This window comes from Paenibacillus sedimenti (assembly GCF_014534655.1).
Taxonomy (GTDB): Bacteria; Bacillota; Bacilli; order Paenibacillales; family NBRC-103111; genus Paenibacillus_E; species Paenibacillus_E sedimenti.
This window is the reverse complement of record NZ_JACVVD010000001.1, coordinates 1-57,671: the sequence shown is the minus strand read 5'-3', so window position 1 is coordinate 57,671 and position 57,671 is coordinate 1. Positions and strand designations below refer to the sequence as shown.

Annotated in this window: 34 protein-coding genes, 3 pseudogenes and 1 riboswitch; of the genes and pseudogenes, 1 reads left to right on the top strand and 36 read right to left on the bottom strand. The window is 47.2% G+C overall.

Annotated elements, in window-relative coordinates; translation table 11 throughout:
• Positions 1–59: 59 nt before the first annotated feature.
• The 9 genes from ICC18_RS00175 to ICC18_RS00135 all read right to left on the bottom strand — a co-directional run bounded on the left by ICC18_RS00175 (position 60) and on the right by ICC18_RS00135 (position 15,931).
• A complete protein-coding gene (locus tag ICC18_RS00175) occupies positions 60–3,203 on the bottom strand; it encodes a discoidin domain-containing protein (RefSeq protein ID WP_188172373.1) in 3,144 nt (1,047 codons plus the stop codon).
• A 278-nt stretch (positions 3,204–3,481) separates the two neighbouring features.
• Positions 3,482–5,347, bottom strand: a complete 1,866-nt coding sequence (locus ICC18_RS00170) for a polysaccharide deacetylase family protein (protein WP_188172372.1) — start codon at positions 5,345–5,347, stop codon at positions 3,482–3,484.
• Between the two features lie 810 nt (positions 5,348–6,157).
• Complete coding sequence (locus ICC18_RS00165; protein ID WP_188172371.1) at positions 6,158–7,771, bottom strand: extracellular solute-binding protein; 1,614 nt, start codon at positions 7,769–7,771, stop codon at positions 6,158–6,160.
• Positions 7,768–9,267 carry a helix-turn-helix domain-containing protein gene (locus ICC18_RS00160; RefSeq protein WP_188172370.1) on the bottom strand — a complete coding sequence of 500 codons (1,500 nt, stop codon included), beginning with the start codon at positions 9,265–9,267 and terminating at the stop codon, positions 7,768–7,770. The genes ICC18_RS00165 and ICC18_RS00160 overlap by 4 nt, the downstream gene beginning before the upstream one ends.
• An 829-nt stretch (positions 9,268–10,096) precedes the next feature.
• On the bottom strand, positions 10,097–10,801 hold the full coding sequence (locus ICC18_RS00155; protein ID WP_188172369.1) for an MBL fold metallo-hydrolase: 705 nt from the start codon (positions 10,799–10,801) through the stop codon (positions 10,097–10,099).
• 314 nt (positions 10,802–11,115) lie between these two features.
• On the bottom strand, positions 11,116–12,819 hold the full coding sequence (locus tag ICC18_RS00150) for an ABC transporter substrate-binding protein (RefSeq protein ID WP_188172368.1): 1,704 nt from the start codon (positions 12,817–12,819) through the stop codon (positions 11,116–11,118).
• Between the two features lie 63 nt (positions 12,820–12,882).
• Positions 12,883–13,782, bottom strand: a complete 900-nt coding sequence (locus ICC18_RS00145) for a carbohydrate ABC transporter permease (protein WP_188172367.1) — start codon at positions 13,780–13,782, stop codon at positions 12,883–12,885.
• An 11-nt stretch (positions 13,783–13,793) separates the two neighbouring features.
• Entirely contained in the window at positions 13,794–14,756 is a 963-nt protein-coding gene (locus ICC18_RS00140) for an ABC transporter permease (RefSeq protein ID WP_188172366.1), read from the bottom strand.
• 329 nt (positions 14,757–15,085) lie between these two features.
• The gene (locus ICC18_RS00135; protein WP_188172365.1) at positions 15,086–15,931 is read right to left on the bottom strand and encodes an AraC family transcriptional regulator; all 846 of its coding nucleotides are present in this window, start codon (positions 15,929–15,931) and stop codon (positions 15,086–15,088) included.
• 126 nt (positions 15,932–16,057) lie between these two features.
• On the opposite strand from ICC18_RS00135, the gene ICC18_RS00130 reads away from it, so the two are divergent.
• A complete protein-coding gene (locus ICC18_RS00130; RefSeq protein WP_188172364.1) occupies positions 16,058–17,557 on the top strand; it encodes an alpha-L-fucosidase in 1,500 nt (499 codons plus the stop codon).
• Between the two features lie 264 nt (positions 17,558–17,821).
• Here the strand turns inward: ICC18_RS00130 and ICC18_RS00125 are convergent, their stop codons facing one another.
• The 27 genes and pseudogenes from ICC18_RS00125 to ICC18_RS33470 all read right to left on the bottom strand — a co-directional run.
• Positions 17,822–20,137: a glycoside hydrolase gene (locus ICC18_RS00125; protein ID WP_223192221.1), complete on the bottom strand. Its 2,316-nt coding sequence runs from the start codon at positions 20,135–20,137 to the stop codon at positions 17,822–17,824.
• A gap of 92 nt (positions 20,138–20,229) precedes the next feature.
• Positions 20,230–20,383, bottom strand: a pseudogene (locus tag ICC18_RS00120) (family 43 glycosylhydrolase); the annotation flags it as partial.
• Positions 20,383–22,128 (bottom strand): type 2 periplasmic-binding domain-containing protein, encoded by a 1,746-nt coding sequence (locus ICC18_RS00115; RefSeq protein WP_188172363.1) that lies wholly within the window; start codon positions 22,126–22,128, stop codon positions 20,383–20,385. The gene ICC18_RS00115 and the pseudogene ICC18_RS00120, both read right to left, overlap by 1 nt.
• A 139-nt stretch (positions 22,129–22,267) precedes the next feature.
• Entirely contained in the window at positions 22,268–23,158 is an 891-nt protein-coding gene (locus tag ICC18_RS00110; protein WP_188172362.1) for a carbohydrate ABC transporter permease, read from the bottom strand.
• 28 nt (positions 23,159–23,186) lie between these two features.
• Complete coding sequence (locus tag ICC18_RS00105; RefSeq protein ID WP_188172361.1) at positions 23,187–24,143, bottom strand: ABC transporter permease; 957 nt, start codon at positions 24,141–24,143, stop codon at positions 23,187–23,189.
• 468 nt (positions 24,144–24,611) lie between these two features.
• Positions 24,612–24,743: pseudogene (locus ICC18_RS33485) on the bottom strand (sensor histidine kinase); the annotation flags it as partial.
• A 279-nt stretch (positions 24,744–25,022) separates the two neighbouring features.
• Positions 25,023–25,277: a hypothetical protein gene (locus tag ICC18_RS00095; RefSeq protein WP_188172359.1), complete on the bottom strand. Its 255-nt coding sequence runs from the start codon at positions 25,275–25,277 to the stop codon at positions 25,023–25,025.
• A gap of 271 nt (positions 25,278–25,548) precedes the next feature.
• The gene (locus tag ICC18_RS00090) at positions 25,549–25,734 is read right to left on the bottom strand and encodes a hypothetical protein (RefSeq protein ID WP_188173163.1); all 186 of its coding nucleotides are present in this window, start codon (positions 25,732–25,734) and stop codon (positions 25,549–25,551) included.
• A gap of 115 nt (positions 25,735–25,849) precedes the next feature.
• Positions 25,850–28,663: a glycoside hydrolase family 3 protein gene (locus ICC18_RS00085; protein WP_188172358.1), complete on the bottom strand. Its 2,814-nt coding sequence runs from the start codon at positions 28,661–28,663 to the stop codon at positions 25,850–25,852.
• Between the two features lie 178 nt (positions 28,664–28,841).
• Positions 28,842–29,795, bottom strand: a complete 954-nt coding sequence (locus ICC18_RS00080) for an aminoglycoside phosphotransferase family protein (RefSeq protein WP_188172357.1) — start codon at positions 29,793–29,795, stop codon at positions 28,842–28,844.
• 613 nt (positions 29,796–30,408) lie between these two features.
• On the bottom strand, positions 30,409–31,929 hold the full coding sequence (locus ICC18_RS00075) for a glycoside hydrolase family 43 protein (protein ID WP_188172356.1): 1,521 nt from the start codon (positions 31,927–31,929) through the stop codon (positions 30,409–30,411).
• Positions 31,930–32,089: 160 nt separating this feature from the next.
• Positions 32,090–33,223 carry an SGNH/GDSL hydrolase family protein gene (locus ICC18_RS00070; RefSeq protein ID WP_188172355.1) on the bottom strand — a complete coding sequence of 378 codons (1,134 nt, stop codon included), beginning with the start codon at positions 33,221–33,223 and terminating at the stop codon, positions 32,090–32,092.
• A gap of 162 nt (positions 33,224–33,385) precedes the next feature.
• Complete coding sequence (locus ICC18_RS00065; protein ID WP_188172354.1) at positions 33,386–33,571, bottom strand: RICIN domain-containing protein; 186 nt, start codon at positions 33,569–33,571, stop codon at positions 33,386–33,388.
• A gap of 222 nt (positions 33,572–33,793) precedes the next feature.
• On the bottom strand, positions 33,794–35,491 hold the full coding sequence (locus ICC18_RS00060; protein WP_188172353.1) for a glycoside hydrolase family 2 protein: 1,698 nt from the start codon (positions 35,489–35,491) through the stop codon (positions 33,794–33,796).
• A 105-nt stretch (positions 35,492–35,596) separates the two neighbouring features.
• Entirely contained in the window at positions 35,597–37,288 is a 1,692-nt protein-coding gene (locus tag ICC18_RS00055) for an ABC transporter substrate-binding protein (protein ID WP_188172352.1), read from the bottom strand.
• Positions 37,289–37,365: 77 nt separating this feature from the next.
• Positions 37,366–38,001, bottom strand: a pseudogene (locus ICC18_RS00050) (carbohydrate ABC transporter permease); the annotation flags it as partial.
• A 341-nt stretch (positions 38,002–38,342) separates the two neighbouring features.
• The gene (locus tag ICC18_RS00045; RefSeq protein ID WP_188172350.1) at positions 38,343–39,917 is read right to left on the bottom strand and encodes a response regulator transcription factor; all 1,575 of its coding nucleotides are present in this window, start codon (positions 39,915–39,917) and stop codon (positions 38,343–38,345) included.
• Positions 39,910–41,697, bottom strand: a complete 1,788-nt coding sequence (locus tag ICC18_RS00040) for a sensor histidine kinase (RefSeq protein ID WP_188172349.1) — start codon at positions 41,695–41,697, stop codon at positions 39,910–39,912. Before ICC18_RS00040 ends, ICC18_RS00045 begins: the two co-directional genes overlap by 8 nt.
• Before the next feature lie 313 nt (positions 41,698–42,010).
• Positions 42,011–45,100: an S-layer homology domain-containing protein gene (locus ICC18_RS00035; RefSeq protein ID WP_188172348.1), complete on the bottom strand. Its 3,090-nt coding sequence runs from the start codon at positions 45,098–45,100 to the stop codon at positions 42,011–42,013.
• A 419-nt stretch (positions 45,101–45,519) separates the two neighbouring features.
• Entirely contained in the window at positions 45,520–46,338 is an 819-nt protein-coding gene (locus ICC18_RS00030) for an AraC family transcriptional regulator (RefSeq protein ID WP_188172347.1), read from the bottom strand.
• A gap of 663 nt (positions 46,339–47,001) precedes the next feature.
• Positions 47,002–51,441, bottom strand: a complete 4,440-nt coding sequence (locus ICC18_RS00025; RefSeq protein ID WP_188172346.1) for a LamG-like jellyroll fold domain-containing protein — start codon at positions 51,439–51,441, stop codon at positions 47,002–47,004.
• 248 nt (positions 51,442–51,689) lie between these two features.
• Positions 51,690–51,777: riboswitch (cyclic di-GMP riboswitch) on the bottom strand.
• A gap of 144 nt (positions 51,778–51,921) precedes the next feature.
• Entirely contained in the window at positions 51,922–52,353 is a 432-nt protein-coding gene (locus ICC18_RS00020; protein WP_188172345.1) for a Fur family transcriptional regulator, read from the bottom strand.
• A gap of 217 nt (positions 52,354–52,570) precedes the next feature.
• Positions 52,571–54,754, bottom strand: a complete 2,184-nt coding sequence (katG, locus tag ICC18_RS00015) for a catalase/peroxidase HPI (protein ID WP_188172344.1) — start codon at positions 54,752–54,754, stop codon at positions 52,571–52,573.
• A gap of 272 nt (positions 54,755–55,026) precedes the next feature.
• Positions 55,027–56,646 (bottom strand): response regulator transcription factor, encoded by a 1,620-nt coding sequence (locus ICC18_RS00010; RefSeq protein ID WP_223192277.1) that lies wholly within the window; start codon positions 56,644–56,646, stop codon positions 55,027–55,029.
• A 1-nt stretch (position 56,647) separates the two neighbouring features.
• A complete protein-coding gene (locus ICC18_RS33480) occupies positions 56,648–56,968 on the bottom strand; it encodes a sensor histidine kinase (protein WP_312029477.1) in 321 nt (106 codons plus the stop codon).
• Positions 56,969–56,995: 27 nt separating this feature from the next.
• Positions 56,996–57,292: a sensor histidine kinase gene (locus ICC18_RS33475; protein WP_223192220.1), complete on the bottom strand. Its 297-nt coding sequence runs from the start codon at positions 57,290–57,292 to the stop codon at positions 56,996–56,998.
• A gap of 6 nt (positions 57,293–57,298) precedes the next feature.
• Positions 57,299–57,671: sensor histidine kinase (locus ICC18_RS33470; RefSeq protein WP_223192219.1), on the bottom strand; the 373-nt coding region annotated here is incomplete at its 5' end.

Below are 57,671 nucleotides of genomic sequence, written 5' to 3'. Positions count from 1 at the left end.
GTACCTGAAGAAAAACGCCGAGAACCCCGCAGCAACGGGTTTTCTCGGCGTTTTTGACATCAGATTCCCCAAACAGCAAATTCGTTAATGCCTGGCACAGCAGAGCCATTGGTGAACGTGATGCGGACATATCGGGCCCGTTTCTCCGAATCAAACATGAGTTTGGACTCGGATTCGGCCACTGTGTTGCCACTCTTATCTACGACCTTCCTCCAGTTTGTTCCATCAAGTGATACCTCAATCTGATATTTATACACTGAACTTGCGCTGAACCATTTCGCAGTTGCTCCTGTAATCAGGTATTCATTGCCAAGATCAGCGGTCAGCCAATGCCCGGCCGTGCTATCTGCCGCTTTCCAAGCGGTTGCAGTTGTTCCGTCGATGGCTTTTGATGCCTCAAAGCCTGTCGGATTGCTGTCGCTTGTAGCCGATCTATAATCAGCCAGGTTGCTCTCAACGCCGATCAATTCCTTAACCGATACGTTATCCAGATACGCCTTATCCGTACCGTCGCGTCTCCAAACCTTGATGATGGCCGTCGTATTATTGAATTTGGTGATGGCTTCCCCTGTGCTGTTGGTATTCTTATAAATCTTGCTGCCATCGTCCCCAAGCGCCCAAGTGTCGCCAGCATTAACCCAACCGCCAACAGTTCCCTCTTCGAAGTCTTCCGCCATTAATACTTTGGAGGTGTTCTCCATCGGAAGGGTAATGACATTATCAAATTCTGCCGTAGAGTTATAATTTTTCAAGGCAACGGCGCCTTGGCTGAACGTGGTATCCGTACCTTGAAGGACTAATACGCCGTTGACATAACCTTTCAGAGAGCTGCCGTTCAACTCAAACTTTAAATTGTACCATTGATTATTGTTAAACGTGTAATTCGCGGCAGCAACAGTAGTCCATGCTCCGTTATTGTTTGCGTTAATCTCTACAGTTCCGGCTTTTGCAACCAGTTGATAGTATTGGGTGGCCGATACCATCCGGGCCAGCAAAGCGGTTTCGCCGCCAGTTAATCTCTTGAAGTCTACCGATGCGGTATAATCGCACCAATTGCTGCTATCCGAACCCGTCTTAAACGCCGCACTTACCTTGCTGTAAGTCGAGGATATGCTATGGGTTGTCGGCTCGGCTACCTTACGGGCGTCCAGAAGGGTGACAAACAGCTTATTGGTCGAGTTATTGGGATTATTTAACCTGGCATCTCCACTGAAATAGTAGTACGTATCGGGTTTCAAACCTGTCAGCTCTTTACGTACCAAGCTATACGTATTTCCTCCCGGAATCATCAAGCGGTTGCTGCCGCCATCGTTTTCGATGCCAATTCCGCTGCCTTTGGCGACCGTCCACCCTGTCAATCCGTTCTCAAAGTTACCGTTAGAAGCATATTCCGTCGTGCCCTTCCCCATGATGCTGCTTCCGGTTTCCGATGTATTCGTGTTGTTATTCGTGAGATCCACGATTTTATCATTGGCATCGGCGAAACGGTTGTTCCAAAGCTGCCCGTTGTTCGTATGATCGAGGGACACATTCGTTCTGTAGTTGTTCCAGGTCGTTGGATCATTAATGGGCAAGAAAGCATTGTCATGGATTCGGATATTGCTGAAAGGTCTGTCCGTACTGGATAAGGTTGCATTGAGACCCGTTTGAATAAACCCGGCATTGTAGAATCGGGAATCGACGATTTCGATATTGTCCGGGAACTTTCCTTCGTACCATTCCACATCACTTCGTGGCTGCAAATGCTGGGCGGTCACGCTGTTGTCCACAACCGTTCCATTGTGAATAAGCCATTCGTTGCTCTTAATGCCGTTATTCTCGGTATTACGATACGTTTCAGAGCTATGGGCATACTTGGAAGCGAAAGCGAACAATGTTGCCGTTGGATTAAAGCCTGACGGGATATTGGAGGTAAAGGTCACAAGCCAATCATTGGTCCCGTCATTATCCAAATCGCTCGTGTAACGAACCGGCGTTTGCGCAAGCGTCATCGTCAAATCTGTAAACGCATCCGCTGTGTCTTTATAAAACTCGATCGTATCTCCGGCGCGAAGCTTGTTAAAATCGCTGTAGTAGTCGCTGTAAGAACTGATAACAACCTGATTCGCCGCAGGGTTGGCCAGAACCTTTTTCCCTTTAATGGTACTGTTCATGAAGTCGTCACGCCCGGAGCTGCCCTTGAATTGATCGACCATAATAGCACCGGAGACATTTACAAACCAAGGCGTACCATAGACATCCCCCAAATTAAGTCCGTTCCAGCCTCTCTCGAACTTGGGAGCCAGATCGATTCGTTTCAAAGTCGGATTGTTAACATTATGAATATAGAAGTTGCCAAAATTATACGCGTACTGGTTATCGATCAGAATAGTATCGATGTCCCCAACGTTGAAAGGATAGCCTTCGGACGGTCTCTGTTGTTCCCAAAAAATCAGGTCGCCGACCTCCACTTCCGTAGGGATCTTCGTATCAGACATTTGCATTTCATCGGTTGTGCCGCTGACCAGCTGCCAAGACTTGCCTGACGAAGCCGTCAAGATTTCGCTTCGCGTTGTACCCCAAAACGTGGACTGATCCTCCCAGCCGTGTGCATAGCCGGTTGAATAACCGAAGCTGGCGTACTCCCGGTCCTTATCATAAAGCATCATTTCAATGGCATTCGGGTCATCTTCGATCGCGCTCATCACGGACGTTGTATCGACAACCGTATTCGGCTGCACCTTGACTTTCACTGTGGATGCATCCTTGTAAGTAACCTTGGCAATGGTATACCAATTGGGCTTCATTTCCCAGGCAAAATTCATAATGGACAGGTTGGCGCCGCCGCTCACATAGAAACCTACCGCATTGTTAAAATTGCTTTGAATCAGCGTGGCCGGTTTGCCGTCCGGCCCGACTTGCCCCATGATCGTCAAGTCACGGCTGTTTATGACATCAAGGTTCCGTTTATTCTGGTCAAGAATATAGGTTCCCGCTTCAAATATGACTCTGACTTGATCAGCCGGATTTGAATTTTTCCAGGATATTGCGGCATTAATGGCGTTTTGAATTCCTGGGCCGTCGACATTTTGATCATTCGCCGTTGTGTATGCGCTTACAAACACGTCGTGAACCGTTGCTGCTTCTGCAGGTTGAAGATTGAGCCCGCCGAGCTGAGAACTCAGTAGTGCTGCTGCTAGTAATAACTTGGCGCGATGTTTCATTTTTTCACCATCCGATTTTTATTGTAGGTTCCGTTAACCCCCGATACGATTCCTGCACCTCTTTGGTGTATCGGATTCATTTCATATTATAATGAACAACCCGGAAATATTGAATTCGATATCTTTCGATAAATATTCGAAATCTTCGGGTACTCACCCAGTTTCAGTTCTTGGTGACGGGTTCTATGCGATGATAACAAGCACATCCCCCTCCAAACGATAATGATTTGGAGGGGAATTGAGTTTATTGACAGTTTATAGTCAGTTGTTCCCTGGATCTATGTGCGAGAGAACTGGACATTATTAATGTAGAACGTAGCTGGATTGGTAACACTGGTAAACCTAACTATTTGCCACTTTGTAAAATCTACCCCGGTCATCGTGGCTAAATTCAAAGAAACATGTTTCCAGGATCCATCGGAAGGCGTTTGTATGTTTATGGTATAACCATTCGTCCCATCGCCAACATACATGGTAAGCGTGACGCCTCCGGCCCCTCCTTTCACCCAAAAGTCTAACGTATTGTAAGCAGATACGTCATGTGCGGCCCAATCATTCGAATAAAAAGCCCCGTTCCAGCCGCTTCCTGCATAGACAAACTTCTGAGAAGCGACACCTGTATTTCCGGGTACAACCGTAGCGTCAGTACTTGCTGTTAGATTATTAGAATTGCTATAATTTACAGCATATGGCTTACGCTTCAATTCAAGCGACTTGGCACCAAAGGAGATCGTATAATTGCCGCCTGCATCAGGTTGAATGACTTGACCATTTTGTACAACCTGATAACCATCCCCGTTCTTTAGCTTCACCTTTAGATTGATATTGTTGGGGAAGTAGGCTGGAACGTTCCAAGTATAACTCGTTCCAGTTGAAGTCGCATTTGGTGTAAGGTTTTCGATTGTTTTCTGCGCTCTCCAGTAGCCGCTTACCGCCCCGTAAGGAGCGATCCAGATGCTGGATCGTTTGGTATCCAAATAGTTAATCAATAAATTCATCTGATCCAGTGGCAAGGAAGTAGCAGCACCACCAACATCATGTGCCGTAATTACTGTCCAGGCACCTTGGCTTATTGCATTATCTACCCAACTCTTGTAGTCCGTATTGAAGCTTCCCTCTTCCCATGTAAACTGGGAAGAGATATTCATCCAATCGGGGGTGTCTGATGGTTTCATATAGTAAGTTCCGTTACCCCAACCCCCTCTTGCTGAAAGGTGCGTATCTTTCAGGTATTTGACGAGATATGGATCATTATTCGTGTAAGGATAGGCATAAGTTACAACTGGTGTGCCCATCGCTTGTGCAATCTCTGTTTGAGCTGCGACAGTTTCATCATAGCCTAAAGTATCGTCATAAGTCCTTTGATAGGGTTGGGTTGGATTGTCACTTGGTTCATAGTGATGTTTGGAATGGTTTCCAATTTCATGGCCAGCCAAGGGGAGCTTTTTCCAATCCTCTTTTCGGCTACCCGTTATTGCAGTTTCCGTTATAAAAAACGTAGCCTTCATACCTTTTGCATCTAAAGCCGGGACCGCATAATCAAGCTGCGAATCAACACCATCATCAAAGGTAAGAGATATTGCTGATTGCGCTCCATTCCAGGGCACGACTGTTATTTGTGGTCCAGTGTAGTGATCTACGTATGAGAACTGAACGTTATTAATATAGAACGTCGTATTAACAGTACTCGTATTACAGGTAAATGTAATTGTTTTCCACTTAGTAAAATCAACCCCGGTCATAGCAGAGAAATCAATGGAGACGTGCTTCCAGGATGCATCAGAAGGAGTTTGTATGTTTGCTGTATAACTATTAGTCCCATCGCTAACATTCATGGAAAGAGCTACAGCTCCAGCTCCTCCTTTTACCCAAAAGTCTAAAGTATTGTAAGCAGATACGTCATGTGCGCTCCAATCCGTGTAATAAGCCCCGTTCCAGCCACTTCCTGAAAAGACAAATTTCTGGGAAGCGACACCGGTGCTTCCAGGTACAACGGTGGAATCACTACTTGCAGATAGATTATTATTACCACTGTAATTCACAACATATGGGGCTGATGGTGCTGCTGATGCAGTCTGAGACACATTCGGTATTTGAGATAAAAGAATGAAGAATGCGATGATTATTGAAAAAATTCTTTTCATTTGATGTCATTCCTTTCGTTGTGCGGTTTCGGCCCGAGTGATTCCAGGATATTGCGTTATTAATGGCGGTTTGAATTTCTTGTCCGTCAACATTTTGATCTTTCTCAGTTTTGTATGCGCTTACACATTGCGCTAATTCATATTTTCACCATCCTTTTTTTATTTTGGTTCAGTAAGCCCCCGATACGATTCCTGCACCTCCTTGGTGTACCGGATTCATTTCGTATTATAATGAACAACCCGGAAATATTGAATTCGATATCTTTCGATAAATATTCGAAATCTTCGGAGACACACCCCCCGGCAATTCTCCAATGATTATTTAACGATAATTTTCAGGGTATTTTCAATCACAAAGCTCTGGTAAAACTCTGACGCACCGATACTAAACATGAGTAAAAGACCCGCAGAAGTTGACAACCTGCGGGTCTTTACTAACTTTTTCTCGTCGAGTGTTCAGTTTTCGTTTCTTGTTATGAACTCGCTTTTGCCAAAATCATCTCTTTCATGGATGCTCAGCTTAATCAATATAAGGGTTTACGCGACATTGTCTCTGAAAACTAAGCGGATGCAGCCTTTCAAGAAGAACTTGGAATCACCTCCATCAGGTGAGCTACGTACCGGAAAACAAAGGCCGGAGTCAAACTACATTTGCGGGTAACCTTCAGTTGAACCTGAAACCATTTATCTTGAAAAAGCAGTCCTTACCTCAGCTAAACCGCTGGATCGCACCCAAATGGATAAGTTGATCGATGAAACAGGCGCGACCTACGTATTTGACCGTGGTTAATCTAGGAAGTTACTGCAACGCTATTTATAATACGTATCGTACGATTTTTGATAAATTTCCAGATACCTGTTTAATTTCAATCCTTCAAAGCCTTTCAAATAAGCGTCCCAGTCGCTGTCCATTTTTTTGCTGCCCGTTATGAACTGCACCGTGTTGGATTCAATATAATCATTTATTTGTGCCCTTAACTGTGCCGCTTCGATTGCATCGTTCGATTCCATAAACATATTCAAAGGGAACCGTTCTTTGGGTTCTTTACCCTTGTAGTTTTTAAGCGTTTCCATATATAAACGGTGCTCGTATCCATTATCATCATATGGATTGTCAGGAACGGCCCAAGATTCGCGAAGGTCTCTATTCCGATAGAGAATGCCCATTTGGCTCCAGCTTACATTTTGTGTTCGGTGTTCCCAAAACTCCGGCTTTAAAAAATATTTGGCTTGTCTTCCGTGCTCATCGATTTCTCCCGTCTTTCCCTTTCTCCACCACAAACCTTCGGGTCCCCACTCGTTGAAAACAGCCGCCTCTTCCGAATACAGATAATCAGCCAGTTTCATCGCCGCCGCTTGTTCGGTTTCCGTCGCTTTATCGGTTATCGCAAATTGTCCGTTACCCACAGAATTAAAATAGCCGGCCGCTTGAAATCCGGAAGGTCCTGTAAGCGGAGGCACGGTAACATATTCTTTATGTCTTGTTTCTCCCGGTTTTATGCTGAAGGCCTTGCCGATATGTCCCACGGTAGCGCTTCCAATCATATGGGTCTCGGGCCGATTTGCCAAATGCCACAAAGCGTCCGTAGTTTGGGTAAAGCTTGCGGGATCGATCAAACCTTCACTGTAAAGCCTGTTTATATATTCCAGGCCCTTCTTCCATTCAGGCTGCGCAGCCGCCAGTTTTATTTTCCCATTCTGCATGTAAAAGTAATCTTGTTCATTGTCGTAAATGAAAGCACTCATAAGAAATCCGGTTATTTTCGTGTACCACCCGTCATAAGCACCGATCAAAGGGATTTCGTCCTGTTTTCCGTTGCCGTTCGGATCCATAGTTTTAAAAGCCTTTAATACCTGATAAAATTCCTCTGTCGTTGTCGGTACCTGCAAATGTAATTTTTTCAGCCACTCTTGATTGATCCAAAGTTTTTGCGCATACCAACAATGAAGACACTCGTTGACGGAAGGAAGCGCATAAATATTTCCATCCGGAGCGGTAATTGCTTTCTTCAGTTCGGGGGTTTTTTGAAAGGCTTTTTTGATCTCACTGCCATATTTTTCGATCAGATTGTTTAAAGGTATCAACTTGCCTTGCCGGCCATACTTTAACTGTTCATCCTGCGTAAAATTGCCGCTTAGAAAAACAGCCGGATAATCTCCGCTAGCCATTACAATTTTTTTCCGTTCGTTCATGATCGATTCCGGCACTACTTCAAATTCAAATTTAATATGCAAAGTCTTTTCCAAATGCTTCGTAAACACATTTGTGGTTACATCCTTAATATCCGGTGGAGGGGAAACAAACACTGACAATTTAACGGGTTGATCAGTTAGCCCGGTTATCAAATCCTTTTGAGATCGGCATGCCGGCAACAAACTTGCAGCGACAAAAAACAAAGTCAGCATCATAAGCAATTTTCTCAATCAGGAACACCTCCTGATGTTATTCGTTTTGGTTTTAGATTGCGAAAGTCGACCGGCGAAATTCCTTCAATTCTTTTGAAAACACGGCGAAAAGTAACCGCATTCGTATAACCTACTTTGTCTCCTATCTCTTGAATGGAGCTTTTGGTGTTCGATAACATATGTTTTGCATGTTCCACCCGCACCATCGTCAAAAAATCCAAAAAGTTTTCTCCAAATTGTTCTTTGAACAATTGGCTTAGATATTTTGCATTTACTTGAAATCTTTCGCTCAAATAATCAAGTGATAACTCCGGATTATAAAAATGCTCTTCAATATATTTTCTGACTTCTTTCAATAACTGGTGATAATTTCGCTCCTGCCGTAATGCTACAATTCGATTAGAGAAAGTATGTAAAGCAAGGAACAACCGATGCTGGATTTGTTCTGTGGTTTCGAAGTATTTCACACTTTCATGCAAGTGGGGCAAGACTTCATTTTTCCATATTTCAAGGTATTCTTTTGACGCTTGCGACATTTGCAGATCCAGGTTATACATGTAATAATTCAAAAGGTCGATAATTTCGTCCTTCGTTTTAAAGTAGAGCCTTATTTCATTGAAAATAGCCGCGAATTTATCTTCCCAATCATCCGCCATTAACCGGTAAGAATCGACCGCGTCGTGGATTAAACGTATTGATTTATGAGATTCCTTGTTTGATTGATTTGGTGTTTTTCCATATAGAATGATTCGGTTATTTCCTAAAACCGGCTTGTATTTCAATGATAAATAAGCTTGATTATTCGAATGTGAAATATGCAAAAGACTCTCTACTGGCCCCCCTATTCCGATCGTGACGGTAAAGTTTAAATTATGTTTGACCCACTCAATTATTTTTTCACAAGTCGGAGTCATATCGGAAATCGGATCCGGCAAGAATACGATTCCGGTTAATTGATGATTTGAAGTCCATTCCGATCTAATGGCGAAAGAATGATTGTTCATGATTTCATTAACCACACTGCTGATCACAAATTTAAATAAATACTGGTCATGCTCCTGGTATAGAGAAAACGATTCTCTATAATAATCGATCTCAATAATCATAACCTGTTGTCTGTTGCAATGAGCCGGCAGATTCATTCCGATATCATCTTCATCGGGAACGCTCTTACATTTGCCTGTGATTAATTCGTTGAAGATATTTTTTCTTTTGAGGTGAGCGATTTCTTCAAATTGTTTCTCAAATAACTCGGATTTTTCGATAAAGTTATCGATGGCGGAATGAATAAATGTAAATTCATCCGATTCAATACTTTTTAACGAATCCCTTTGTTTGAACACGTAAGCATCAATTCGAGAAATGATCTCCGTTAAAGGTTTATAATTTTTTCTGGTCACATAAACAATCGAAACAATGCCTGAAATGAAAACCAGAACACCGAGTCCAAACCAAATGCTCGAAAAAGTTGAAACAATCCCCACAAGCATCCCATTATTTAAACCGCTTTCCATTTTCCATCCGGTATATTCGGAGATCACGCTGGAAAGCGGCTTCTCATTTCCGGATGAAAGATCCTGATTGGTAAGAAGAACATTTCCATTACGGTCCTTTAGGGATACGAACGTATTCTTAACGTTATACATTCCATTCATTTTAGCTTGAAACGTAGCGGTACTGATATTCACAACCAGGAACCCTTTTGTCCCATCACTTATGGGAGCTTCACGAACCAAGCTAATTACATTTTTATAGTCTTGATCGGAAAATTCCCTATATTGCCTTAAATTTGTCCACTGTGATAGATGCGAATTCCGTTCGAGTTCCTGAACAAATACATGATCTCCGAATTCCTCCACTTGATGGAAGACATTGCTGCTATATATGAATCGGTCATGAAGACGAACCAAATAAATGGAATCAATCAACGGCATTTCCTGCTTTAGCTCTTGTAATCTTTTAGCCACTTGGTAGTTTAGATAGACGTTATGATCGTCAATTTCTTCAAAAAATTGTAGGATCAACTTATTTTTTAAAATTTCATTAATGATCGATTGATCTATAGTTTTAAGGGAAATATCGATCGACTGCATCAATTGTCCGGCAAAAATTTTATTAGCTTCCACCGCATTCTTCTTGTTGTGTTCAATTAATGTTTGAAAAAAAACAAAAAATATAACCGTGAAAATAATTATAAAGATTGGAAGATAGGACCAAACCATTCGACGAAACCAGGTTTTGTTCATTTAAATTCACCCAATCCGGAATAATTCTTACACAAAACGATTCTAAAGCGTTTACAATTTGTGATTGCGACGATAAACTTTATAATTCGTGATGAATTTAAAGGATTCTGACTATATTTTTCGAAATTACTGAGTTTTGATCAAATATTTTCAAATCATGGAATGGGAGTGGGATCAATCCATTTTGATGAGCTTCGTTAATAAACCTCTCGTTATTTTCTGTACTCGTATAAATTCCAATTGGTCGATTACTTATCATATTATCGCACCAATAACATTCATCTCCAGTTATCACATAGTCGTTATTATCCAATTTAAAATATACAACAGATGAACCATTGCTATGACCGCCTATAACTTTGAATCTGAATAAGTTATCGTAAATATATTCATTTTCTACGGTCACAACATTGCACTGGAGTAGTTTTTCTTTAATGGATTGCGAGCATTTTTCTAGTGCGATGTCATAGTCGAGTTTAGAGATAATGATTTCAGGTGTATCAAACAAGTCAAGATTATCAATGTGATCAAAATGACTGTGAGTAATAATTACCGTATCAACGAAGTTTAAGTTGTCAATTATGTTCCTTAACTCGGTTTCAACGCCTGTAAAAGTAATACCCCATTGATTTGCAACAGTCTCATCGCGAAAACCTGTATCAATGAAAATCGTTTTATCATTATGCTTGGCAATATAATAAGACCACGATATCTTGACTATTTCTTCTGAATTATTCATGTCACGGTATATATTTCTTGAGTGGAACAAAGATTCGCCTACTTTAACAGCATACAGTTCCATTCGATTGGCTCAGTCCCTTCCTCTAGGTTATTATTATTATTCTCCTGACATCGGAATAACCCTTTTATCTGTTCGTTGCTGTACCACATCAAACAAGGTGAACCTTATCATATAGAAAAACTAGATCATTGCGGGGGACGATAGTGCAGTAAGACGTGATATAACGTCAGATTTATCCCGGCCCCCGCAACTTGCTGCGAACCTCAAATGTGACTCATTCCCCATAATAGAGCACTCCCGATCCTAATAACGAATATTAATTCGAAAGAAAACAGGAAAGAGCCCATATAAATAGGCTCTTTCCTGCTTTATCTTTATTCGTTCCAAAGCTTGATTCTGTCTTTAACCATTTGCGTATAGGTTTGATTTAATTTCTGGACACCCGCTTTATCCAGATCCTTCATGAAAGCATCCCAGATCGCATCGAACTGGTCCGGCTTTGCAAGAATAGCTTCCGGAACTCTTTTCTTCATGATGTCCTGCGTTTTTTGGAATATGACGTTCGCTTCAGAGCCAGTTTCGGTACTCATTGTCCAAACTGCACCCCAAGGCTTAACAGGGAACTCTTCTTTTTTCGGGAACAAATCTAAATAAGTTGAAACTTTGTAAGCCGCGAGCGTTTCTTTATCAGCTTTGCTGTACTGAGCCTGTACTTGTTCGGGGAAGTTGGCTGTGTAATAGTTGCCGCTTGGATCCTTCACGCCATCGCCGTAATTGGCAGAGAGTTGAACGTAGTTGCCTATTCCCGTTGATTTCTTAAAGTTATTGGCGTCGTTAGTTTTCTTCTCGAGAACGTCGGCCGGAATGACACGTTTGCCATTCTCCACTTTATAGTGAACACCTTCTATCCCCCAGTTAATCAGAACCTGACCTTCATCCGAAGCCAAGTAATCCAGGAACTTGATGAGACGGACTGGGTCCTTCGCGCTCTTCGTAATACTTACACCTGGACCTGCCAAATAACCTGTGTCTTGGTAACTGTGGTCTTTATAAGTATCATTCAAAGTAACTGGAAAATGCGCGTAAGTCTGATCGAACTTCCCTTCTTTTTTAAGCGAATTTTCCGCTTCCTGATAGTCCCATTTTTGATCGATAATGCCCAGAACGCGACCTGTAGCAATTTTCGCTTTATATTGGTCGTATTTTTGTACAAAGCTTTCAGGATCCAGCAAGCCGATGTCGTTCATGTGATTCAACCAACGGAAGTATTCCTTCTCTTCTGGACGAAGGTAATGCAGCTTTGCTTCATACGTTTTTGGATCGATGTAGAATTCTCCATCATCCGGAGCTCCAGTAGTAAGAAAAGCTGGATTTGTTGTGGAAATTAATATTTGCCACTCGCCTGCGTTGAGAGACATTCCAATAGTCGGTTTTCCGTCCGCAGTAGTCGGATGCTTTTCCTTGTATGCTTTAATGGCTGCCTCATAGTCCTTCACGGTTTTGATTTGCGGATAGCCAAGCTCTTTCAACACTTGATGCTGAAGTTTGAAGCCGCTGCCAGCGTCGAAATGCGTATGGTTTACACCGGGAAACGGAAGTGTGTAGATCGCATGGTCGGAATTGCTCCAGCGAAGGCGCTTCATGTAATCGCCGTACACTTTTTTGATATTCGGGCCGTATTTATCAATCAGCGGCGCCAGATCGACTAGCGCTCCCGCATCAACCAGCTTGCCTGCGCCACCGATAACTAAATCCGGATAATCATTGCTCGCAATCATGAGCGCGAAATATTTTTGCGGGTCGCCGCCCTCTACAGAAAACTCCTTTTTGAGTGTAATCCCGGTTTTTTCCTTGATGGCTTTACCTACGTCGCTCTGCATATCGTCCCAGTTCGGATCGAAGGGTCCTCCTGTTGCCAATCTTACTATCATGGGAGTAAGATCAGCTTTAGAATCAGCTTTAGCCGTTGGTACATCACTTGTTGTCGGTTTTGTTTGCGACGAATTGGTGCAGCCAGTTATCGCCAATAAAGTGCTTACAATCAGTACGCTGGATATTTTTGCAACTTTCCCTTTCATCTTTTGTTGCCTCCCTTTATTTTCATTTAATGATATATAAACAGGTTCCCTGCAAATACCTAATTAACTCTTGACAGCGCCGAGCGTTATGCCTTTAACGAAATATTTCTGTAAGAAAGGGTATACGAGCAAAATCGGCATGGTTACGACCATGGTAATCGCCATCTTGATCGAATCCGGAGATACGGCGGCAATCGATTGTTGACTGTTGCTGTTGATACTTCTATAATCGGTAGCCGACTGAGTCGATTGAAGCACCTTAATCAGCTCATATTGAAGTGTCGTATTTTGCGGTTTCGATGCATTGTACAGGTACGTATCGAACCAAGAATTCCAATGTCCGACTGCGACAAACAGGGCAATGGTCGCCAAAACCGGCTGGCAAAGCGGCAGGATAATCCTCCAGAAGATCGTATAATCATTGGCTCCGTCCATTTTAGCCGATTCTTGAAGTGCAATCGGAAGTCCGTCAATATAGGAGCGGATGACGAATACGTTAAATACGCCCAGAATGCTCGGAATGATGTATACCCAAAATGTACCTATCAAGCCAAGACTTCGAATCAGCAAATACCCGGGAATCAAACCGCCAGAGAAGTATAAGGTCAGTGCGAAAAGCACGGAAAACAATCGTCTCGCCTGAAATTCACGCCGGCTTAATGTATAAGCCATCATGGAGGCTGTCAATACTCCGATGATCGCGCCTACCACAGTTCGGATAACAGAGTTGCGGAAGCCGATCACCAAACCTTCAAATTGAAATATAGTTTCGTAGTTTTTCAACGTAAATTGTCTCGGCCAAATCGTCAACCCTCCCTTGACGGTGTCCATAGAATCGTTTAACGAAATGGCCAACACATTCAGGAAAGGATAAAGCGTTACGATCAAAACGATCATCATGATCAGATATAATAAGGTATCGAATATCCGGTCGGAAATATTCTTTTGTACCAAGCCTTGCATCGAACTCACTCCTAAATGATCGTTTCTTTCGTTACTCGTTTGTAAATGCCGTTAGCTGTAAAGACAAGAATGATACTGATTACCGAATTGAAAATCCCGATTGCCGTTCCGTATGAATAGCGGGATAACCCGATACCATAGTTTAAGGCGTATAAATCCAGAACTTCCGAGTAATCCGAAACTAGAGGGTTGCCTAGCAGAAATTGTTTCTCGAACCCGATGCTGATCAGGTTCCCGATGGACAAGATGAACAGCACCATGAAAGTAGGACGAATGCCTGGTAAAGTAATATTCCACATGCGTCGAAACCTTCCAGCCCCATCCACGGTTGCGGCTTCGTATTGCTCCGGGTCGATTCCAGCCATAGCCGCTAAAAAAATAATGGAGTTCCACCCTGTCTCTTTCCACATATCGGATACCGTGACAATTCCCCAAAACCATTCGCCTTTCGCCATAAACTGAATCGGTTTATCGATAAGATGCAATGACATAAGCAGTTGGTTGACTGCTCCACCATCCACGGATAACATCTTCGTAATCAGTCCGGCTACAACAACCCATGAAACGAAGTGAGGCAAGTACGAGATCGTCTGAATCGATCTTTTGAACAATCCTCCCCGAAGTTCATTGAGCAGCAATGCAAATATAATAGGAACGGTAAATCCGACGATCAGCCCCATCACGCTCATGGCCATCGTGTTGCGAAGTACATGATAAAATCTTTCATCTGAAAATAATTCTATGAAAGTTCGGAGACCGACCCATTTTTGATCCAGAATCGATTTCCCCGGCTTGTAATTTTGAAAAGCAATCAGCCATCCCCATAAAGGTACATAGTTGAAAGTGATGAGCCAAATGACGAACGGGACTGACATAAAATATAAGTAGCGCTGCTGAAGCATGGTATACCAAAAGCGATGCTTGCGCTTTTTCCCCTCCGCTGGTCGAATGATCCCTGTTGTAAGCGATTCCATTTGTGCCCTCCTATTTCATTTCTCTCATGTGTCTATCATAATCGAAACGACTTCCCATCTAACACCCGATAAATTCATCTTAAAATCATATAAAAATTAGCGCTCTCATAACGTGAAAATGAAAGAAGGACATACCTGCACCGGACCCTTCAACCCGGTTAATCAGGATGAGATAATCATCTTCAGAATAATAAAGGGGGTTCTCTCATGGACAGCAATCAACACCATGGAATTGCAAAATTGACAGTTAAAAATATTAGGATCTACGGCCAAGCTTCATTTTTCCATAGAAAAAAAAGAAAGGGCTTTTGCCCCCTCCATATTTTCGTTCATATTGTCGAATTAGACCGATAATAAGTCAATCGATACGCAGTCGGAGATAAGCCTGTCGATGATTTGAATAATTTGGATAGATAGGAGATGTCGGGAATGCCAACTTTGGCGCCGATTTCCGCCAGCAGGAGGTTTGTCGAGGTCAACAGCCACTTCGCTTCTTCTATCCTTTTTCTGTTCACGTATTGGATCGGAGATGTGCCAAATTGCCTTTTGAACACGCGGATAAAATAATTGGGATGCAGGTGGGCGCGTTCCGCCAGTTCGTCGATCGTTAAGTTTCGATAGTAGTTAAGATGAATGTGCTCGATGACGGCTTGAAGCGGCTCGGACACTGCAGCGGGTTCGACGCCGGCCCTGCCAGCCGCAGCATGCTCGACATAATACGCAATCAACTTCAGCATGGCCGCTTTTATCAGCAGGGGAGCGGATAGGGACGTACCGGATTCGCAGGCAAGCAGTTCGCGAAAAAGACAGTGCGGTTCGCCGCCGGCCCCCGGTTCGAGAAATACGGGGACTTTCAACAAATTGAACAGATTGTTTTCCCCAACCTTTGCCGTAAAATGGCACCAATATTTCGTAAAGCGCGGGCCGTCCGTATAAGAGTAAGATTGCTTCACTCCTTGCGGCATCAGGAACCATTGTCCTGGTTTAGGCATATACTCCGTATCGCCGATTTTCAACCATCCTTCGCCGTCGCAAATCAAATAAAATTTATTATAGTCCGGTGTGTAATCGAGGTCCCGCCAGTCGGACCAAACCTGGTTATGTCCCATTGCGGTTACGTGAACCTGAAGGTTATCGAGATAAAGCCGGATCAGTTGTTGTTGGGCGTTGTCCATGGGTAATCACCGAATATGGTAAGATAGATAGTTTTATACAACAGGAAGTTAGGATTCTATATTCATGAGTATACCACAATACTGCTAGGATAAGGCTGTAGCAAAAAAATAGGAGGTCTGGTCCGCATGGTTAAGGCGCACATCGCCAAGGGTCCTTTCGAACCCACATTTGAATCGCTAAGGAAATTCGAGTGCCCGGAATGGTTCCGGGATGCTAAGCTCGGCATATGGTCGCACTGGGGCGCACAATCGGTGCCAATGTACGGGGATTGGTATGCCCGGAACATGTATTACGAAGGTTCCGAGCAATACCGGTACCATATCCGCCATTACGGACATCCGTCAAAATTCGGCTACAAAGATATCGTTCAGCTGTGGAAAGCGGAGAAATTCGATCCGGAATCGCTGATGGACCTGTATGTGGCTGCCGGTGCCAAATATTTCGTCGCACAGGCGATGCACCACGACAACTTCTTCAACTACGATTCAAAAATCCACCGCTTTAATTCGGTCAACATGGGGCCGAAGAAAGATATCGTTGCACTGTGGAAAGCCGCCGCTTCCCGCCGGGGACTGCCCTTCGGGCTGACCGAGCATCTGGGAGCGACGTTCAGCTGGTTTCAATTCAATAAAGGACAAGATAAGGAAGGCCCTTACACGGGCATCCCTTATGACGGAAACGATCCCGAGTACGAGGATTTGTATTTGCCGAACCGCGAGCATTATCACCCGGACAAACAGCAGTGGGATCCGAAGGATCCCTGGTATACATCCAACCCTTGGTGGCATCAGCGCTGGTTCGACATCATCAAGGAAGTCATCGATCTGTACCAGCCGGATCTGCTGTACTCCGACGGCGGGCTGCCGTTCGCCAGCTCCTGGGATAAAACGGACGTCTCCTTCGAGGACCCGTCGTTCGCAGCCGGACTGAATGCGGTCGCGCATCTGTACAATACGAGCGCTGCGGCAAGCGGCGGTGTGAATCGCGCAATCTATAACCAGAAAGACCGCAGACAGGACATTTACCGCATCGGCATCCTCGACATTGAGCGCAGCCAGGAGCCGGACATCAAGCCTGACCCGTGGCAGACCGATACGTGTGTCGGGGATTGGTTCTATAATGTGAAAACTGTCTATAAGAAACCAGGGCACGTTATCGAAATCCTGGTCGATATCATTGCCAAAAACGGCAATCTGCTCCTCAATATTCCGCAGAAGCCGGACGGTACGATTGATGACGAGTGCACGTATATCCTGCAGGAAATGGCCAAATGGATCCGCATTTGCGGGGAAGGCGTGTACGGCACTCGGCCATTCCGCGTTTCGGGCGAAGGCCATTCCCGCGTCGTCATTGATCATTTCAAGGAAGACAAGGTTGAATGGAACTCCGGCGACTTCCGTTTCACACAAAAGGGAAATACTCTTTACGCATTCCAGATGCGGTGGCCGGAAGATCAACGTGCCGTCATACGTACATTGACTCAGACAGACAAAGTGGAATCCGTCCGGCTGCTTGGCGTGGGCGAAGTACCGTTCGAACAGCCGTACGGAGCGCTCATCGTTTCGCTGCCGGACCGGCAGCCGACGCCGTACGTCAACTGCCTGGCAATCGAACTTAAGCCGTAAGTGTTCGACAATCGGATAAGAGGCTACCCGTTAATGACAAAAGAGGGCAACCCTCACTCCAGGAAAAATAAACCGCTCCGAAGAGCGGTTTATTTTTCTTGGCTTTCATTTAATTAACTTTTAATATTTTCCACATTTGGTTATTTGCGTTGTTATCCGACCATTGAATAATTTGCGTTCGTTACTTCTATTCTTCGCTTTCGGGGCCTGCTGTTCAATCCATGATCTCTTAAGCGAGAGGGCTTCGAAGTTTGCTATCATGCATTAATTGTCATCGTCGCTGCTCTCGTCATGCTGTTTGGCAACAGTGTCACCGATCACGATGCCGAGACCGTTCGTTCCGACGTATACTCTTCCGTATACTCTAGAATCGCCCGTTATCGTGCGGTTGGCAGCGCCGAATTGGTGCGCGTCGTCGTTGATGCGGATCCATTTCTTCCCGGCGTTGTCGGAACGGTAGATGCCGAATTTGCCGTTGATTTTGGCATTGGTGTATAGAGCCGGATACTTTTTGCCTTTTGCCGCTTTGCCAAAGCCGATGGTGGCGGCTTCTTGGACATTATCCAGTTTGACGAAAGTTTTGCCGGAGTCGGTGGAATGATACAGCCCGAAAGCGTCTTCCGGATGCTTGTTATCCGACGCCCCGGCGATCCAGATCTCTCCTTCGATTCCAGGTACCGCTTTGAACTTGCTCGTCAAGTGCTTGGGCAATCCGGTCGCTGCAGACGCGGCAAATGTTTTACCGCCATCCGTGCTGACATAGAACGTACCTTCATTGATCCCGTAGAACTTGTTCGGGTTCACGCGGTCCGAAGACACGATCGCCCCTTGGGGAATGCCTTGGGAAGCGGTCCAGGTTGCGCCTTTATCCGTCGAATAGCTAACGGATACGCCGTCCGGACTCCAGACGATGTTCGCGCCGTCGGATCCTACGGCCACCCATCCGCCGCCGTTCGGTGTGCCCGCGTTTGCGGCAGGCTTCCAAGTTACTCCGTTATCTTCCGAAACGCCCATTCTCGGATCGGCGTTGCTTGCGTTGCCGACACGCACGACGAGGTTCGGATTCAGTTCCGCATAATCGAGGTCTGTGCTTGTACCAATATAGGGGTTGGTGATCATATTCGGCGCTTTGCCCAGATCCTCGTGGCGGAAGCCGCCGATATCGCCCATTGCGCTCAGCAGCTGAGCGCCCGACGGAGGGCTGACCACTCCGAGAACAGCAGTCTCCTCAATACCGTTCGCATAGACTTTAATGTTGATTTTGCCGCCATTGTCGAAAGCGGTTACGTTATCGGCACCGTACAGCGTCGCTCCGGTTCCGTACAGCATGCGGTCGGAGTTGAACGGGTCGATTTCCAGCGATCCGATCATCCAGCCCAGCTTGGGCGAAATTTCGGGCGTTTGTTTCTTGACGCCCCAGTCTAGCCAAGGAGCCAAGGAGTAATCTATCGTATATTGATCGGTTCTCACGCTCGAATCGTACGTTGTGAACGGTTTCCAGGTTGCGCCTCCGTCCATGCTGCGGTAAATGTTCTCATCCGGCCACCATTTGTTCATCGTGGCGACCATGAGCGTATTCGGGTTTCGAGCATCTATGGCCAGGCCGCCGTACGGATTCGACGTATCCCCGGCTCCGGTAGGGCTGATATCCGTCCAGACTCCCGTCTTCGTATCCAGCTTCCAAACCGATCCCTGCCCGCCGTTAAAAGGCCCGACATCATGGGTGTAGGTCACGTACAGGATGCCGTTCGAAGCGAGCTTGCCGTGATGCGGCAGAAAGCCTTGATTGGGCTGGTTCGGAACGGGTGCCCACGTTTGTCCGCCGTCGGTGCTCTTGTAGATGCTGTTCTCCCGCTCTGCAACGCCTGCGTAAATCGTTTGAGTCGCATGTCCCTTGCTGCCCGTCGACGGATCGAATGTGACCCAAACGATACCGAGCGGATCCTTGAAGAAATCTTCCGAAACGCTTCCTTTGGCCGTGAAGCTCTCGACTTTGTTCCAGGTAACTCCGTAATCCGTGCTTTTCCAAAGACCGTTGCCGCTGCGCGTACCGAGGTAAAGAATGCGGTTGTCGTTCGGATCGATCACGAGGCGCTCTCCCATAGAACGTCCGGGCATATTGCCGCCGAGCTTGAACGGGAGCGGTGTCCGCTGCCATGTTTGCCCCTTGTCTGTGGAGCGCATGATGGCGCCGTTCTGATCCGTCCAGTCGTTTGTATAAGTGCCCGCAGCGATGTAGACGCGATTAGGATCGACCGGATCGGTGGCGAGGCTTTCAACGCCCAACAAGTTCCAGTCTTCCATGGAGACGGAGTCGAGCAGCTGGATCCATTTATTGTTTGCCTGATCCCAGCGGTAGGCGCCGCCCATGTCCGTACGGGCGTAGATCAAATCCTTTTCCGTCTGGTTGAAAATAATGCCGGGAATAAATCCGCCTCCTACGACTTGGGCTCTGCCCCATTCATACGACTCGGACTTCACCTCCTTCTGCTTGTTCGCCGCCGGTGCCGCAGTGGCAGCGCCTCCGAGAAGTCCGATGCATAGCGCTGCTGTAGTGATTGCACTGACTATCTTTTTCATTCCCAATTTTCCTCCCTTATTGGACTTTAATTGTATGCGGTAACATTAATGTTATAATACATGAAGTTCCAGACAATCCCATAAAATTCATGCCGATCGTTGGTTAAACAATGTCCGATCTGGCGCCAATGGACAAGGTCCTTGCTGTGAAAAATCGGAACTCCCGGAAAGTATTCAAACGTGCTTGTTACCAGATAGTTAATCTTCCCCGACCCGGCAGATGCTCGGGCCGGGGGAAAAATTTATTACTTTTTCAAGGCCGCACCGACCGTTTTTTCGTATTGTTCGGCTTGCCACTTGACAACCTCGTCGTAGCCCAAGCCTTTGGCTTTCGTGATCATTTGCTGTTTCAGGCTGTTAAACTCGTTATCATCCTTCGCGAACATTATCTTCCAGGAGTATTCCTTGATGACTTTGCCCACTTCGCTGTGCTTCTGCTTGATATTGGCCGGTTCCGTCGCTGGAGCTTGGGTGCTTAAGTACGCAGGCGCCACGATTGCTTTGTTTTTCTTGACAACGTAGTCTTTCATCGTCAGCGCACCCATAGCGTCCCGCCAGCTCTTCGTGACCGGATCCGGATTGTGGTTCAGATATGAGGTCCACATGGTGTAATCATACGGTTCTCCGGTCTCCGGATTCGTCATCGACGTGTTGATCGTCCTGTTGTTGGCTTGGTTTCCTCCGTCCGAGAACACCCCGCCGCCGTATTCGTCAGGCATATTGACAGAGCCCGTGAGCGCTTTGTATCCGAACTCGGTCAAAGTCGGCTTGCCATCCTTGATATCCCAAGTCAAGCCCTTCGGTCCGGCGGCGGATACTTGTATGCCCTCCGGCGTATACAGCCAGTTAAGGAATTGCATTACGCGCTCCGGATACTTCGTCTTCGCGCCTATGGTCCAATGCCACGTGCCTCCATATGGCGAATATCCACTGGTATACATTTGCTCATCGGCGAATGGGACAAACGCGAAACCTTTGCCTGCAGACGTATGCTCAGGGGTATTATAACTGCTGCTTGCCCAAGAAAATTGCGAGAATAAAATTTGCCCATCCTTGTATTTATTGGACACGTCGGCGTACTTCTGCGTCAAGGAGTCCGGGTCAAGCAGCCCCATCTTATTGGCATCAAAAAAGAATTTCAAGCCTTTCATGTAGTAACCGTTGTCGTCGAGCAAGCCTTGCCATTTCGCTTCATTCGCTTTCGTCAGAATCAGGTCGGCCGTATTGAAGCCGTCCCCTTCTGCATAGCCGTAAAATGAGGCCATGACCTTCGCGTTTAACGAATTGACACTGTCCCAGTCCGACCACAGTGAAAAGCCGTACGTAGGCTTGCCGGAATCACTCTTCGGACTGAGCTGCTGCATTTGCTTGAGCACGGTCAGATAGTCGTCAAGCGTCTTGATTTCCGGACTGCCCAGCTTCTGGTACAAGTCCCAACGAAGCATCGGACCGATGTTCGTGTTTGCGCCATCGCTCGGGCCGCTGCCGCTGCCTACATTTTGCCCAATACCGTAGATCGCCGTTCCGCCGCCGAATTGCTTGCTGTTCGCTTCAAGCGCTTGGCCTGCATATTTCTTAATGTCTTGGCCGTATTTGTCAAGGAGACCGTCTTTGTTCCAATCCAACAGCAGACCAGCTTTGATCGCATCTTTGATGTTGACTGCGACCTGGATATCGCCCAAATCGCCCGAGGCCAACATCGTAGCCTCTTTTTGCTGGCCGCCGCCGCCGATAATGTTTAATTTGATATTAAATTTGTCCTTGATCACCTTCGCAAACCAACCCGGTTGAATCCCGGAATAGTTAGCCAGGTTCGAGTATACATTCAGCGTGATTTCCGGCTGCTTCGAAGGATCGGTGCTTGCGCCCGATTGCGCCGGTGAATCGCTATTTACCGCGGTATTGCCACTGCCGCCGCTGCATGCGGATAATAATACAAGCACGATGCTCATCGATACAGCGGTTGTCATCCACCTTTTTCCTTTAAACATCTGGTTGTTAACCTCCTTGTCATGTACCTGCTTAGTCCTTCTAGTACCTTGCATTCAAGAAATGAATGCTGACGCCCTCTTGACCTATTCAATACAAGCCGGCTACGTCCCGCCTCACCCCCTTTGCTTGGTTTCAAAATCAGCCCTTTACGGCCCCGATCAGAATGCCCTTCACGAAAAAACGTTGAAAGAACGGATAAACGAGCAATATAGGAATGACAACAATCATCGAAACCGTCGTTCGGATCGAAGTGGCCGTCTGCATATGGGCCAAATCCGCACCGAGACCTCCTTGGCTGGCTTTCATCATAGTTGCCAGCGATGTCGCGTTATTCAAATAACGGTACAAGATGAACTGCAGCGTAAACAGGTTCGAATCCGTGACCAGGAATAAGGTGTCCTGAAACGAGTTCCATTGACCGATGGCCGTGAAGATGGCGATCGTGGCCAGGATCGGGGTAATTAAAGGCATGACGATTTTCCGGAAAATCGTGAAATAGCCGGCTCCATCAATTTGCGCCGATTCCTGCAGCGCGATCGGCGTGGACTCGATGAACGTCTTGACAAGGATGATATTGAACGGAGCAACGATCCCGGGAATGATATAGACCAGAAAATTGTTGAACAAGCCGAGATTGCGCATGGTAAGGAACCAGGGAATCAAACCGGCATTAAAATACATGGTGACGATGAGGAACCGGTACCAGAATTTGCGGCACCACATGATATTTTTCGTAAACAAGTATCCGAGAAACCCCGATGCAGCCACGGTTAACAAGGTGCCGATCACAGTGCGTCCTATAGAGACAAGCGTGGCCGTACCCAGTCCGGGTATCTTGAATACTTCCATATAATTGTTTAAATGAAACCCTCGCGGGTAAAACATGACAAGACCTTTACTGCTCAAGTCGTTGTTGCTGATCGTATTGATAAACAAATAATAGAACGGAAAGAAACAAGCCAGAGTAAAAAGGGCAAACCATGTATAGTTCAGAATATCAAATATCGTAATCTTCCCCGTCTTTCCCATGTCGACTCTCCTCTCTCTTCAAGATGACCTAGATGACGCCTTCGCCGCGAACCAGCTTCGACAGGCCGTTGGCTGCAAACAGCAAGAACAAGCTGACAATAGATTTCAAAATACTGACCGCTGTCGCGAACCCGAAGTTGTTGTTCACCACCCCGATGTTGTATACGTAAAGGTCAAGCACCTCGATATGATTCATGTTGATCGCGTTCGAGAACACAAAATATTGCTCCAGTCCATTATTGATGAAATTTGCGATCCCCAATATGAGTAGCACGAAGAATGTCGGTATAATCCCGGGAACCGTCACGTGCCACATCAGCTGGAAACGGTTTGCTCCGTCCACTCTCGCCGCCTCATACAATTCCGGATCGATCCCGGTAATTGCAGCAATGTACAAGATTGCCCCCCAACCGAGTCCTTTCCATACGCCCCACAAGGTCATGGCCAGCCAGGTATGGTTGTCCGATGCCAGTATATTCAGCGGCCGTTCTATCAGATGCATGCTCTTCAGCAAATTGTTCAGGAAGCCGTTGTCAACTGAAAATAACATGAAGGCGAAGGAGTACACCAGTACCCAACTGATAAAGTTCGGAAGCGTTGTAAGTGTCTGCACCATTTTCTTAAACGTTGTGCTCTTTATTTCCATCAGGAATATCGCGAAGATGACCGGCAGAACCGAAGTCAGAATGCCAAGTGCACTGATCGCGAACGTGTTTCGCAAGACCCTGAGGATTTCCTGCACTTGAATCTGATTCGACACCAACGCTGTAAACCAATTCAAGCCTACGAATTCGGTCTTGGACAACGGAATGCCGGGCCTGTAGTCGTAAAAGGCATAAATCCAGCCGTACAGCGGCAAATAAGAGAACAAAAAGACGAGAACCAAAAAAGGAAAAGCCATGAGGAATAATTTATACTTATCTTTAAACTGAAAGCGCTTTCCCGAAACTGGGGAATAGGCGTGTTCGGACAAGTTTGCGTTCATGTTTCTCCCCCCGCTATTAAATAATGTTTTCTTTCATTTACTCACTTTTACTTAGATTTTCAAATCGGCTATCTTAGGAGATCTAGAACTCCTGGTGGTATGACATTTCCTCATCAACTCCCTCTCAGCGGTGGAACCTGCTTCAGGTTTTGCTCCACAGATTCATTATGCGGGCATACCCTCAACCTCTTTGTGTTCGATTATAACCAAATCGTTTTCATCATAATACCCAACAAATTCCACTTAAAATCCAGCTATAATTAGTGTTTTTCCGTGCCGGAAAATAACCGGCAAAACATCCCCATGACGCGGATTGGTCGGCAATCACTCATGACAGAAAAACACCCTTCTTGTTTGGTGTCATGGAAGTGTCGAGCAACCATGCAAACAAAGAAAGGTGTTGTGGATGATGCAACATATCAATCTAATGCTAGACCTACAAGGTCGGCCCCTCAATCATTTGCCGCATACTTCATCGTATCCTTGAATTGTCATCGTATACTCCAGTTCGCCGCCTTCCAGAATGTGAATCTCGTCATTGATCTTTCGCAGGTAAACAAGGCTACTGCGGATACCCAGCAGTACAATCGATAAAAAGACCGACTCAAACCTTTTGGCAATCTCTTTATTGATAATATCTCGAACGGTCAAAACTTCAAGTCTTCGCCAAGGAGATCGAAACGGCGCTTCGATCATGTGATTGCCGATCGTAAAGAAGGGATCTCTTACAAAGAAGTTCGTCTCTCCCGTGCCGCCGGTGACCCCGTCCTTCACAGTTGCCAGCTCTTTCTCCTTTTGTGTCAGCAGACGCGGTCTATGTATCTCAACGCCATACTTCTCAAGAACTTTTTTTAAATTTTCCCGTTCGGTCTCCCAAGCTTACTGGGATTCTTCTGCCGTCAGGTTCCCAAACTCCGGGAAAATGCCGGCCGACTGCGAATTACCAACATTATTATCAGACGCTGCTTGTTCCATCTCTTGGGTGGGGAAGAAAAACTCGGATTGCGAAAGCACCACACACTTTAAGGTTGCAAATTCGCTCTCCACATTCACATTGCTTTTGCCCGCTGCAGATGCACTCTGGGTGGAAGCAGGCCCCCGTTCCTTGCTCGTGCTGCCCGCTGTGTTGTTCATTTGAATACATCCTGTCATCAGAATCATCGCCATAGCTGCGGTTCCGACCAATTTGTAAAGCAGGATCCTCGTATTTTTCCTCCATCTTTTGTTTGAAGTTGAATGAACCGACAATGGTTAATCACACTTCCAAATTTAACGGTCAAATCTTAACAATTTATGAAGGTTCCAAAATTGTCAAATTGGGCGAAAGGCGCTTGGCAGGTGCAGGCTGACAATAAAAAAGCGTTCCAACAGGAACGTAAATCCCCTGCCGGAACGCTTTGCCATTTTACTGCGCCGTGCCTGTGACGCTTGTGCCGCTTTTTACGATTGTGTACTTGACGATTTGCCCGCTCCAGAAGTGGAACGCCAGAATCACCGTTCCGTCAGTCGTTTCATTGAAGAAATTCGAGGTCAGCGTGATTTGATTGTTGGTATAGTCGGGTGAGAAGCAATAGTTGCACCCGCGTGTTATAGTAGCTCACATGAATCTTCCAGGCGGGACCCGAGTTGAAGTTGACAGTCAATACCGCTTTCTCGCCCGGCGCGCCTGAAGCGAGCTTGGAGAGATACTGATGTCTCCTCTCATATCACTGAACTCCGGTTTGCGGAAGGAAACGGAAGCGGCTCAGTCCGATATCCCCGCCCAAACAAAGATAGACAGTGCGAACTCCCGACGCTTCATCCGTCTTGCAAGCAACCGTCTCCCACGATGTTCGCCCTCCCGTCTCAGGAACGGTGCACGTTCCGATAAGCGGGCCGTCTAACCAATCCAATCTAAGCTCAATGCTACCGCCTCCCCGACCGGTCGTACATCGGGCTTCGAAGCCGCCGATCCCTCCGCGGAAATCGGCATCGTCAAAGCGCAGCCAGCCTGCCTCGCCCGATAACCGGATGCAGCTCCCGCCTTCCCGGCATTCGTCCAGGTAGACGCCTTCGTACTCGTCGTAGTTCACTGCCGGAGTCTCCTTGGTCAAATCGCGCGGAGGCACGGTATCTCCGTCTACCGCCAGCTTCTTCTGCACGCGGATATCTCCCGACGAGCCCCCGACCATGAGCGTATAAGTACCGGACTCGATGCAATAAGCGTCCCTGGTCACATCCCAGAACGCCAGCTCGGAAACCGGCACCGTAAAGCGAACGGTCCGCTTCTCTCCGGGAGTCAACCGGATGCGCCGGAAGCCCTTCAGCTCTTTGAGCGGCCTCTGCACGCGGGACGAATCGGCGCGCACATACAGCTGGACGACCTCGTCTCCGGCCATATCGCCCGTATTTTCGACACGCACACTCACCGTGATGTCCTCGCGGGAACCCACACGCTCCTGACTCACGCTCAGCTCATCGTAACGGAAGGTCGCATACGACAACCCGTAACCGAACGGATACAACGGCTCTCCATCAAAATATTGATAGGTGCGCTTCCCTTTCCGAATATCATAATCCATGATATCGGGCAGCTGCTCTACGGAGCGGTACCAGGTCATATTGAGCCGTCCCGCCGGGTTGTAATCGCCAAACAATACGTCCGCCAAGGCGTTCCCCAGCTCTTGGCCCGCATGCGAGGAATACAAGACGGCCGGAATGTGCTTATCGACCCAGTTCAGAGCAAACGGGTAGCTCCCGATGACGACGACAATCGTGTTGGGATTAACCTTGTATACCTCCCGAATCAGCCTCTCCTGGGAAGCGGCTAGCGTCAAGTCCGGGCGGTCGATCTCTTCCTTTCCGTTGATAAGCGGATGGTTCCCGACGATAATAATCGCCGCATCCGACGCTTCAGCCGCCGCAACCGCTTCCTTCAGACCATCCGTGACAACTTCCTTGCGCAAAGCCCCGCCTTCATCGCCGGGCAGCGATACAGGGCTCCCGTTCCAGCTCGCGAGCGACATCGTCCCATTCTGCCCCTCGACAGGATGAAACACCTCTTTGACAAACCAGCCCCAAATGTCTTCGGCCGAAGCGGTCACGGTCGTATCGTCGGTCGTCACATATTTGCCGTTCGAAAGCGCCTTCAGCGTGGTGCTGCCGAAGCCCCAGTCGGTCAGCAAGAACGCCTCGGCAGAATCGGCAGCTGTCCGTTCCGCCTTCAATGCGCCGTTCTCGTCCGGCGTAATCCCTACGTATTTACCCGTTACGGCGGAACGAAGGCGCACACGGTCGCATCCGTCGGCGAAGATGACGGAACCTTTGTTCATTTTGGCCTGTATGCCTTGCAGCGGAGTGACCTTATAAGGATGGCTGCCGGAATACCAATCGCGGTACACCGCATCTCCAAGCGGCCCGATCACGGCGACTCGCTGCACGGTGTCCCTGTCAAGGGGAAGCAGCTGGTGCTTGTTCTTGAGCAGGACGACGGATTCGCGGGCTGCTTCCAAGGAGAGAGCCGCATGCTCCGGCTTGCCAACCGTGTCATCCGGCATGCCGGCATACGGATTGCGCTCGTCCGGATCGAATTCGCCAAGCAGGAAGCGCACCCGGAACGTGTTGGTCAAAGCCCGGTCCAGGTCGCCTTCCTCCAGCTGCCCCTCGGCGAGCGCCTCCCGTATGGCGGAGCAGGTAATCTCGGCATCGTCCGTAATGCTGTCGATGCCGTTCTTGATCGACGCCACGACTGCTTCTTTATACGTCTCGAAATAACGGTGATCCTTCACGAGGCCGATCAGATCTCCCGCATCGCTGACGATAAAGCCATTCATTTCCCACTCGCCTTTGACGACCCCGAGCACATCTGGATGGAGAATGGCTGGCGTCCCGTTAATCGAGTTGTACGCGGTCATCATCGATAGCGCGCCCCCATCGCGGAAGGCCGGCTCGAACGCTTTCAAATAATATTCCCGCATATTGCGCGGGTCGATGCTGGCGGAGCAGTGCCCGCGGTCCTTCTCGTTGTTGTTGCCGAGAAAATGCTTCAAGGTAGCAATCGCTTTGCGGTAGACGGGATGCGGTCCCTGGATGCCCTTGACGAGTGCGGACGTAAGCTCACCCGTCAAATACGGGTCTTCCCCGTACGCCTCCTCTGTCCGGCCCCATCGCGGGTCCCGCTCCATATCGACAGTCGGCGCCCATAGCGTCAAGCCGTTGCGTGCGGGGTCCCGCTGATAAAATACTCTGGCCTCGTCGCCGATAACGGAACCGATTCGCTCAAGCAGCTCCGGGTTCCAAGTGCAGGCAAGGCCGATCGGTTGCGGAAAAGAGGTCGCCTCCCCGAGCCAAGCGATGCCGTGGGCGGCTTCGGTACCGTGCTTATAAGGCTTAACCCCCAGCCTCTCGACTGCGGGTTGATATTGGCACATGAGCCCAATTTTCTCCTCGAGGGTGAACCGGGACACCAGGTCGACAACGCGGTCCTCGATTGCCCGATCATGATTCTGAAACGGTAAAGCTACTCTCTTAGCATTTATCATCGCCGCCAAACCTCCATTTTAAGGTATTTAGAAATCGTCTTCGCTCAATCTGCCATGGTTGCCGTGGCATTGAAACGGCCCAATTGCTCGGGCCTCTAAACATATCCTATTTGCTTTTTTGTAAACCGGCAGAGACCTTCCAATCCCCGCTAATCTTCGGGCAACAGGTGAACCTGGTTTAATCTCGGCCGATCGCGAGGAGACGTACCCAGCCTTCCTCAAGATTGTTGCGGGCCCAATTCCAGTGGTCTTTGTTTTCATATTGCCGGAAGGTACATTCAATCCACAAGATCAGATCCAGATAAAAATCGTACATCACCCTGCGCCGCTGCTGGTTTTGGGTTGCGAAGGCCATCCCATAGCCCCTTGAGAACCCAACGGATCGGTTGAAGCGGCTGAAATAAACCTCCATCAGCGGGTCGCCCCAAAGCGCTCTTTCGAAATCGATCAGCCCTGTTATTTTCCCATGCTCGACAAACACATTTCCATCCCATAAATCCCAATGCACGAGACGGGGCTGAACGACTTCGTGCAAAGCATCAAGATGCCGTTCGATTTCCGATTCGATAACCGCATCGCCCGCAGGCAGCTCGACTCCGGCATCTCTGCCATCAGCCAGCACGCCCAGGATCATCTGTTGAAACGCTTCCGCCCAGGAGTCATTCCACGATTCTTGCTGCAGGAAATATCCGAATTTCTCCCCTTGCACTTCATTGATCAAGCGGCTATAGACGCCAAGCTCAAATTCGATCGCGTCCTTCTCTTCCTGGGAAAGCGTCTCTTTAATTTTGTTGTAAGGAACCCCCGAAAGCCGCTCCATAATAAAGTACTCCGCATTAATCAAGGTGCATGTATCGTCGTGTGCTAGCACCTTAGGTACAGGCAGCGTGCCGATGTTGTCAAACAAGCGTAGCGCCTCGACTTCGGTGCGCATCAAGTTTGCCTCATAACGCATCATTTTTGTTCCCTTGAACGGTGCTGCTTTTAGGATAACCTCGCGGTCGTCGCTTGTGATGATCGCGTATGCGCTGTTTGCCCACCCATCCGTTAATTCTTTCGTTTCGACGACCCGGCTTCCGAACGCTTGATGAATAATTCGTTCCATATCGCTGCTTGTCAGCTTGGGTTTCACATTACTTTCCAAATTATTTGTCACATCTTTCTATAAATTGAAATAATGAGTCAATTTCATAATAAAATTGTGATTTACCAACAATGTCCAACTAGTTGCATTGCACTAATAAAATAGCCACTCATTCTCACACAGCTAACTGGAAAACCTCCTGTTAATCCTTCGTTCAAGTTCCTATACCAGCATTTAACGGGAAAACCTCCCTTTAAAATGTCTTTTTTTCGAGTTTTGGTCGAATTTGGTTCCAATTAACGGGATATTTTCCAGATATATCATTAGAAATACGATAATTCGGACGATTTGATGGAGGTTTTCCAGTTAATGTAAGTCAGAGCCACCCAATATCTCGTCGCGCTCTTTACCTGAACCTCCAATGGCTCATCTCTGATAGTTAACCGGTTTTATCAGGAACTTATTCACGGATTTGGGCGGTCTCTATTTAGCTTTTGCTTCTAGTGAAGGGCAACTAGTCCAACCGGCCTTGGGGAGGTGACGAATTTTATTCGAGACCGAGATCCCTTACGTGGCCAGGTTTTTCAAATTATGAAATTGACTCATAGTTCCTTTATCTTTAAAATCGACCAACTTTTCAATCCTGGACACCCAAACAGACCTATTCGATAGGATTCACCGGCTCATAATCGAACCAATCAAAGAGTGCCGGCGTACTCTGTCCTGTTTCGCAAACTGCATACATCGCAATGACTACTCCCGTAAAGCCGCCCGCTACCTCCGTTGAGAGCAGATGCGTTTCACCCGAGCCCAACTCAAGGACATCGGATTGATTGGGCTGAATGGCGAAAACAAACCATTCCGGCCGAGCCTCAATCTTTAGCACGACCGGACCCGCTGCGCATTCGAGCGTGTGCTCCGTTCTCAATGATCCCACGGTCCGCCGTAATACGATCACCTTGCGTCCTTCCTTGAACTTTACAGCAAGATCATAATGATACCTATCGTTCATAAATACGGTAAGTCCGGCTTCCTCGCCTTCGCTTTTCGGTTCGAAATCTAATATGGCGGCTATGTTGCATGACAAATGGCGCAGACGCCGGCCCACAAAGGCGGGGGCGCCGGTATCGTCGAGCGACACCTTATTCCCACGCAGCACCAAATTTCCCGGACTTTCGTGAAGCGACCAGCTTTCCGGAGTCGGATTCCGCAGAAACACCCAGTCAAAGCCTAGCGTTGTATCGTCAAAATCATCTCTGATTGCCCTATGCGGCCACCGGACTTCCTGCAGCTGCGGAGCCTCCATAACGGACTCGATACGCCCGCCGTTACCGATGATCGGCCAGCCGTCATCCGTCCATGACACGGGCGCCAAAAAAGTCTCTCTGCCCAGATGATGCCGCATCGGATAAGAAACAGGCCTGATTCCCAAGAAAACCGCCCACCAGCTGCCGTCATGTGCCTGTACCAGATCCGCATGCCCGGTTGCGTGTATGCTGCTCTTCAAGCTTCTATGAGACAAAATCGGATTATGGGGACACGGTTCATACGGTCCATAGGGGGCGCTGCTTCTCGCTATCGTAGCCATATGGCCATATTCTGTTCCGCCTTCGGCGATCAGCAAATAGTAAAATCCGTTGATCTTGTAAAGATGAGGAGCTTCCGGGTACGCTCCGCCCGTTCCCCTCCAGATCAGACGGCTCTCCGTCAGCATGCTTCCGGTCCATATGTCAATCTCGCATTGATAAATGCCGTAGCCTTCATTGCCGTCGCAAGTGGATTGAAAGTATACACTGCCGTCTTCATCGAATAATAGAGAAGGATCGATTCCCTTCTGCGCGACAGGTATTGGATCGGACCAAGGACCGTCCGGCTGCCTGCTTCGAACAAAAAAATTACCGACCCCGCTCACATTCGTCGTTACCATATAGAACCAGCCCTCATGAAGGCGGATCGTCGGGGCGTAGATTCCTCCCGAGAGCCAAGTGTTTCCCAATGGCAACTGCTGCTCGGTTGTGAGGCAATGTCCGATCTGGCGCCAATTAACGAGGTCCTTGCTGTGAAATAGGGGGACTCCGGGAAAATATGCAAAAGAGCTTGTCACCAGATAATAGTCATCCCCGTTCCGGCAGATGCTCGGATCGGGATAAAAGCCGGGAATGACCGGATTCGTATATGGCATTTGGATTCCTCTCCTTGTTTGAGGGTCTGATGTAAAAGCGTATTCATAATTATTTATATAGAAAAATGAAGCTCTGCGATACCTGCGAAATTGGTGTGTTTTTCATAGACTAATTAGATATTACAACACTCCGATTGTCGTTCTTTTCCGGCTCTGCCTCTCAGTACCAGGATAAGAATGCGGCGGCAATGGCTGAACCCGCTTTTCCATTAGGGTGCGGATCGTCCCCTTCGGACAAATATGCAGGCATAAGCAGGTTATCACGAGGAGCGGCTTGAGAGAGCAATTTCGCTATATCGAATACGCGATCAACGCCGGCGATGGTATGGCTTCGTATCGCCTGATTCACATGCCTCCAGGCAAGCTCCTGCAAGCCGGAGAAATTAAACGTGGGTACGGTACAAAGGATCACCGTCATACCGGTACGGCTGCCTTTAAGCTTGTCCACGATCGTTTGCAAATCCTCCAGTACTTGAGGGGCGCTTCGTCCTGCTGTACCTATATCGTTGACCCCCAATGCTATGACAACCTCATCGTTGTGCTTGGCTTTATGCAACCAAGCTCCGTCGCTTGCGGCATCGTAGGCTCGCGCCCAACCCGAACCGATGTTCCATACGCTGTGTGCCGGAGCAAGCCCCTCCGCAATGCGGGCAACCCAGTATTCATAAGTATCCGGTCGTGTTCGCACGCCCTGGGTGATGGAATCGCCCAGGAACGCAAGGCGCTTTGCTCCCTCTCGTTCGCAGCCTATGAAATCCGGAAGCACCAGACTGTTTGCGGATATTCGGAAACCATCGGCTGACGTTTGGCCGGCGGCATGCCCGGGCGTATCGTAGGCAGATACCAATGGTGCTTCCGTATTGTAAGGAAAGCTGTCGCCTGCAGCGAGTGTCGTGATCGTCCACGAAAATGCCAAATAGTGCTCCTTCGGGATTGTGATCTCGGCGGCATCGCTCCAGAACGTTTCTCCCGGTAAAACCATCTTGGACATGGAAGAATCGAAAGTTACCGGGATTTGAGTGCCCTCTACAACATTTCCGTCGGGCAGCTTCCCGCCGTCAGCGATGTAAGCCGCCTCAATTTTCCAAAGTCCTCCAAGCAAATTGGCTCTCGATTCGGAGCCGTCTGCCCATGTGGAATCCACCAGATTGCTGCACCAGAATTTCAGCTTCAATTTCCCGCATTCAGATGTCTTCAAGTAAGCTCTGTACGTATGCGTAAAAGTGGTATCGCTTTTCATCATATAATTATTGGCCGTTGATAGTGCCGTCGCTGAAACATATGAACTCCACATGTTTATGTACCCCCTAATTCCCTCCAAAATTTTACAGCCCTCTCTCGCAAGCCTCTGACAAAGCGTCAAGCTTCAATATCCCTCAATACATGTTTTTTCACCCCCTTTAAAGAGATAACGAGCAGGACTTCACAGCCGCTGCTCTACCTTTCCTTCCGTTCCTCAGGGATTCACAAACTGCCACTGCAGGTTGGTGCTGGGGTCGCTGCTCCACTGCTTCAAGTCAGAGCCGTTTGCCGTATTGCCGCCGCCATCCAAATAAAGACCGGTTGAAACATTCTTGATCCTGTAATTGCCTCCGTATGCTTCCAAAATCCATCGCTGGTTGTAGCTGTCGCTGCTGCTCATTTACTGATGCACGCTTGAATATCCTCGTCCGTTTTGAAAATAAATTGGGCATTGCTGTCTTCGAGAAAACCAGATCTCAACGACACTTGTGACTGCACTTCGGTGTCGTTTTTCATGCACCTCCCCTCATTGGACGCTTTATGTAAGCGATAACATTGTTATTTTAACTATATGGCGGTTGTAATAATACTTCTTAAAATCATCTAAAAATCATGTGGAAATTCAATATTTTGGATGCTGATCTGTAAAATAACGCTTCACAACGGAATACGCCAGCTTCGGCCTGCGGTACCGGTCGACGATTCCTTTGCTGTTCTGTGTTCCGGCGCGGGTCAGCAGCCATCCCGTCCCTTCCGTTACTCTGCAGTCGCAAAATTGCCAGATCAGCATGCCGGACAAGAATGGGGCGGACGTATAAGCCGCCAAATTGCGCTCCATGATATCGGCCTGGCGCTCCTCCGTTCCTTTTACCCGGCTCGGATCGCGATATCCGTAATAGCCGTCGGCCCCGAATTCGCTCATGATCATCGGCTTCCCCAGCCCGCCTGCCTGGTCCGCCCAAAGTCTCGCCTGCTTGACCAGCTCCTGCGGATCTTCGTCTTCGTACCAGAGCGGATACAGGTTGAACGAGACGATATCTGCAAGATCGAAGCAGAGCTCGCGATCGCGGTGATGCGAAGCAAAGCTTAGCGGTCGGGACGCATCTATCGTTCGGATTTGCTCGAGCTGCGTCCGGTACATCCCCCGGCCTTCCGGCGTATCGCTTGCGCATTCGTTCAATATCGCCCAGATGATGATGCTCGGATGGTTGAAATGGCTTTCCACCATCTCTCTATTGCAATCCTCGCATTGCTTTGCGAACAATGGATGCTTCATTTGCTCCAGACTTAGGCCGCGCGCATGATTTTCTTCCCAGACGAGCAAGCCGCGTTCATCGCACAAATCAAGAAAACGTTCGTCATTCGGATAGTGGCTCGTCCGAACGGCATTTGCGCCCATATCCAACATCAATTCGATATCGTGCACCATGAGCGAGTAAGGTATGGCGGCTCCTGCCAACGCATGATCCTCGTGCCGGTTGAAGCCCTTTAAAACAACGTCCTCGCCGTTTACCTGAATGCGCCCATTCAACGTTGTCACCATTCGAAAGCCGACCCGCTCGATCAAATCGTCCACGGGAGCTTCCTGTCCTTCTGCATACAGCTGCGCATTCAATAGATACAGTTTCGGATCGTTCGCCGACCACGGGACAACGCCGGGGAACGATTCCGTAATCGAAAGCTCGGTGATCTCGCCCGGCAACGCGTCCACCTCGCCTGCGGCAATGTCCCGATCCGCCAGATGGAGTTGCACCCGCGCTCGCAGCACTCGTTTACCGATATTCCGTACATAAAAACGAATCGTCCCCTGCCAGCCTTCAGCCGAACGGATCGGTGTAAATGCGATTCGTTCGATAAACAACTCGTGCAGCAGCTCAATCGCTACGGGTCGGATCAATCCCCCATATGTATAATAATCGTTCGGGACATGAAGTGCGGACGAGTCCCCGAACGAATTATCCGCAATAACCGCAACCTCATGCGTGCCCGGTTCGACATCCGGAATGACGGCGGCAAACGGCGTGTACGCATTATAATGATGCCCTATCGGCTTTCCGTTAAAGTAAACGTCAGCTGTATGGCTCACGCCTTTAAAAACAAGCCGGATTGCGCCTTTCCGCGATATTTCTACCGTTCTCCGGTAGACGCCTTTCCCTCGATAGGTCGTAAACTGCGGATGCATCTCCCAGCAACCGGGCACAGGCATCCGGTACCGGTAGACGGACGGCAACCCCACAGTCCCGTCAATCGGTTGAAAATCCCAGTCTCCTTCCAGTTCTTGCACATCGCGTATTTCATTCGTTCGAAAAAGCCGCAGCATAGTAATCCCTCCAACTGTATGAACTCGGTTTTGTCCCAATAGCGCCGTCATGAGATAAGGGAACGCACTCCATGGCGGTCCCCTCTCAATCGGATTGGTTCGCTTTTATTCATTCCAAAGCTTCACGCGGTCTTTCACCAGCTTGGTGAATTCCTGATTCAGCTTGTTAACGCCGGCTTTTTCCAGATCCTTCATGAAGCTGTCCCATACGGCGTCGAATTGGTCCGGCTTCGCCAAAATCGCTTCCGGAATGCGCTTCTTCATAATCTCTTCGCACTTCTGGAAGAGGACGTTCGCTTCGGAGCCGGTTTCCATGTTAATGTTCCATGCGGCGCCCCACGGTCTAACCGGGAATTCCTTCTCGGACGGCCACAGGTCCTTGAAGTTCTTGATTTTGTAAGCAGCCAATGTCTCTTTGTCCGCTTGGGTGTATTCCTTCTCGATTTGCTCCGGGAAGACGGTGGTGTAATAGTTGCCGGTTGGGTCCTTCACGCCGTCACCGTAGCCCGGTCCAATTCCCAGATACATTTCTATACCGGTAGCTTGCTTAAAGCTTTTGTTGTCATTGACTTTCATCTTCAGAATGTCGTCCAGGATGACGCGCTTGCCGTTCTCCACCTTGTAATGCTTGCCTTCGATCCCCCAGTTGAGCAATACTTGCCCTTCATCAGACGCCAGATAATCCAGGTACTTGATGGCGCGAACCGGGTCTTTGGCACTCTTCGTGATCGAAATACCGATACCAGCCAAGTATCCGGTATCCTGGAAATCATATCTCTTGTAGGATTCATTCAAGGTAACCGGGAAGTGGGCATAGGTTTGATCGAACTTGCCGTCTTTCTTCAGCGTTGCTTCTTCATTGGCGTAGTCCCAATCCACATCGATGAGTCCCAGAACACGACCGCTGGCAACCTTCGCCTTGTACTGGTCATACTTCTGCACGAAGCTCTCCGGGTCGAGCAAGCCGATGTCGTTCATATGGTTCAGCCATCGGAAGTATTCCTTCTCCTCCGTACGCAAGTAGTGGAACTTCGCCTCATAGGTTTTCGGATCGATGTAAAATTCGCCATCATCCGGCACGCCTGTCGTGGCAGCGGCCGGGTTGGTGGTGGTAATCAAAATCTGCCATTCCCCTGCGTTCAGGGACAAGGGGATGATCGGCATTCCGTCGGCTGTGGTCGGGTGCTTGTCTTTATAGGCTTTGAGAGCGTTCTCGAAATCCTTCACCGTCTTGATTGGAGGATAACCAAGCTCCTTCACCACGGCATGCTGCAGCTCGAAGCCGCCGCCTGCCTTGAAGTACTGGTTGTCTACCCCAGCTGTCGGCAGGACATAAATGCCATGGTCGTCATTGCTCCAGCGCAGACGCTTCATGTAATCGCCATATAGCTTCTTGATGTTCGGCCCATACTTGTCAATGAGCGGCGCCAGATCAATCAAAGCGCCGGCGTCTTTGAGCTTGCTCGCACTGGTCTTGGCTGAAACCATATCCGGATAGTCGTTGCTTGCCACCATCAGGGCGAACATATCCGTGTCATTGCCGACCGGGAATTGCGCCTTAATGGAGATGCCGGTTTTTTGTGTAATGACTTTGCCGACTTCGCTCTGCATGTCGTCCCAGAGCGGAATGTTGTCCCCTGAAGCCCAACTGATCGTCATGGGAGTAAGATCTTCTTTCGGTGTTGACGATACCGCAGGACTGCTTGCGCCGTCAGAATTCGACTTGCTGCAGCCGGTGGCCGCGAGCAAGGCGACGACCATCAGAACGCTTGCCACTTTTGTTATGTTGACTTTCATGAAATGCTGCCTCCCATTTTATAGATGAAGATTACAGTATTGATTATATAGGATAGGTTTCCCCGGACCAACCGAAGTTAGCTTTTGACAGAGCCCAAAGTCAAGCCTTTCACGAAGTATCTCTGCAAGAAAGGATATACCAGAAGGATCGGCACGGTGACGACCATCGTAATGGTCATCTGGATGGATTCCGGCGTAACCGCCGCCAAGGACTGCTGCTTATTCGGATCGCGGTAGTTGGTGCCGTTGTCCGTCGTGAGCAGAACTTTGCAGAGCTCATATTCCAAGGTCATATGCTCCGGATTCTGGCTGTTGTACAAATACGTGTCGAACCAGGCATTCCAGTGGTTGACTGCGATGAACAACGCGATCGTAGCGAGGACCGGCTGGCACAAGGGAAGAATGACTCTCCAGAAGATGGTCCATTCGTTCGCGCCGTCGATTTTCGCGGATTCCTGCAAGGCATTAGGCAAGCCGTTAATGTAGGAACGCACGATAAATACGTTCCATACGCTCAAGGTGCCGGGGATAATATACACCCAGAACGAGCCTATCAGGTGCAGGTCGCGGATCAGCATATATCCGGGAATCAAGCCGCCTGAGAAATATAACGCCATCGCGAAGATAATGGAGAACAGCCGCCTCGACTGAAACTCTGTCTTACTTAGGACGTAAGCGACCATAGAGGCAGACAGGACGCCGATCCCCGTGCCTCGGTTCCAACCCGGTTCAACCTTCTTCTCTCTCTCTTAATCTTATTTTAACGCACAAGGCCTGACGCCAAAACCCGAGAAATTCGGCATCAAATCATGTTAAAATAAGCGTTTTCAATAGATTCAAAAAAAGAAGGAGGCCCATGGCCCTCCTCCCGGAACATCTATGGCTTTTCGTGCGAAAACATCATTTTCCCCAGTTCCAACCCATTCAAATAGGGCAACCATTTAACTAATAAAAGGAGCTTTGCCTCGAATCGAAAGAGAGGATAAGATCGATAGCCGGGAAACTCGACGCGAAATCAATCTATAATCGACATGCAGAACATGGCAGCACAGTTTCACACCGAAGTGATTTTGCTCTGCTTCATCTTATAGCGGGACGGCGATTCACCTAGATATTTTTTGAATTTCAAATGGAAATAATCGGCGCTGGCATACCCTACACGCGTCGCTACCTGGTGCACCTTGAGCCCGCCGGCCAGAAGATGTTTGGCGTTCCGGATCCGGACTTTGTCCAAATAGTTGTGAAAGGTGTCGCCCGTAAAGCTTTTGAACATCTTCCCCAAGTACCCGCTATTATAATTGAATAGCTCGGCGAGTGTCTCAAGCTTTAAGTTCTCGGCGTAATGACGCTCCACGAAGTCGAGAATCTGCTTGACGGCAGACTCGCTGCTGAATGTGCTTATACGCTCCGTCAGTCCGAGCAACCTGTCCTCAAGCATCTGACGCAACGACCGAAGATCAGGCTGCTCATAGATTTCCGCGACTATCGAAAGGGCATCCTGTACGGCTGTGAAGGCGGTATCACTTGTCTTCGACAGTTTGGTCAACGCTAGCGATATCCATTGCGAGACGGCGGTTTTCATCGCTTGCTCCGCGCCGTCGTACGTGGCGATCGACTGCACCCCTTCATCCAGAATGCGCCGAACGGCGTCCTTGCTGCCGATATCGAGCGCATAAAATAGCTTATCCGCCAAAGCGTTTATATCGGGTCCGGCAGTCTCGCCGTCTCTTGTGCCGTTTGCGGCAAGGCTGAGCGGCGGACGCTTAAGGATGACCGTCCGTTCTCCGCGGAACAGGAATTCTTCCTTCAGCAGCCGGACAGCCTGCGAATAGGATAGACCGATGTCGGCGAGCTGATGCACCGGGTCTCCCGCCGCTGCGGAGAAGCCGCCGTTCAGTCCCAGAAGAGATTCCTCCAAATGCAGATACATCGAATTGGCCTGCAGCTTATTCGGCTCCCTCTCATTCAGCAGAACGCCGACAAAGGGCTCTGTGGCGAATACGATGCCAGTACCCGACGACTCAAAACGCTCTGCCAGCTTTCTCCTGACTTCCGCCCGACCGTTTGCATGACTGCCAAGCGGCGGATGCAGCTTCAGGAGCATGACCCGATACGAACGCCAATCGAGATCCGGCTCCTTCGGAGGTTCCATCGCCGTACGGTGACCCTCCTCATCATACATTAGCAGCGATACGATCTGATCCTCGAGCTGCTGCGCCGACGTCTGTTCCTTTTTTTGCAGCGATCCGGATGCCTCCCTCAGCACTCCGCCGATCCTGTCAAGCTCTGCATCGAATTCATCCGTATCTACTGGCTTGAGCAAATAGGCGTTCACTCCCCATGAAATCGCGCGCTTGGCGTACGAGAAATCGGCATGGCCGCTTAAAATGATAAATTGGCATTCCTTATCGGACTTGCGAATTTCTTCGATAACCTGCAGCCCGTCCACCCCAGGCATGCGGACATCCATGACCATAAGGTCGGGCTTCAGCTCCTGGTGCCGGAGCAGCGCCTCCCGGCCGTTGCCCGCTTCCCCGATCACCTCGAAGCCATGCCGCCGCCAGTCCACAATCGCCTTCAAGCCTTGGCGTATCGCTCTTTCATCGTCTACGAGAATAACTTTATACATGCGAATCTCCTCCAATCGGTATCCTGAAACGAATTTCCGTCCCTTCATTTACCCGGCTGACGATGCGGAGTCCATATTGCTCTCCAAAGGTAAGGATAAGCCGCTGATGCACGTTGCGCAGGCCAATGCGATGGTTCTTCCCGTCTTCAGGGTCGTTCAGCGAGCAGATCAGCGCATCCAGCCTCGCTTCCGGAATTCCGACGCCATCGTCAGCAACAGTCACATACAGGGCATCATCCTGAAGCTCCGTCCGAATCCGTACGAAGCCCGCCTCTTCTTTATTCTCAATCCCGTGAATCACGGCGTTCTCCACCAGGGGCTGCACGACGAGCGGCAGAATCCGGAATTCGCTTGATGCCGGGTCGAGCTCAAGCTCGTAGGAAAGATGGTCATCGTAACGGAATCGTTGAATGGCCAAGTAACATCGGACCATATCCAGCTCCTCGCCGAGTGTAATCGTACCGCCTTCGATCTCGAGGCTCTTGCGCATCAGTTTCCCAAGCACCCTGACGATGTCGGCAATATCCGCACTCCCCCTCAAATGAATCTTCATCCGCAGCGACTCAAGGGCGTTGAACAAGAAATGGGGATTGATCTGGCTGGCCATCATTTTCAGTTTGATTTCTTTCTGCTTGAGCTCCAGCTGCGCTTTTTGCCGGTTCGATTCGGTCACTTCCTCCATCAACTCGCGGATATTGCCGACCATATAATTGAATTGCCGCGACAGCTGGCCGATTTCGTCGTCACCATCAATCACTGTGCTGGCATGCAAATCGCCTAAAGCCACCTTATTGATTTGCTTGCTCAAGCGAAGGATGCGCTTCGACAACAGGGAGGAAAAAATATAGATGAACACCAAGGCGATTAACAGGCTCATGATGATAATGAAGAGTCCGAACATGCTGATCCGGTTCGCTCCCTTAACGATGCTTTGCACCGAAAACACGGATATGATTTTCAAGCCGTTACTGCTCACGTCCGGAATGAGGGACTCTATAATGAGCTTCGACGTTTCTCCGTTGTAATCGATTTGGTACGTGCCGCTCGGTTTATCCAGCATTTCCTGAGTGATGTGAAAGTCGCGAATATGCTTGCCCACGAGGTCCGTGTTTTTGGCCGCATCGATATATCCGCTCCCGTCTATGACCATCGTATCGAACTGCTCCTGCCTCAGAATTCCGTTCAGCTCCGTTTGACTGATATCGATGACGAGCACGCCGGTCGTTTGGTAATTCGGAAAATAAATGCGGCGCACCAGGCTCAGGTAAGCACTATCGCCTTTCGTTTCGTCTCCGATGTAATACCAGCCGATTTTAGCCGAGTTCTTGATCGTCGCCTTGTACCATTCCGATTTCGCAATCGACGGCTCTGGCTGTAAATAATCCCAGTTATTCAGCAGCGTCGGATTATCCACGTACAACCGGATGTTGGCGATTTCTTTATACAACCGCTCGTATAGCTCGAACTCCCGATATTCTCTATAGGCTTCTACAACAGAATAGTTCGATTGGTAACGCTTATTGACGAGAGTTTCCAATCGCGGGTCCGTCGCCAACTTGTTAGAAATCTCGATCGACAGCTTCAATATTTCGCCGATGCGCGTCTTCACCTTCTCCACGTCGTTCGACGTTTGCTGGACCGCATCGTTAAGTGCCGTCTGGCGGAGCGAGTAGGTCAGTAAAGCGCCCACGATCCCGACCGGAATAAAGACGACAAGGATGAATGAAATAATCAACTTCTTTTTCATGCGAATGTTGTTCGTTTTGTCTATCCATTTCATAAGCACCCCGCCCCTTTTTATTTGACAGCGTTTTCAATTATATAAAATATACTAGTTTCATGCTTCTGCTGTGGGGCTATATTATTATAAAAAAACTTTTGAAAGCATCCTACCCGGCGAACTCATCTAAATTTCATGTCAAAATTAGATATTTATATCCTAACACAAAAAAGATCGACGTTGTATTATGGCCCGCCTGATTGCAGCACAAAAAAACGATTGTCCTTTTACCGCCACAAAAATACATACACCCCCTAGAATTCATCGGAATAACCTAGGGGTTATTCCAAGGTCTATTCTAAGGGGTGCACGTTTAATTGTTAAGTATGACCCTAGTTGTCGTTGTTTTCCCGCTGCTTGAAATCGCAGTCATTGTAAAACTACCTCCAGTAATGCCCGGACCATAAGAAACATTAACCTGATTGTTTAGTCCCTCAGAGCTTAATGAAAGATTGACAGTTAATCCTTGCGATACATCGTTAACTATATAAATTACAGGTGCTATTTCTTTATAAGCTGCGATATTGGCATTTTTATATTCATTACCATATTGATCCTTTAAAGTTACATCCCCCATCAACTGCCAGGCAAGTGCACCATCAGCTCCTTGAACTTTAACTGTAGTACCATCAATGTCGTAAACAGTTGATCTTGCAAACGTTTTACTTGCACTGCTTGTAATTGATTGAATAGCAATAGGATCGCTTTTCACCGTGATTGCTGTTGAAACGAAACCGGACTCGCCCTTCGCATTCGTATAAATTGCAGTTATGTTGGTTTTACCAGCCTTATTGCCTAGAACATATGCTTTACCATTTATAGCATTTACACGAGCCGTGCTATATGTGTCGGAAACTACGGTGGTAATGGTATTTGGAATTTTCACTTCTGCTGCCGATTCATCCTTAGCTGAGAGCGAAAGCTCAACAGCCATTTTATTCGAGGAATCAACAGGTTGTGCTGCAGCTATATTTTTTGTAACGCCATCATCTAACGTACTGAACAAATCCCTTGCTCCGTTTAGACTATAAGTAAGTTTTACATTAGCAGGGTCGATCACCGTGAACTTCTTAGTTATAGATCCAACTGCATCATCAATGACTGTACCAACCACACCACCTGCGAAATCTCTTTTACGCAAATTAAATTTAACGGACAAGGAGGAATTTTTAGCAGACGCCGTCGGTGTAAATTTAAACTCTTTATCACTAAATTGCCCGATTGTGAGAACTTGAGATCCAGGGGCAAGTGTCAGGTCCCCTGAATAAGTACCGACGTAGTCTGAAGAAGGAGTTACTGTTGCATATACATCATAAGTAACGGAACGGCCATTTTCAACGAGGTCAATCGTCGCACCTGAATGATTCGTCGAGAATCCGGTTATTTTATCTCCATACTGATCAACTAAATGAATTTTACCGTTAACGGTTGCAGTGTCAACAGCTTTCGCTGCAACATCAGTTGCAACTTTTAATCCGGCAGGATAGCGGGCCGCTACGAGTGGAATATTGATTTGCGATTGACTATTCACACCGATGCCGAACAATGCGATAAATACGTTGGCATGACCTTTTCCCTCTACTTTTTTCACATACAACTTCCCTTTATTTGACCCTTCTGTCACAATCAGCCCTTTACTATCTAGCATTATAGCCGGTACGTCCGTTGAAGGACCTGTAATTAGGTTGCCTGTTATTGATATTGTAAATTTGCCATCTTTAGCATTTTGCGCAATATCATCTGCGGATAGTTTGTTCCCCTCTGCATCATAAGCAATAATTTCAATGTACTTGTTATTGTCACCGCTAGCCCAAGTGTCACTAGGCTGAGTTAACTCCACTTTATTGGCTATGGCCGTGGACTTTACAGCTAATTTGGCCGTAGCAGTTGAGCCGCCTCCAAATACGGATACGGTGTACTCGCCGCTTGTTTCAACTTTGGAAGCTACCTTAACCACAACATCATCGACGCCATCGCTGTTTTCATCCACGATTTGCGCACTCAGCTTCTGTTCAAAGGGTGTAAGAGAAACCATAGGGGTAATCAATGCACCAGAATCTTTGGTAATGACAGCACCGTACTGATCGTACTGTGTTAAAGGGATCAGAGCCGTTTCGCCCGTTAAGTTTAATGCCGTCTTACCGCTTTTGTATGTGACTGCACCTAATTCAACTTTTGTTAAGAACGGCCGATCGCCCACTTTAAAATTCTTTGTTGCCGTGATATGTTGGTCATTATCATAAATATTAACGGAAATTTGGCTGTTATTTGAGATTAATCCAGCATCTGTCGTATTTAACTGGATAAATAATTTACCATCCTCTGTCTTTAGTAAAGTAGGTGAATTGGTCGTAGTTGCAAAGACCGTATAGTTTCCGCTGGAAAAAGTGGCTGTCTCTCCAAATTGATTCGTCGGTTTTACTTCAACTCGTACTTTCGGCGATTTCGCGATCGTATCGCCTGCACTCACGAAGTCAATCTTTGTTACTTTCTCTGCTTGTCCTTTAAATGAGGCACTAGCTTTGTCAATTTCGGAAGCCTCTAATCCACCCAAACTCACTGAATAGTCACTTTCTACAATTTTCAAATCTGTGAGTGTCAGTGTTGCTGATTTCTTGTCATCCGACCATTTTACGGATGAAGCAATGCTTGAAGTTCCCCTCGTTAGCGCAAGTGTAGCTTTCGCTGTATCAACATCACGATCAAATACGACAGAGACCGTTTTGGCACCGATTTGTTTGGCTTCCTTAACAGATACTTTGGCAGGTTTATTCGCATTAGAAAATACTTGATCCGCGAGATAAGCGCCATTAACAAGATCAGCACGAGTCGCGACCTTAGCACCGTCTATCCCAAGTTCAACCCCATTTGCTTTTGCAACATCAAGGTATCCGTTATACCATGGATTTGTTGATTTTACCTCCGAAGCTTTTCCTAAACCTTTCACAAATAAAGCTGCCAAATGTCCGATTGTCACCTCAGCTTTTGGTGCAAACGTCGAATCCGTTAATCCGTCGATGATCCCTTTGGCTTTGGCTGCTTCGATAAAAGGAATTGCCCAATTGATAGATTCATCAGTTCCATCAACATCCGTAAAACTTGACGTTGCCTTTTCGTCAATCGTTAGTTTAAATACTTTTGCTACCAACTTGGCCGCTTCAGCTCGAGTCATGCTTCCCGAGGCATCAAAGTTCTCGCCCTTACCGTCCATATAACCTTGTGCGAGCAAAGCGTCGATTTTAGCTTTCAAATCAGCATCTACATTGGCTAGATCTTTAAAATCCGCAGTTGTTTTAACAGCAGTAGCCGGTATTGCTTGCTGCACCTCAGCAGCTATTGCAACAGAAGTAGTTAATGAGAATGCCAGTACTAACGAAGTAATTACTTTCAGACTTTTCGACATGTTCTTTTTTTCCTCCCCTAAGTGTTTAAACGTGACATCAAGATGCTGATATCGACATCGATTGCAATCAGTTTAGCAAAATAGGAGGTAATAGTTTATGTATAGATTAAGCATAAATATGGTGATAATGAAGAAAAATGATATTCATTTTTTACAGTTAAAGCATTTCTTTTCATCATATCGTTATCTTGTAATTATGTTTATAATATCCTCATAACTTACCGTGAAATTTCATGTAGCAATGGTAGTTCAGCGCCTTCTCCTCCAACGAATGCGCTTTCTTGTTGGTTCCCTTAGGGGAGCCTTTTTTTGCGGATAATGAACTGAAACACGCTATGGATACGAATCGCAATTAAATGTTAACGCTTACAAAGTTGACTTGTAATAACGAAGTCGGATCAAGACCCAACAATTTCCAACTACATAGGTTTTCTCATTGATCTACGATATTCACCAGGTGAAATCTCGTACATCCTTTGGAACAAGCGATAAAATGATCTTGACTCCATACCGACATGATCAGCAACCTGCTCAACCGTCATTTCTTCGTTTTCAAGTAAACACGCTGCCTGTTCTAATTGAACTTTCAAAATATATTGATAAATAGAATGTCCCAATTCATTTTTAAATAGCTTATTTAAATGTTGAGATGTATAGCCAAACATTCGGGAAATTTCATCTAAGGTAAGTTTACTTGAGTAGTGACCATATATATAATTTACGACTTTCTGAATTGTTGCCTTAGGTTCGCATGTATTTTCTTGTAAGCCCATGGTCTGAAGTTTAATTTCTGCTAACAATGAGTAAATGATCTCAGAGGTCTTTAAAGTTCTGTCTTTGTAATCTTCCTCAGACCCGCAAAGTGCATCGATCAACGCTAATATTCTATCTGATGAATTCACTATCAATGGCTTGTTCATTTTTAACCGAAATTGCAGAAAGAGAGGTAGGTTACATTCAAAACGGATTGTAGCGATTTCCCAATTTTCTCCTAATGGTTGATACTCGTATTTCGTATTAGGCATAATAATAACCATATGATTAGCTTGCATGAGAAACTCTTGCTCTCTATTCAGTCGAAGCAGCCCTATTCCTCTTAAACAAAAAATGACTCCGCCATGACTACTACCCTCATTAAAATGTCCTGTCGGATTGAGAACATAGCTTGCGGAGCAAAGACGCAATGGAAGTGATAAATGCTGCTGGACGACCTTTAAGTAAGTTTCCTGTGTAAACAATGGAATTACCCCCCTTTAATGAATTCCACTATACATGTATGCGCTTTCAAACATTAGGCAATATAACGTGGTTCAAAGCAAATGACACCGATTGGCAGGATTGCCCCACACCGTTTCACTGGGTATACCGTTGGCATTCGCTTCAAGCTGGTTCCCCAGATTCCTGGAACATGCACTATACCTCCGTCTCATATTTTTCTTCAATTCCCCCCTTTCCATTAATTAGTCTCATGGAATTTCTTCCTGAAGACTGGAGTAAGAATAGCTACAATACAATATAATTATAAAATAATAAATGCATAAAAAATCACCCCATAAATTGCTACAAAAATCACATAAAAATTACAAAAGGGCTTTCAAAAAAAGGTTCTGTCTCACTAATTCTGCAAATTTCTTCAAAAATTCTGACACCGCACAGCAACGTCGAAACTATAGCGCTAGCCTGCGGCTTCCTATTCCGTCACTCTACAAGATCCGATCTGTGAAACAAAATAATAGGATAAGACCGAGGGGAAGTTCCCCTCGGTCTTTGTTTGCATCTCGTAAACTATCGAATTGGAATAAAATCCGAATGATCTATTACGATAAAAACCGCCTAATTCAAACTTTGAAATAGGCGGTTTTTATCATGTATCCGGCAGGATCAAGGCGAACTGATTACAGTTATTGTCCGCTCATCACACTTACTACTTCCGAAGCACTTAATGCACGGTCGTAGACTCGGAAATCGTCAACTTTTCCATTGAGATAAGGGTCGGCGTATTGGGAACGCCCGATCCAGTTTTGCTTAGTTGAACCCAAATCGGATGGTTTAATCGTCATAGCGCTGTTGCGTCCCACTTCATTGCCATCGACATATAGAATGCCTGTTGCGCCATTCAGCGTAACGGCTACATGGTGCCAGCCTCCTGTTGGCAGAGCCGAGGTTCCATCTATTTGTTGTTCAGCCGAGTTGTTGTTTTTGATGGCAAAGCGGATTTTGCCATTTTGTCCATTTTGAGCTGTAAGGAACATATTGGTAGCAGTCCCTGAACCAAAGTCAAAAATACGAGTCCAGTTTCTTGATGAATTCAAGTAAACCCAAGCCGATACCGTGCAAGTGCTGTTACTCGAGACTATACCAGCAGGAAGAGAAACATAGCCATTTGTTCCGTTGAGACTCACTGCATTGCCGCTATTTCCAGGAGCCCATGAACCACCGCTATTCACAGATGCGGTATTGCCGTATAACGATGCGTCAACTGCCGTAGTCCCGCTTGCTTCGTCTAACTTATACCATGCCTTCAAGCTGGGATCAAGCAAAGTTGTTGCTGATACTATACTCGACATGACGGATTCTCCAGATTCATTTACTGCCGTTACTTTGTAATAATAAGCGGTATTAGCCTTTAATCCTGTATGAACGAATGTTGTCCCTTCGATAACACTACTATTTAATTTTGTATAGACTGCATTAACTACATTGGAATCCGTTGCATATAGGTTATAACCCGTTGCTCCCGTTACTTCCGGCCAGCTCAGGTTTATGGAAGTATGGTCTGCCGCTGCCGCAGTTAATCCCGCCGGAGCAGATGGCAACAGTGTTTGCCCATTCATTACCTTGGTAATTTCGGCTGCGTTTATAGCACGGTTATAGATTCGGAAATCGTCAACTTTACCATTAAGATAAGGGTCGTTGAATTGAGAGCGTCCGATCCAGTTTTGCGTAGTAGAACCCAAATCAGATGGTTTAATTGTCATAGCGCTGTTGCGTCCTACTTCGATACCGTCGACATATAAAATGCCTGTTGCGCCATTTAGCGTAACGCCTACATGGTGCCAGCCTCCGGTTGGCAGAGACGATGTTCCATCAATTTTTTGTTCAGCCGAGCTATTGTTTTTGATACCAAAGCGGATTTTGCCATTCTGCCCGTTTTGAGCTGTAAGGTACATAGTGGTTGCCGTTCCGGAACCAAAGTCAAAAATACGCGACCAGTTACTTGTTGAATTCAGGTAAACCCAAGCTGCAATCGTGAAAGTATTGTTACCCGAGACTATGCCATTAGGAAGAGAAACATAGCCGTTTGTTCCGTCAAGGCTTACTGCTTGGCCTCCGTTATATCCCGTATCCCATGAACCTCCGCCATTAACCAATGCGTTATTCCCGTATCCCGATGCATCAATTGCTTTCGTCCCACTTGCTTCGTCAAGCTTATACCATGCCTTCAAGCTGAGGTCAGGCAAACTACTTACAGTTGTTGCTGATACTATACTCGACATGACGGATTCTCCGGCCTCGTTTACTGCCGTTACTTTGTAATAGTAAGCGGTATTGGCCTTTAAACCTGTATGAACGAATGTTGTCCCTTCTATAACACTACTGTTTACTTTTGTATAAACTGCGTTAACTGCTCTGGAATCCGAAGCGTATAGATTATAACCGGTTGTTCCCGTTACGGCCGACCAACTCAGGTTTATGGTGGTATTGTCTGCCGCTGCCGCTGTTAATCCTGCCGGAGCTGATGGCAGGTGCGGCGGCAAGGTTTGCCCATTCATGACATTGGCAATTTCAACTGAGCTTAACGCACGATTGTATATTCTGAAATCGTCAACTTTGCCATTAAAATACGGGTCGGCGTATTGGGAGCGCCCGATCCAGTTTTGCGTAGTAGCGCCCAAATCGGATGGTTTAATCGTCATCGCGCCGTTGCGCCCTACTTCATTACCGTCAACGTAGAGAATGCCTGTTGCGCCATTTAGCGTGACGGCTACATGGTGCCAGCCTCCTGTTGGCAGAGCCGATGTTCCATCAATTATTTGTGCAGCCGAGTTGTTGTTTTTGATGGCAAAGCGGATTTTGCTATTTTGTCCATTTCGAGCTGTAAGGAACATGTTGGTAGCGGTCCCGGAGCCAAAATCGAAAATACGCATCCAGTTACTTGCTGAATTCAGGTAAACCCATGCGGAAACTGTACCAGTTGTGCTGCTGGAGACGATACCGCCGGGAAGAGAAACATAGCCGTCTTTTCCGTTAAGACTCACTGCATTGCCGCTATTTCCGGGAACCAGTGAATCTCCGCCATTCAAAGATGCGTTATTACCATAACCTGATGAATCCGCTGCTGACGTTCCGCTGTTTTCGTCAAACTTATACCATGCATTCAAGCTGGAATCAGCTATTGCCGTTACGGTTGCCGTATAGTTTTGTCCATTAAAGTTGGCTGTAATCGTAGTCGTGCCTGGACCCGCATACGTGACTAAACCCGTTGAATCCACGGTTGCCACCGCTGGATTTGATGAAGTAAAGGTAGCTTGACTTGTAAGATCCTGATAGGTCCCATTGATGCTTACTACCGATAATTTTGTAACGTGCGTATAGTTTGTATTCAGCACATAATTCGTTGAATCCAAAAATGGAATGCCGGATCCCAGTGTAGTCAATGATACCGTACTTGACTTTGCTCCTCCGGCTACGCCTACCTTGTAGTAATAAGTCGTATTAGGATCTACCTCTGTATCCGTATATGATGTTTGTCCAATCGGTGCGCTGGTGAGCTTTGTATAGGTTCCATTTTCAGAAGTAGATTTGTATATATTGTAGCCCAGCGCATTTGCTGCAGCTGTCCAGCTCAAGTTTATGGCGTTCTGACCTTCGTATTTTGCTGTTAAATCTGTTACTTTGCCCAGGGTTTTCCAGTTGCTCGTACCATCTTGCTTTGCTGCATCGGCTGTGAACGGCAAAGTAGCCGTCAGATAATCTTTATTGGCAAACAGAGGCGCCCTCGTTTCAACTGCATAAGCCAGATATTTGTATTTTTCCTGCGTCATATCCTGTTGTTCTATATATTTATAGTAGTTATATAAAAGAGCTAAGAACTGAGCGTCTATCCTGTCCCCGCCATTGATCTTTGAAAAAGACCAAGGATTACAAGGCGTAAATATAACATCATAACCTAGGTTATGTTTCAGAAGATATGTAGTGCCTTCCAATATCCGGTCATCCAGGAAATTATATGGATTCACCGCATTAGCAGCAGTAGACATGGTTCCATTGACCGGGTCAACTTTAGTCCCCTGGATAAAGAGCGTCTGTGCTAATGAAGACAGTCCGGCCACATTAATCCAGGCATGACCCATATCACGCCCCGCTTCTATTAACTGCACGTGATAATCCGATGGATCCAACGGTTCTCCCGTTAGTTCATTTGCGGTCATATAACGCATTGCCTGCTTAATCGATCCATTGATTCCGCCCTTATCGCCTGCGGAATTCACTGTAGTTGCTTCTACAGCTTCTGCATAAAGCTTCAAGTCATTCTTGAAGATTGCTCTTGCAAGACCTCCTTCAACACTAAACTGATGCTGGTTAAGAAAAAAAGTATGGAGGTTGTAATTCAAGGCAAAAATGTCAAAGACACGTGTAAGTTGTGCAGTATCATTATCCGTCCATTTCAGACTCTCGGTCGGAGTATCGGAATAGCGCAGAATTTCTGCCGATGCCGCCAAATTATGAGTTATAGCCGAAGTCCTTAAACTGCTATAACCTCCACCGGACTGTATAAGTTCAAAATTTCTTATGATGGTCATGGCATTTTTTCGGTAAACCTCATCACCGGTAATATACCACATAATAACCTGTTTGAAGCAATTTTCAGAGTCCCACTGAGCAGGGTGCTCAAAAGCTTCCTGGGGATTGGAGTAAAATACGCCACCAACAGTCGCCGGCCAAGGGCCACGAAGATGTATAAATATATCATTATTGGGCTGAAAAAATATTCTCAAAGACTTACTGCTGGCACCTTGAGCGGCATAATGGTTAAATGCAGTACTCCAAGGCTCATCGCCCGCTCTAACATGATCGCGCATATTGTCCAGATCGGCCAGTGACATTAAAATGCCCGGATGGTGGATGGTTCCTGTTATCGTCTTACCATTGGAATCCGTGTAGGAAACATTCGCATCCGCATTTACCACCTGCGGTTTATAAGACGTAATCAACGATGAAACGGCCGCTGTCGCTGTCCCGCTGCTGCCCAAACCGATAAAGCCTGTTGCGGCTAACATAAAACAAAGAATGCCGGTAAAAATCCTTTGACCTCGACTTCGATTCTTAAATAGATTCATTAGGTAATCCTCCATTTTTATTGATCAACGATAGCTTGTTATTTCCCCGAAGCTTCCTTCATCGCCCCTTCATGGACGTTAATCCAACTCCTCCCTGCTTCACTTTATTGCTCGTGTGTTTTTCCTGGATGTTTGAAAATCAAAACAGTACTTTTTCATAAATAACCACAACTGAACCTCGCGGAATCACCTCCTAACAAAAACGAACCCTCTGCAACGACAGAAGGGTCCGCTTTGTGTTTCCATCCTTCGGTGGCTGGCTGGCATGCAGCTTTTGCTGCAAAAGCCCCTGTAGCTTTGCGTCGCTGGCTTTCGCCAGGTTTGCCTTTGTCGATAAATGTTGAAATATGACAATACATTAAACAAATTCATCATAAAGCCTAAAGGATTTTTTGTGGATAGTTCAAATTTCCTGAATTTGTCAAGTGAAACTGGGTCTAATTACCTTGAAATAAGCACAATATTGCATTATTCCCACGTTTAATCGTGCCTGATATCGGACATGCACTTCGTACATACGCCATAAAACTCTACCCGACAGCTATCGACCTGGAAAGCACCGTTATTCATACCGACAGCCATCAGAGACTCAGCATCATTTGGTTCCAAATCGTATATCACACCGCAAACCTTACAATTTAAATGCCAGTGTTCCGTTTCGGCCAATTCAAACTGACTTGACTTGTCACCATCATTAGAAAGCTCTCTGACGACACCGATCTCCTTCAGTTTTTTGAGTGTGCTATATACCGTCGTTTGGCTGACATAAGGAAATTTCTCAGCCATCATTGCATAAATCTGATCCGCAGTTGGATGGGACAATTCGAATAAGAGTTCGACAATATGAACGCGCTGGGGAGTGAGGCGTAGCCCCTCTTCTTTCATTTTGTCTAATACAGTTTCCTCATTCATCAAGATCTCCTTCCTTATCCTTGCTGATAATCAGATAAACAATAGTTATTTATATTTGTGAATAAGCAAGAATAAATGTTAAACCAATCAAGAGGAACTTAATTTTCAAAATTTATAATATTAAAGCAAAGAGCAGTATTTATCAACAAATACTGCTCTTTGCTTTACACATTCAGATTGCGCTTTTCTTGTTTGGAGACTTAAACTTTAGTAGCTGTTATTTAAGGTCGAAACGATCTGCATTCATTACCTTAACCCATGCAGCTATAAAGTCACGCACAAACTTTTCTTTGTTATCGTCTTGAGCATAAACTTCTGCAATGGCACGAAGAACAGAATTTGAACCGAACACGAGGTCAAATATAGTCGCTGTACGCACAACTTCACCTGTCTTGCGGTTACGTCCTTCGTATACGTCTGCTGCTACAGGCTTCCACTGTACTCCCATATCAAGCAAGTTAACAAAGAAGTCGTTCGTGAGTGTGCCTACACGATCGGTGAATACGCCGTGTTTTGTGCCACCGTGGTTTGTACCTAGAACACGCATGCCGCCAACAAGTGCAGTCATTTCCGTTGCAGTAAGGCCTAGCAGCTGTGCCTTGTCTACTAGGAGTTCTGCTGAACTTACACTATACTGCTTCTTCTGATAGTTGCGGAAACCATCAGAGATCGGCTCTAGCACTGCAAAGCTTTCTACATCGGTTTGCTCCCCAGTTGCATCGCCGCGTCCTGGAGCAAAAGGAACAGTTACATCAAAGCCTGCATCTCGTGCAGCTTTTTCTACTGCAGCGCTACCGCCTAGTACAATCAAATCAGCCAAGCTTACATTTTTACCAAAATCCTCTTGAATGCCTTCCAGGATTGTGAGCACTTTAGTAAGTTGGTTTGGCTGATTCACTTCCCAATCCTTTTGTGGAGCAAGACGAATGCGGGAACCATTCGCACCGCCACGCATATCAGAGCCACGGAAGGTACTAGCAGAAGCCCAAGCCGTTGTTACCAGTTCGCTGATTGTAAGTCCAGAGTCTAGGATATTCGTTTTTAGATCTTCAACTTCTGCATCTGTTAATGCATACTCAGCAGCTGGTACAGGATCTTGCCAAATCAGAACTTCTTCAGGAACTTCCGGGCCTAGATATCTTGCACGAGGACCCATGTCACGATGTGTGAGTTTGAACCATGCACGAGCAAAAGCATCTGCAAACTCTTCTGGATTCTCATAATAACGGCGCGAAATCTTTTCGTATACTGGATCCATACGCAATGCCATATCGGCTGTGGTCATCATCGTCGGAACACGAACGGACGAATCTTCTGCGTCCGGTGCAAGATGCTCCTCAGCAGGATTTACAGCAGCCCATATATGTGCGCCTGCCGGGCTCTTCGTAAGCTCCCATTCATATCCAAACAGTAGCTCGAAGAAACCATTATCCCACTGTGTCGGATTCGCAGTCCAAGCACCTTCAATACCGCTGCCGATGGTGTCACGGCCTTTACCGGAGCCGTGAGTGCTTGCCCAACCTAAGCCTTGTGCTTCAATAGGAGCAGCTTCCGGATCTGGACCAACATGAGCAGCATCTCCTGCACCGTGTGCCTTACCAAACGTATGTCCGCCGGCTACGAGTGCTACGGTTTCTTCATCGTTCATTCCCATCCGTTTGAAGGTTTCACGGATGTCGCGAGCACTTGCAAGCGGATCTGGGTTGCCGTTCGGACCTTCTGGGTTCACATAGATAAGACCCATCTGTACGGCAGCCAGTGGATTCTCAAGATCACGATCGCCTGTATAACGATTATCACCCAGCCATTCCTTTTCGGCACCCCAGTAGATGTCTTCTTCCGGATGCCAAACGTCCGTGCGTCCGCCGCCAAAACCAAATGTTTTGCCGCCCATGGATTCAATAGCTACATTACCTGTTAGAATCATCAAGTCGGCCCAAGAGATCTTATTGCCGTACTTTTGCTTAATCGGCCACAGCAGTCGACGGGCTTTATCGAGGTTGACGTTGTCAGGCCAGCTGTTAAGCGGAGCAAAACGCTGTGTGCCGGTTCCACCGCCGCCTCGGCCGTCACCTGTACGATAAGTACCTGCAGAGTGCCAAGCCATTCGTATAAACATTGGACCATAATGTCCGTAGTCAGCCGGCCACCAATCTTGACTGGTAGTCATCAGATCGCGAAGATCCTGCTTAAGAGCTTGGTAGTCTAACTTTTTGAATTCCTCTGCATAATCAAAATCTTCGCCCAAAGGGTTCGTTTTGCGATCATGCTGATGAAGTATGTTCAAGTTCAACTGGTTTGGCCACCAGTCTTTATTCGTTGTACCACTAGCTTTGTGACTAGTAGTGCTGCCGTGCGAGAAAGGGCACTTTCCAGCGTTAGCTGTAGCCATAGAGTCCATTAAAACCTCTCCTATCAATTTAAAATAAATAGTATATAATAATTATTATAATATAATATATAATATAATTTACAACAGAAATCAACTTTTATTTTTTACTTTGTTCTCCTAAGGATTTATGGATGTTAACGGTAGGTGTCATGTCCATGTATTGTCAATAGCCAACGACCAGTGGGCCAACCAATGAGATATCCTGAGTACTTTATCTCTATCCATCAAATCTTGAGATGATTCATATTTAATCCTAATACTTATCATTCGATATCTCCGAGCTATTTCCTGAAGCTTTCCCGATATTCGAGAGGAGTCACGCCGGTTGACTTCTTGAAAAAACGGGTAAAAGAATGGTGAGTTTCATACCCCAGCCGTGCGCCTACCTCCGCAATCTTCAGCTCGTCCTGTTTGAGCATTTCTTTCGCTCTTTCCATTCGAACTTCATCGATATACTCGGATAAATTGACTCCGCATTCCTGCTTAAACAGCCGCGACAAATAAGAAGGGTTGAAATGAATCATGCCGGCCAAGCGCACCAGCGACAGGTCCTCGCCGATATGTTCTTCAATATAGATGCGGACCTTCTCAATGGTTGCGGCCGCCCTGGTTTTTTCTCCACTCAATCTGAAATCGAATAAAGTTTCCGCGGTCTTTTTCAAATGCTCGAAGCTGTCTTGCCAGGAAGCATGCATGTCTCTCTGCATCAGACCGTTGGTTCCGACCTTATCATGCATCTCCCACCGGTTGATGTAAGAAAATAGCAAAAGCGCGATCGAATAATAGAGTTCCAAGAGAATGGGGCCTCCGTTTCGCTTATCGCCGAATGCCGATTCGATCAGCTCCTCCAGCACAGCGAGAAATCCTTCTCTTCTTCCGCCTTCCAGATGGACGGCCAATGCCTCCGCCTTCTCCCTCAGCGATCGCGAAAGGGCTGCGGTCTCGATCATTTCCACATTGACCGTATGCACCATCTGGGCGCCGTCCCCCGCCCGCTTATACTGCTGGCTCCTGATCCGGTCGTATACGGCGGATAGCTGTTTCCAGTCGCAAGGGTCGGCGCAAATCGTTACGGCAATAGTCACCCCTAATGAATCTTTGGAAGCCTGCTGCATGAGCTCGAATTGGCCCTCTAGAAAAGTTACCGTATGGGAATAGGCGCCTCCGGCATCCATCCCATCGCCGGGCTTCGGCTGGATAAGCCAGACCAGGTCGCCGTAACGGTCAATGACTCCCAAGCTTGAGGTTCGTTCCGTCAGAAATGACTCCGCCAAAAATTTTAAAGCAAGCGCAGTCTCCTGGCTTTCGGCGAATGAAGGATGCAAGCCGTTCCCGTTCATGCGCTGCAGGACGACAAGAGCGACAATCACAGGCAAGGAAGGATCGAGCGCAATGCCCAATTGGCGGAAATCGACCTCCAATTGCTCCGCGGCTCGCGTCCCCTGCAGCAAATACCGGAAATAGTTGCCTTGGGCGAGCGTTTCGAGCGTTGTCAGCTTCTCTCTAGACTTCTGGATGAGATGATGAAATTTCAGACTGTTTTCCAATTCAGCGATGGCATCGGTTATCGCCTTGATAATTTTGTCGTAACCTTCGCTCTTTAAGAGATAACTGACTCCCGGGTGCTGAATCGCCTGATACACATAATCAAAGTCGTTATACCCGGTCAAAAAAACGATTTTACAATGCTGCCATCGTTTCCGGATGTTGTTCATCAGCTCGAGGCCGTCCATCTCCGGCATGCGGATATCGGTCAACACGATATCCACTCTCGTTCGATTCATCCAATCCAGCGCCTCCTCTCCGGAATACGCTTTATATAGATCAAGGCCCAACTCCAATTGGCTGAACACTTCAAACAGTCCGTCCGTAATCACTTCTTCATCGTCGACGATCAGCATTCTATACAAGCTCTCCACCCCTCTTCCTCGGAAAACAGATAATTACCTGGAGACCGCCAAGCTCGCCTCGGGATACGTACAACCCAAACGGATCTCCGAAGGTGATTTTCAGGCGGCGGTGAATATTAACCATTCCGGTCGTTTCCATCTGTTCATCACTCGTCGCGAGCGCTTCCCCGATATGCTGCAACGTCTCATCCGTCAGACGATTGCCGTTATCTTCGACAAAAATCCGGACTTCGGTTTCACTCCAGTCGAATCGGATGACGATCCGTCCATTTTTCGCCATGTGCTCCAGACTATGCTCGAAAGCGTTTTCAATGATCGGTTGTACGATCAGGCGCGGAACTTACTGCTTTTCCAGCTCATATGGGAGGTCTTCAAAATGTACGGCAACCCGACGGGAAAATCGAAGCTTTTGAATCTCCGTATACACTCTGGCATGTTGAATTTCCTGTTTCAGAGAAACCTCGTCGGAGGCATTCCGAGTCACAAATTGGAAGTACTCCCCAAGCTGGGTTGTAAATAATGCGACCCGCTCAAGATCCCCCGTATTCGCCATCGTATTAAGAATAAAGAAACTGTTAAACAGAAAATGCGGATTGATTTGCGACTGAAGCTGCTTGAGTTCGGCCCGTTGTGCCATAATTTTCTATTTATAGACTTGGTCGATCAAAGATCGGAGATTCGCAACCATTTGGTTAAATCGGCCGAACAAATAGCCGAACTCATACTTGGACTCGTGGGCGATGACGAAATCCAGGTCTCCGCCTTCCATGCGCCGAAAACTCTTCACCAGCGTGATCAACGGTTTGTGAATAAATTGGTAGGTAGAAAACGCGTATACGCCGATGATGACAACGGCAGCGAAGAGAAATAACCAAGCCCATACATAAAACTTGTCCAACGGCTTTTTGATGATTTGCTCGGGAATAAACCGATACAGGGCCATATCCAGGTAGTCGGAACGTGAATAAGCGGTATAATAGCGGCTTCCCGAAATCGAATAAGTTCCCGTTTGAGAA

Coding starts and splice junctions, on each gene's coding strand:
- ICC18_RS00175 (WP_188172373.1), bottom strand. CDS start 3,203: ATGAAACATCGCGCCAAGTTATTACTAGCAGCAGCACTACTGAGTTCT.
- ICC18_RS00170 (WP_188172372.1), bottom strand. CDS start 5,347: ATGAAAAGAATTTTTTCAATAATCATCGCATTCTTCATTCTTTTATCT.
- ICC18_RS00160 (WP_188172370.1), bottom strand. CDS start 9,267: ATGGAAAGCGGTTTAAATAATGGGATGCTTGTGGGGATTGTTTCAACT.
- ICC18_RS00155 (WP_188172369.1), bottom strand. CDS start 10,801: ATGGAACTGTATGCTGTTAAAGTAGGCGAATCTTTGTTCCACTCAAGA.
- ICC18_RS00150 (WP_188172368.1), bottom strand. CDS start 12,819: ATGAAAGGGAAAGTTGCAAAAATATCCAGCGTACTGATTGTAAGCACT.
- ICC18_RS00145 (WP_188172367.1), bottom strand. CDS start 13,782: ATGCAAGGCTTGGTACAAAAGAATATTTCCGACCGGATATTCGATACC.
- ICC18_RS00140 (WP_188172366.1), bottom strand. CDS start 14,756: ATGGAATCGCTTACAACAGGGATCATTCGACCAGCGGAGGGGAAAAAG.
- ICC18_RS00135 (WP_188172365.1), bottom strand. CDS start 15,931: ATGGACAACGCCCAACAACAACTGATCCGGCTTTATCTCGATAACCTT.
- ICC18_RS00130 (WP_188172364.1), top strand. CDS start 16,058: ATGGTTAAGGCGCACATCGCCAAGGGTCCTTTCGAACCCACATTTGAA.
- ICC18_RS00125 (WP_223192221.1), bottom strand. CDS start 20,137: ATGAAAAAGATAGTCAGTGCAATCACTACAGCAGCGCTATGCATCGGA.
- ICC18_RS00115 (WP_188172363.1), bottom strand. CDS start 22,128: ATGTTTAAAGGAAAAAGGTGGATGACAACCGCTGTATCGATGAGCATC.
- ICC18_RS00110 (WP_188172362.1), bottom strand. CDS start 23,158: ATGGGAAAGACGGGGAAGATTACGATATTTGATATTCTGAACTATACA.
- ICC18_RS00105 (WP_188172361.1), bottom strand. CDS start 24,143: ATGAACGCAAACTTGTCCGAACACGCCTATTCCCCAGTTTCGGGAAAG.
- ICC18_RS00095 (WP_188172359.1), bottom strand. CDS start 25,277: ATGAACAACACAGCGGGCAGCACGAGCAAGGAACGGGGGCCTGCTTCC.
- ICC18_RS00085 (WP_188172358.1), bottom strand. CDS start 28,663: ATGATAAATGCTAAGAGAGTAGCTTTACCGTTTCAGAATCATGATCGG.
- ICC18_RS00075 (WP_188172356.1), bottom strand. CDS start 31,929: ATGCCATATACGAATCCGGTCATTCCCGGCTTTTATCCCGATCCGAGC.
- ICC18_RS00070 (WP_188172355.1), bottom strand. CDS start 33,223: ATGTGGAGTTCATATGTTTCAGCGACGGCACTATCAACGGCCAATAAT.
- ICC18_RS00065 (WP_188172354.1), bottom strand. CDS start 33,571: ATGAGCAGCAGCGACAGCTACAACCAGCGATGGATTTTGGAAGCATAC.
- ICC18_RS00060 (WP_188172353.1), bottom strand. CDS start 35,491: ATGCTGCGGCTTTTTCGAACGAATGAAATACGCGATGTGCAAGAACTG.
- ICC18_RS00055 (WP_188172352.1), bottom strand. CDS start 37,288: ATGAAAGTCAACATAACAAAAGTGGCAAGCGTTCTGATGGTCGTCGCC.
- ICC18_RS00045 (WP_188172350.1), bottom strand. CDS start 39,917: ATGTATAAAGTTATTCTCGTAGACGATGAAAGAGCGATACGCCAAGGC.
- ICC18_RS00040 (WP_188172349.1), bottom strand. CDS start 41,697: ATGAAATGGATAGACAAAACGAACAACATTCGCATGAAAAAGAAGTTG.
- ICC18_RS00035 (WP_188172348.1), bottom strand. CDS start 45,100: ATGTCGAAAAGTCTGAAAGTAATTACTTCGTTAGTACTGGCATTCTCA.
- ICC18_RS00025 (WP_188172346.1), bottom strand. CDS start 51,441: ATGAATCTATTTAAGAATCGAAGTCGAGGTCAAAGGATTTTTACCGGC.
- ICC18_RS00020 (WP_188172345.1), bottom strand. CDS start 52,353: ATGAATGAGGAAACTGTATTAGACAAAATGAAAGAAGAGGGGCTACGC.
- katG (WP_188172344.1), bottom strand. CDS start 54,754: ATGGACTCTATGGCTACAGCTAACGCTGGAAAGTGCCCTTTCTCGCAC.
- ICC18_RS00010 (WP_223192277.1), bottom strand. CDS start 56,646: ATGCTGATCGTCGACGATGAAGAAGTGATTACGGACGGACTGTTTGAA.
- ICC18_RS33475 (WP_223192220.1), bottom strand. CDS start 57,292: ATGGCACAACGGGCCGAACTCAAGCAGCTTCAGTCGCAAATCAATCCG.